Source organism: Leptospiraceae bacterium (assembly GCA_016708435.1).
Lineage (GTDB): Bacteria > Spirochaetota > Leptospiria > Leptospirales > Leptospiraceae > UBA2033.
Genome location: JADJFV010000032.1, coordinates 1 through 52,500 on the forward strand (window position 1 = coordinate 1; position 52,500 = coordinate 52,500).

At 37.0% G+C, this 52,500-nt stretch carries 48 protein-coding genes; 14 read left to right on the forward strand and 34 right to left on the reverse strand.

Features of this window, described 5'->3' with window-relative positions:
• Positions 1–1,990: 1,990 nt before the first annotated feature.
• The 17 genes from IPH52_20020 to IPH52_20100 form a co-directional block, all read right to left on the reverse strand.
• A complete protein-coding gene (locus tag IPH52_20020; GenBank protein MBK7057287.1) occupies positions 1,991–2,554 on the reverse strand; it encodes a hypothetical protein in 564 nt (187 codons plus the stop codon).
• Between the two features lie 87 nt (positions 2,555–2,641).
• Positions 2,642–2,854 carry a hypothetical protein gene (locus IPH52_20025; protein ID MBK7057288.1) on the reverse strand — a complete coding sequence of 71 codons (213 nt, stop codon included), beginning with the start codon at positions 2,852–2,854 and terminating at the stop codon, positions 2,642–2,644.
• A 563-nt stretch (positions 2,855–3,417) separates the two neighbouring features.
• The gene (locus IPH52_20030) at positions 3,418–3,570 is read right to left on the reverse strand and encodes a hypothetical protein (GenBank protein MBK7057289.1); all 153 of its coding nucleotides are present in this window, start codon (positions 3,568–3,570) and stop codon (positions 3,418–3,420) included.
• A gap of 213 nt (positions 3,571–3,783) precedes the next feature.
• Entirely contained in the window at positions 3,784–3,942 is a 159-nt protein-coding gene (locus IPH52_20035; protein MBK7057290.1) for a hypothetical protein, read from the reverse strand.
• 47 nt (positions 3,943–3,989) lie between these two features.
• Positions 3,990–4,316, reverse strand: coding sequence for a hypothetical protein (locus IPH52_20040; GenBank protein ID MBK7057291.1), 327 nt, complete (start codon positions 4,314–4,316; stop codon positions 3,990–3,992).
• 743 nt (positions 4,317–5,059) lie between these two features.
• Positions 5,060–5,884: a hypothetical protein gene (locus IPH52_20045; protein ID MBK7057292.1), complete on the reverse strand. Its 825-nt coding sequence runs from the start codon at positions 5,882–5,884 to the stop codon at positions 5,060–5,062.
• A gap of 621 nt (positions 5,885–6,505) precedes the next feature.
• Complete coding sequence (locus IPH52_20050; protein MBK7057293.1) at positions 6,506–7,156, reverse strand: DUF3137 domain-containing protein; 651 nt, start codon at positions 7,154–7,156, stop codon at positions 6,506–6,508.
• Positions 7,157–7,221: 65 nt separating this feature from the next.
• Positions 7,222–7,653 carry a hypothetical protein gene (locus tag IPH52_20055; GenBank protein ID MBK7057294.1) on the reverse strand — a complete coding sequence of 144 codons (432 nt, stop codon included), beginning with the start codon at positions 7,651–7,653 and terminating at the stop codon, positions 7,222–7,224.
• 47 nt (positions 7,654–7,700) lie between these two features.
• Positions 7,701–8,708, reverse strand: a complete 1,008-nt coding sequence (locus IPH52_20060) for a hypothetical protein (protein MBK7057295.1) — start codon at positions 8,706–8,708, stop codon at positions 7,701–7,703.
• Entirely contained in the window at positions 8,678–9,706 is a 1,029-nt protein-coding gene (locus IPH52_20065) for a M48 family metallopeptidase (GenBank protein MBK7057296.1), read from the reverse strand. Before IPH52_20065 ends, IPH52_20060 begins: the two co-directional genes overlap by 31 nt.
• Complete coding sequence (locus tag IPH52_20070; GenBank protein MBK7057297.1) at positions 9,703–11,127, reverse strand: hypothetical protein; 1,425 nt, start codon at positions 11,125–11,127, stop codon at positions 9,703–9,705. Before IPH52_20070 ends, IPH52_20065 begins: the two co-directional genes overlap by 4 nt.
• Before the next feature lie 12 nt (positions 11,128–11,139).
• Positions 11,140–13,257, reverse strand: coding sequence for a PD40 domain-containing protein (locus tag IPH52_20075; protein MBK7057298.1), 2,118 nt, complete (start codon positions 13,255–13,257; stop codon positions 11,140–11,142).
• A 20-nt stretch (positions 13,258–13,277) separates the two neighbouring features.
• A complete protein-coding gene (locus IPH52_20080; protein MBK7057299.1) occupies positions 13,278–16,220 on the reverse strand; it encodes a caspase family protein in 2,943 nt (980 codons plus the stop codon).
• Between the two features lie 24 nt (positions 16,221–16,244).
• Entirely contained in the window at positions 16,245–17,072 is an 828-nt protein-coding gene (locus tag IPH52_20085) for a hypothetical protein (GenBank protein MBK7057300.1), read from the reverse strand.
• 262 nt (positions 17,073–17,334) lie between these two features.
• The gene (locus IPH52_20090) at positions 17,335–17,487 is read right to left on the reverse strand and encodes a hypothetical protein (GenBank protein MBK7057301.1); all 153 of its coding nucleotides are present in this window, start codon (positions 17,485–17,487) and stop codon (positions 17,335–17,337) included.
• Positions 17,488–17,511: 24 nt separating this feature from the next.
• Positions 17,512–18,648 carry a VWA domain-containing protein gene (locus IPH52_20095; protein ID MBK7057302.1) on the reverse strand — a complete coding sequence of 379 codons (1,137 nt, stop codon included), beginning with the start codon at positions 18,646–18,648 and terminating at the stop codon, positions 17,512–17,514.
• Between the two features lie 261 nt (positions 18,649–18,909).
• The gene (locus tag IPH52_20100) at positions 18,910–19,305 is read right to left on the reverse strand and encodes a hypothetical protein (GenBank protein ID MBK7057303.1); all 396 of its coding nucleotides are present in this window, start codon (positions 19,303–19,305) and stop codon (positions 18,910–18,912) included.
• A 301-nt stretch (positions 19,306–19,606) separates the two neighbouring features.
• Here IPH52_20100 and IPH52_20105 point away from each other — a divergent pair, with 301 nt between their 5' ends.
• The 5 genes from IPH52_20105 (at position 19,607) to IPH52_20125 (ending at position 22,219) form a co-directional block, all read left to right on the forward strand.
• Positions 19,607–19,921, forward strand: a complete 315-nt coding sequence (locus tag IPH52_20105; GenBank protein MBK7057304.1) for a hypothetical protein — start codon at positions 19,607–19,609, stop codon at positions 19,919–19,921.
• 15 nt (positions 19,922–19,936) lie between these two features.
• Positions 19,937–20,248, forward strand: a complete 312-nt coding sequence (locus IPH52_20110; protein MBK7057305.1) for a hypothetical protein — start codon at positions 19,937–19,939, stop codon at positions 20,246–20,248.
• Positions 20,249–20,742: 494 nt separating this feature from the next.
• A complete protein-coding gene (locus tag IPH52_20115) occupies positions 20,743–20,886 on the forward strand; it encodes a hypothetical protein (GenBank protein MBK7057306.1) in 144 nt (47 codons plus the stop codon).
• A 66-nt stretch (positions 20,887–20,952) separates the two neighbouring features.
• Positions 20,953–21,564 carry a hypothetical protein gene (locus IPH52_20120; GenBank protein MBK7057307.1) on the forward strand — a complete coding sequence of 204 codons (612 nt, stop codon included), beginning with the start codon at positions 20,953–20,955 and terminating at the stop codon, positions 21,562–21,564.
• 166 nt (positions 21,565–21,730) lie between these two features.
• Entirely contained in the window at positions 21,731–22,219 is a 489-nt protein-coding gene (locus IPH52_20125; GenBank protein MBK7057308.1) for a hypothetical protein, read from the forward strand.
• 6 nt (positions 22,220–22,225) lie between these two features.
• On the opposite strand, the gene IPH52_20130 is transcribed toward IPH52_20125, so the two are convergent.
• Positions 22,226–22,495 carry a hypothetical protein gene (locus IPH52_20130; GenBank protein ID MBK7057309.1) on the reverse strand — a complete coding sequence of 90 codons (270 nt, stop codon included), beginning with the start codon at positions 22,493–22,495 and terminating at the stop codon, positions 22,226–22,228.
• Between the two features lie 63 nt (positions 22,496–22,558).
• On the reverse strand, positions 22,559–23,029 hold the full coding sequence (locus IPH52_20135) for a hypothetical protein (protein ID MBK7057310.1): 471 nt from the start codon (positions 23,027–23,029) through the stop codon (positions 22,559–22,561).
• A gap of 39 nt (positions 23,030–23,068) precedes the next feature.
• On the opposite strand from IPH52_20135, the gene IPH52_20140 reads away from it, so the two are divergent.
• Positions 23,069–23,224 carry a hypothetical protein gene (locus tag IPH52_20140; GenBank protein ID MBK7057311.1) on the forward strand — a complete coding sequence of 52 codons (156 nt, stop codon included), beginning with the start codon at positions 23,069–23,071 and terminating at the stop codon, positions 23,222–23,224.
• Positions 23,225–23,383: 159 nt separating this feature from the next.
• Here IPH52_20140 and IPH52_20145 read toward each other — a convergent pair whose 3' ends face one another.
• From IPH52_20145 to tgt, 8 genes are all read right to left on the reverse strand, one after another.
• The gene (locus IPH52_20145; protein MBK7057312.1) at positions 23,384–24,190 is read right to left on the reverse strand and encodes a hypothetical protein; all 807 of its coding nucleotides are present in this window, start codon (positions 24,188–24,190) and stop codon (positions 23,384–23,386) included.
• Positions 24,178–24,594, reverse strand: coding sequence for a caspase family protein (locus IPH52_20150; GenBank protein ID MBK7057313.1), 417 nt, complete (start codon positions 24,592–24,594; stop codon positions 24,178–24,180). The genes IPH52_20145 and IPH52_20150 overlap by 13 nt, the downstream gene beginning before the upstream one ends.
• Before the next feature lie 184 nt (positions 24,595–24,778).
• Positions 24,779–24,958, reverse strand: coding sequence for a hypothetical protein (locus tag IPH52_20155; protein MBK7057314.1), 180 nt, complete (start codon positions 24,956–24,958; stop codon positions 24,779–24,781).
• A gap of 195 nt (positions 24,959–25,153) precedes the next feature.
• Positions 25,154–26,389: a M48 family metalloprotease gene (locus IPH52_20160; protein ID MBK7057315.1), complete on the reverse strand. Its 1,236-nt coding sequence runs from the start codon at positions 26,387–26,389 to the stop codon at positions 25,154–25,156.
• 310 nt (positions 26,390–26,699) lie between these two features.
• Entirely contained in the window at positions 26,700–27,041 is a 342-nt protein-coding gene (locus IPH52_20165) for a hypothetical protein (GenBank protein ID MBK7057316.1), read from the reverse strand.
• A 10-nt stretch (positions 27,042–27,051) separates the two neighbouring features.
• Positions 27,052–27,708, reverse strand: a complete 657-nt coding sequence (locus tag IPH52_20170; protein MBK7057317.1) for a sigma-70 family RNA polymerase sigma factor — start codon at positions 27,706–27,708, stop codon at positions 27,052–27,054.
• A 269-nt stretch (positions 27,709–27,977) separates the two neighbouring features.
• Positions 27,978–28,265: a ribosome-associated translation inhibitor RaiA gene (gene raiA / locus IPH52_20175; GenBank protein ID MBK7057318.1), complete on the reverse strand. Its 288-nt coding sequence runs from the start codon at positions 28,263–28,265 to the stop codon at positions 27,978–27,980.
• Between the two features lie 207 nt (positions 28,266–28,472).
• Positions 28,473–30,518, reverse strand: a complete 2,046-nt coding sequence (gene tgt, locus IPH52_20180) for a tRNA guanosine(34) transglycosylase Tgt (protein ID MBK7057319.1) — start codon at positions 30,516–30,518, stop codon at positions 28,473–28,475.
• A gap of 132 nt (positions 30,519–30,650) precedes the next feature.
• On the opposite strand from tgt, the gene IPH52_20185 reads away from it, so the two are divergent.
• A complete protein-coding gene (locus IPH52_20185; GenBank protein ID MBK7057320.1) occupies positions 30,651–31,955 on the forward strand; it encodes a cyclic nucleotide-binding domain-containing protein in 1,305 nt (434 codons plus the stop codon).
• Between the two features lie 11 nt (positions 31,956–31,966).
• Here the strand turns inward: IPH52_20185 and IPH52_20190 are convergent, their stop codons facing one another.
• The 5 genes from IPH52_20190 to IPH52_20210 form a co-directional block, all read right to left on the reverse strand.
• The gene (locus IPH52_20190) at positions 31,967–32,596 is read right to left on the reverse strand and encodes a metal-dependent hydrolase (GenBank protein ID MBK7057321.1); all 630 of its coding nucleotides are present in this window, start codon (positions 32,594–32,596) and stop codon (positions 31,967–31,969) included.
• Between the two features lie 10 nt (positions 32,597–32,606).
• Complete coding sequence (locus IPH52_20195) at positions 32,607–34,355, reverse strand: alpha/beta fold hydrolase (protein ID MBK7057322.1); 1,749 nt, start codon at positions 34,353–34,355, stop codon at positions 32,607–32,609.
• 140 nt (positions 34,356–34,495) lie between these two features.
• The gene (locus IPH52_20200; GenBank protein MBK7057323.1) at positions 34,496–35,842 is read right to left on the reverse strand and encodes an MORN motif precursor; all 1,347 of its coding nucleotides are present in this window, start codon (positions 35,840–35,842) and stop codon (positions 34,496–34,498) included.
• Positions 35,843–35,866: 24 nt separating this feature from the next.
• A complete protein-coding gene (locus IPH52_20205; protein MBK7057324.1) occupies positions 35,867–36,430 on the reverse strand; it encodes a hypothetical protein in 564 nt (187 codons plus the stop codon).
• Entirely contained in the window at positions 36,427–37,764 is a 1,338-nt protein-coding gene (locus IPH52_20210; GenBank protein ID MBK7057325.1) for an MORN motif precursor, read from the reverse strand. The genes IPH52_20205 and IPH52_20210 overlap by 4 nt, the downstream gene beginning before the upstream one ends.
• Positions 37,765–37,920: 156 nt before the next feature.
• On the opposite strand from IPH52_20210, the gene IPH52_20215 reads away from it, so the two are divergent.
• Positions 37,921–40,470 carry an OmpA family protein gene (locus IPH52_20215; protein ID MBK7057326.1) on the forward strand — a complete coding sequence of 850 codons (2,550 nt, stop codon included), beginning with the start codon at positions 37,921–37,923 and terminating at the stop codon, positions 40,468–40,470.
• Between the two features lie 83 nt (positions 40,471–40,553).
• Here IPH52_20215 and IPH52_20220 read toward each other — a convergent pair whose 3' ends face one another.
• Positions 40,554–40,721, reverse strand: coding sequence for a hypothetical protein (locus IPH52_20220; GenBank protein ID MBK7057327.1), 168 nt, complete (start codon positions 40,719–40,721; stop codon positions 40,554–40,556).
• A 103-nt stretch (positions 40,722–40,824) separates the two neighbouring features.
• Positions 40,825–41,892: a peptide chain release factor 1 gene (gene prfA, locus IPH52_20225; GenBank protein ID MBK7057328.1), complete on the reverse strand. Its 1,068-nt coding sequence runs from the start codon at positions 41,890–41,892 to the stop codon at positions 40,825–40,827.
• Positions 41,893–42,283: 391 nt separating this feature from the next.
• Here prfA and IPH52_20230 point away from each other — a divergent pair, with 391 nt between their 5' ends.
• From IPH52_20230 to IPH52_20255, 6 genes are all read left to right on the forward strand, one after another.
• Positions 42,284–43,291, forward strand: a complete 1,008-nt coding sequence (locus tag IPH52_20230; GenBank protein MBK7057329.1) for a hypothetical protein — start codon at positions 42,284–42,286, stop codon at positions 43,289–43,291.
• A 433-nt stretch (positions 43,292–43,724) separates the two neighbouring features.
• Positions 43,725–44,756 (forward strand): HD domain-containing protein, encoded by a 1,032-nt coding sequence (locus tag IPH52_20235; protein ID MBK7057330.1) that lies wholly within the window; start codon positions 43,725–43,727, stop codon positions 44,754–44,756.
• 33 nt (positions 44,757–44,789) lie between these two features.
• Positions 44,790–46,235 (forward strand): adenylate/guanylate cyclase domain-containing protein, encoded by a 1,446-nt coding sequence (locus IPH52_20240; protein MBK7057331.1) that lies wholly within the window; start codon positions 44,790–44,792, stop codon positions 46,233–46,235.
• A 774-nt stretch (positions 46,236–47,009) separates the two neighbouring features.
• Positions 47,010–50,642 carry a vitamin B12-dependent ribonucleotide reductase gene (locus IPH52_20245; GenBank protein ID MBK7057332.1) on the forward strand — a complete coding sequence of 1,211 codons (3,633 nt, stop codon included), beginning with the start codon at positions 47,010–47,012 and terminating at the stop codon, positions 50,640–50,642.
• Between the two features lie 50 nt (positions 50,643–50,692).
• Complete coding sequence (locus IPH52_20250; GenBank protein MBK7057333.1) at positions 50,693–51,061, forward strand: type II secretion system-associated lipoprotein; 369 nt, start codon at positions 50,693–50,695, stop codon at positions 51,059–51,061.
• 47 nt (positions 51,062–51,108) lie between these two features.
• On the forward strand, positions 51,109–52,047 hold the full coding sequence (locus tag IPH52_20255) for a peptidoglycan DD-metalloendopeptidase family protein (protein MBK7057334.1): 939 nt from the start codon (positions 51,109–51,111) through the stop codon (positions 52,045–52,047).
• Positions 52,048–52,500 lie beyond the last annotated feature (453 nt).

The following is a 52,500-nucleotide window of genomic DNA, read 5'->3' on the forward strand; positions in this document are numbered from 1 at the left end:
AGTGCTCAATCATTGTCCGAATTCAAAGCAGTGAGAGATAGTATCGTTGATAAATGAGAAATGCGTTGCCAGTCGTCGCGCAGAAATTGATGTTATAGAGAAACAGTTCCATCCCCTGCAATAAGGAAATCGTTTATTCCTGGCTATAGTTACAATCTGCCAACCCTGCCCTTTCCAATTCGCGTTCGTAAACTTGAAGCTTGTTGGAGATACTGTGCCTTCAGCAATCTTCCGGAAGCTTGATACAGTAATCGATACCGTTGTCGTCGATCTTGCTCTGAGGTTAACAGCAAAATTTCACATACCTCCGGATTCTGTTGTTATAAGTTCCTGCGACTGTTCACCCGTAGCATTAGCGGGAGAGCGTGACTACCAGGGTCGGTCGTGCAAGGCACTGGATCCTTAAAGCAAAAGCGATTCGTCGCATTTTGCGTGTCCGTTAGAATGTTGTAAGTTCCTCCATTGGCAAAACCGATTTTGTTGTTTCCGTCGAAGTTGCGATGGCCGTGATTTTATAAGTTTCTGATCAGCCGCAGGACTTGATCATGCGTGACGGTAAGAGTTTGCGGGGTAAGATAATTTTGCAGAATAGGCGTTAGCGTAGCCGGGGCAAATGTGGCATATCCGCTAGTTGCTGCAAAAGATAGAACAGCAACATTTGTCATTGGTCGGCTAGTAAGACTATAATGAAGAAGTAGCTGAGCTCCGTCCTAGACGTAATCAGCCTTCCAGACGGCAAAGTTCTGGCTCGCCCTCAGCCTCCCTCATTATAATTGTTCCGTAACGATAACAGAAGGTTGTGTAAAATCAATCGAGTAACAAGTCCGTTAAAGCATCACTGGTGGTAAGTGATTCTTACGGGACCAGGATACATCTCCATCATCAACAAAATCTTCGACTTTAGAAGTTGCAAAATTTGAGTTGCCGTTGTAATCGTTTCCAATTTCCCGGTGTTAATATTAAAGAAAGCAGGAGCTTATGGTAAATTGAGTAGTATTTCCAACCAAACGCTGGTAATGTGCATAGATAAGCCGCCTTATTCCAAAATTATAGTAACATTGCAGTTGGAGCTTGTTTAAGTAATACAAAACAAAGCCTGAGTTGTTCCTGCTTCCGAAATAGTCGTTGTATTTAAGCGAGAACAAGTTTTCCGGCGCCAATATAGCGAATTTGTAATGGATTTGGGTCGCTTGGTTCCTGTATAATTGTTGTAGGTTAATGCGGTGTAACCGGTTGGTGGAAGGTTCCAGTCTCCACGGCAGAGGCAGTTAATATAAAATTGGCGCTAGGATCCCTGCTAATAATTCCTCTAACCCGAAACATCTGTGTCGTTGACCAATTCCCATGGTAAAGGTAGAAACTTCTTGTGTCTAATTGGGTCACATTGTCGCAACAAGAATCTTCCTTCCTGAGAGAGTGATCAGTACACCACAGTCACGGTAACTGTATTTCCTGAAGTGGCATTGAACCTAAATTCATATTGTGATGGAGTCCGGTACTCCCACACTTGGGGTTTACGGTCGAATAGTTAGTCGTCAGAGTGAGGTTAAGGTGCTCTTATGTCGAGGCTATCCTATCCGCCGCACAAGTAACATCGGCCGATTCTGACCACCATAGTCCCAACCATGCTAACGATAGCATCTAGAACCAATGTAAAATCCATCGTATTCTCATCATAGCTATCATTTTTACAGGGTAACTGTTGTAGCTGTTATCGTCTGAGGCAAATTCCAAGTCCCGACACCAAATGTAAGCGATGAAGAAGCTCGTTGTGTATTAGGCTGTGTTATTGTTTATCAAATTAAGAGTCACAGCTTGTGATGCGCAATTTACTAACATAGCAGGCGTATACATGGGTCAGAATTTAATACCCAGCTGTAAACGTTCCGGCAGCGGCTCCTTCCGTGATAGGAAAGGATTGGCGGGCGAGATGGTGAACCAATGATATCATTGTCAATATTCGTCAGAATCCAGCTCACCCAGCCCGCTATTACCCGCGTAGCGTTTGCGGATACCGGTCGTAAGCCAACATATTCAGTTGCTCCGGTTGCATTGGAAATGTAATTTTAAAAGGAATATCTCCATCATCAAATCCATCCGCGACACTCCGAATCGTTATTGTCTGTGGCATATTCCATCCGCCGGTGGTGGTATTTGTTACCATAACCGCCCGCTGTTGGCAAATTATAAAGACTAACGTTCTATTTGTGATAGAACCGCCCCCTCCGTTTGGTAAAAACAATTTCGCTTCCGTTAAATCAGAGGATACTATATTGGATATAGTTACGTTCCCCGTCGGAAGGTAGATAGAGCTACTTGAGCCGTAATGTTGGAACATCTTCATTGAGCTAAGGCAGAAATGATTGTAAAAGTAAAATAGGAACTCCACTATGAGAGCAATGTTTGTTACGGGAACATTTGGAGTCGGAGTAACTCCTACGTTGGCGTATTTTGCATCAGAGCTGCTTCTAGATCCAAATTGAATTTGTCGGACTCTGTGTTCCGTATGCGTTCCATCGACGACTGCTCTGACTCGAATGGTCTTGTGGAACATTCCATCCCACCCGTGATAGTATCATTCAAACCATCTGAATTTGCATCCGAGATTTACGATCGCCTGACCGCCGGTAGTTGCGGAACACTAACGTTCGATTTGCATAGAAGTACCACCACCAATGGTCGGACCTACGATTGCCTCAAGCATGTCGCTACTTATAACGGATCCAAGGGTAACATTTCCGGTTGGCTCTGAGTTTAAAACTACAGTAATCGTTGACTCCGGTCCTGCTCCACCCGGATCATTCTCATTTACCTGATACCACCGGCGGGTTAATCGTAAAACCGGATACGTCATTATTTATTACCCGCACTGCAACATCTGGCATTTCAAGACATTGGAATAATCAGTCGTGCAATGATTGGCTCTAATACAAGGTAAAACCAAATTTGGATTGTCGATAAAGTCATCCACGGCAATAACCAATAACCGTCTGTCCAATATTCCAGTCACCACCTGCTAAAGTCAAAGAGGTGGGGCTAATCGTAAATTCAGATGATTATTATTTGTTGGAGATCGAGTGTAACAGAAGCCGGACTACATGTATCAGGGCTGGAAGGTGTATCACAGGGAATAGAGGTAAGACTGATTGAAAAGGTTTGTGGGAAATCCCTCCCCCGGTCACAAGCAGATTGATCGATGGCGTAGGTGCGAGTGCGACCATATTAAAACCCCTTGTATCATCATCCTGGTTTGTAAAAGAGCCAGCAGAAGTTGGCGCCCAAATCACCGTAAAACCGCATCAGGAGGTCAATGGCACAGCATTCGGAAATACACGGCGTTAATTTATATTGCCATCATTCACAGAATCATCCTGACCCGTTAAGTCATGACTTGCGGAATATTCCAATTAGTCGGTCCTAAAGAAAAACTGGTAGGGAAATAGTTGCTTCCGTTGAATCACTTGCGGTAATTCCTGAAACACTAATATTACCGCTTGGAATCGTATTTAATATAACGGAAAATTGAGCCTGACCTCCACCTTCGGTAGTGATTGCCGATGTGATAGGCACATAGGTAAGCCGGGAGTATCATTGTCCACGTTGACTACAGTAACAACGGCATGGTTTATTTACATACACCCGATCAACGCTAGTCGAAGGTGAACTTGGAAATTAAACAATTTTTGCCCCATCCAACAGAAAATCATCTACTCCCGTTACTTTTACAATCTGAGAGTGTCCCACTTTTAGAGGGTGAAATATCAAGTTGCGCGCTCGGCGCATTTACAGTAACAGTATCAGAAAAAACAAGTATATAAACATCTGCCCCTGGCTGAGTGGATATTCCGACGTAAACGTTAGCCGCTTGAACTCTCCATTTGTAGAAAGACCTAAAGCAGGTGTGGCTGCAATGCTAGGAGTTTCTTTGTCTGTGTTAATCACAATGCATCTGGAATGACAAGAAGAGAAGAACCTGCAATCCTCCGTTTTCAAAGAGCCAATTTAACTCGATACTGTTGGTTTCCATCCGCAACTCCGTCCAGAACTCCTGCACTGTAATGGTTTGCGGCCCAGTCAAAGTTAATATCCTTGTAATGTAAAAGAAGAAGCCCAGTAACTATTACTCCTTCCGCAGGATTAGAAGATGTTATGGAACCAATCGTAACATCATTTTCTGGCTTTTTACTAAGCTTAATAGTAAAAGAAGCTTGTCTACCAAATTCATTCGTAAACAAAGCATCCGTGTTCTCGACGATAAAATTCTTAGCAGAATCCTTTGTAGGAGAAAATTGAGAGAAAAATTTTCGTAAAACCATAAGCTGTGGAAGTAGGAGATCAGCCTTGATTGCATTGCAGCCGGTGAAGATAGAAAAAAGGATAACAACGAGTGGACTCTTTGGGAAGTGGTAAAGAGTTTTTAAAGTCCATTGTCCTCTCCTTTTTAGTATTTGCGTTATCTAAATACGCCTGACTGACTTTGACCTATTCTGAGAGTCAAAGAGCTTGTAAGATATGCAAGAAGTCTTCCCTTTTTTTCCACCCCGCACTTGGTTGCGTCCAACTCCTACACAGGAATTAGTATTTTTCTTCAGAAAGGGCACTTCATCGTTTTTCGAACAAGTAAAATCAGAACGAAGGATATGAACTAAAACAAAATTAACATATTCCTATAATATTATAGTCATTGGACATATAACAAAAAAGCAAGAATAATCTCTAGTTTGAGCTAGAAATCCCCCCTCCCAAAAGAAATCATTTTTTATTTCCAGATTAGAAGTGGCTTAAATAGCAGGCTTTGGGTTAATTCTGAAACTAACTCTCAAGCAATGTCTTTGAACTTATTTACGATTTCTTTTGCTTGTTTCATTCTGGCTTTGATTCTCAATCATTACACACTTGTGCAATGACATAAGATCGTCCTACTTCCATTCCTTCCAATCCCAAGTCACTTCTTTTTCTTCTCCTTTTAGCTTATAGAATACTGTAAACTGACAGAGCGGATAATAGACATCAGCCGTATTCGGATCAACTAATTCTAATCGAATAGAAATGCGCTCGTCTAATTTCGTGAGTGTAACGGAAATCCTTCTGATTCAATTTTATCTTTCGCGAATACCACATCTGGCTTATCCGTGTAAACCGCTCTCACAGAAAACTCTTTCTGCGATTCTATTTTATCCAGTTTAAAAACAAAGCTGTCATTGCCTTTCGGTATTCCAGTGAGAGTGCAAGAACCATTTACCCCACCTTTTAAATAGCTAGCAAATACTTGGGTGGAATAAATTTGTTCTCTTCCTAAATCCTGCGCATACGCACCCATAGCGCTATAATTGGAATTAAGTATATTGCTTCGATGCCCAGGACTATTCATCCACATAAGAACATGACTGGCAGCAACTTCGGATTCATTCAGGTAATGAATATTATCCTCATCCCATCGTCGATAAGTCCCTGTATTATCTATCTCAATAAAATAACGCTTTCGGGCAATATTCTTATCAAAATTGTAAAGCACATTCTCTCCATACGTATAAGACCCATTAACCGCATTAAATGCCATCATGCAATTTGGATTCTCGGATTTACAAGCCTCTATTACACGATCTACAGGTTGTGATAATACCTTCTCCGAATGCGCCATATTCTGATTTTCCGCCATATACTGAGAATGTATCGTTGCCGCTTTCGTTAAAACAGGATTATACCAAAGCATCGGCAAACCCCTCATTTGCCGCTCTAGGTTTGTTAGATATACAATTTTCTTAGATACAAGAGTCCAATCTAGTTTTGGCTTTGGTCCTAAGTCTCTCTCTGATGTCGCAAATATTGCAAGAGATGCGAGGATTATGGGGATTAGTCGTAAGGGTTTAAATTTTAAATTCATTGGATTATTCTTTCCTTTGTATCAAATGCAATTTCAAGTAATTTTTATGATTTCGTTGTTGGTTGAAATTATTTGTATTGCTTGTAATCTCCTCGATTGATTTCCTCTATGGATTTCATAATATATTCTTTCACCACTTTATTTTTGATCTCTTTGTAATCTTTCAACTTAACCATATAATTTGAACCAATTGTTATCCAGAAATATTCCTCACCAGATTTAATAAAACAATGATGAGGTTTTGCATCATCAGTGGAAATATTAGCTTTTTTTAATTTTTGTATTTCGCTTATAACTGCTTGTTTTATAAGAGGGTTAGCAAGATTACCCTCTGTAATTGAAATTATAATTTTTTTATACCATTCTGGTCGATTGGCATCTTCTATTCTTGTGCCACAGTATTTATTTTCCTATCCTCCCTTTTCTAAGATCATCCGATGCTTCCCTATCATCTGATCGACAAAGACTTGGACTCAATTTGACAATAATTAATAAAAGTAAAATGATTAAGTATTTTTTCATAGAATTTCTCCTCTCATTAAATTTGTAGGCTAATATTCATTTACCAATGATTCATCAGTTTCGTTCTCGATTTTTCATTTTGTATTGGCAAATTCTTCCTCATTTCAACAATATCGAATGATATTTCTGATTACCAGAATTTAATGCTACGATTACATCGTGTAAGCCTTGCCATAACTCGTATATTTCTTGAATCACTTCGAGGCTATTATTCCCGCTAAATAATTTAGGCTCAAAGAGATTGACACCACTTGGAATAAAGATATACACCTTCTCCTTTCGGATATGAACACTTGTGGCGGTTACCGTTTTTTCTTGGAGAAAGATGAGTGCCTTTTGTAATTCAGGAGTGAATATTTTTTTGGCTTCAACAGTATCCGTGCTATAGATGGAAAATTTCTTTTCTAAAAAAGGATTGCCTACTTCTACTTTTTTAAAATCTTTAGGAACATAGATATAGTATGTGAAAATATTATACAGTATATACATTGCATAGACAGATAATAGAATATAATTTATTGTATACCAGTGGAATAAATAAAATAGAACCATAAAAATCGCAAAGAACAAATGAAAGAAGATAACAAAGAATCCACCAGTAAGATGACCATATACTTTGTGAAACAAAAAAGATCCTATCTTTTCAAATGGGAATTTCCCTTTAATGTCCAATTTTTCAATAACGTTAGCCGGTAGACTCGCCAGAAAAAAACCTCCCGCTAGAGTAGTTAATTTCTTCGGTCTCTTCAAATTCAATACTTCATAAGCATCAATCTCAGAAAAAAAGAACTCAACATTTTCTATTTTGCCAGTTACTAAATCTTCGCCTCCATTCCTTTAGGAGTAGTCTTAGCAAAACCACTCTTCATCAACTCCTCTATCGATGCAATGTATTGATTCGGATTGTATTCCGATTCACGCACAAAGCATTTCACAATCTCAGGAATTATTTTCGTTTTAAAACTTTCTGCATATGTTCCAATTATGGCTTTATTCACAAAATAAAGAATTACGATTCCCATGAGCGTTATGTATAGAATAAAACCCTCCCAACTACCAAAACTAAAACCAGATTCAAAACCAATGAATCTTAAATATTTTTGGTTGATAGAAGGAAACTGAAGTAAAAAAAGAAATGCATATACTAGATTAATAGCTATTATCCGTATAACCGTTTTTTCCCTTTCCGCATCAAGCCTTATTAGGCTCATTTGTAATTCGCTGTATAACTCTTTTGCTGTTTTCATTTTGTTGGGTCCTATACTTGATTCGTTTCATTTCATCTTTCCTCAATTTACATTCCTACCTTCTTTACAACTCCCCCACTGATTTTAACATAAATCCTCTTTCCATTTGCGGTATATATACGGTAGCCTCCACGAACTTGGAAATTTTTGCCAAGTAAAGATTCCAAATCTTTTTCTTTCATACCATTCTCAAGTTTAATGTCCTGTTTTTCTGGATTATCTTGATTAGCCTCTTTGATTTTTTCACCGGTCAGAGTAGATAGGTATTTCGCCCATTTCGATTCATTGTCATACATTGCAAAATAAATCTTTGCGTATTCCTTTGCATTATCCTTATTACCCTCAAAGTATTCAAGAATGGACAAATTCAGGATTGGAGTAAATTCGTCACGAACATACTTGTCATTGTAATAAAGTCCTAGTTTATCTTGTTTTACCTCAGCTAAATATTGCGCTCGAACAGTTGGCGATAGAATCGCTAGAAAGCGTTTGGCGTTTTCTTCTTTTTGTAACTGGGAGGCAAGTTGACGAATTAAACCCAGTGCTTTTTTTTCCTCACTTGAATTGAAATACACCAGAGCCAAATTGTTATAAACCTGAATTGTTTTTAATGCGGTCGCTACCTCAGCTAAGAAGACAGCCTTTTCCTTCTGAATTCGTGTGTCAGTAACATCTTTATTGTTTACAAAATAAGACAGAAGCGTCGCATAATTCGAGATAAACGCTAGATCCCCTGAAATATAAACGACTTCTTCATATTTATCCTTTGCATCAAAGTATTTCGCAATATCACCAGGAATTTCCTTGTCTCCTTTGGTAGATTCTTCTTTTTTGAAAACCATATCGTCTCTAAAGGAAGGCATATCTAGGATACTGCGTAAATTTTGATCTTTCAACTGCACTGTTTCGAGCCAGATTTTATGGAGGCAAACAGCTAACGCTTTCGTCAACTCTAGATTATCCTCAAATCCTTTTTTCTTAAGAGAATCTTCTAAAAACTTTCTCGACATCTCTAATTCTTTACCTAGTTGGATATTCGCAAATGTTTTTTCCATTTCAGCAGCCCATGTATGCAAATCCTTTTACTACCTTCAAATACTTTGAGCCTATCATGAGGAGTTGGGTGCGACGCAAAAAAGGGAATTTGTGTTTTCTGCAATTTTGCAGCTTCTTGATGAACTTTATTGAGTATCTCTAACATATCAATCCTCGCAGACGCTTCGTAACCCGCTTTCTGTAATAAGATAAGACCTGAACTATCAGCATCTAATTCTAAGTCCTGACTAAACTTTACTTCTTCTAAAAGAACTACTTCGTAGGATTCTTTTTTTTCTTCATTGAATGAAATAATTTTCTTCACTTTCTGCAGAGTATGGTTATTGTAATAATGAGCTAGCTCGTGAGCTATAACGCCTGCCGCATAATTTTCTCGATTCGATTTATACGCCTTATCATCATTACCTGCGTTCTTTTTAGATTCTAAGTCGATTCTATCTAATGTAGCTGTATGAATTACAAATTGCCCACCGGGAAAAGCTGCTGCATTAAATTCTTTATCCTGCAAAATGGAATATTTTAATTTGAAAGCCTCTCGACTGGATGCGTCCATAAGTCGAGTAAAGACTTTTTCTAAAATAGGCTTCCATTCATTATGATCTTTTAATGCACCGTTATGCGAACGAACGTATTCTCCGTAAGCTTCTTCACTTTTCTCTTCTATTTGATTCAGAATATCATTTTGTAATCCACGCACACTGGCTGTAAAGGTAATCGTTTTAGTCATATTTCGCATAGAGTGAATTTTGGCTAGATTTAGTTCGATAGGACCTTTGATTATAAAGATTTCTTCATTGATAGAAATTTCTAATTTGCCACTTGCCTTAATTTTGATTTCAGAATTAGAAGGCAAATACGAATTAACCGCAGGAGGTATGTTTTTTCCACCTCCATTAATTTCTACCTGCCCACTTACTTCTTGTATCCGAATGATATTTTCCTTTGCATAAATGCCTATGCTTAAAAATAGAAAAAGAAATCCAATCAATCTCTTCATTTCCCGGCTCCTTGCACAGTAGGAGTTGACGAATCTGCCATTCTTCCTTCCTGTTTTGTACTTTGATCTTTTTTTCTCTGAGAACTAGAAGGTGGATTTTGTTTTTCATTTAGATCAGAAATTTTTCTAGTCACCTTTGCTTCCACAATAACTTCCTTTTTTTCTTCTTTGCAATCCCCTACAATCTTACTGTTCTCAACCATGCACTCATACCGATCTCCCGCTGAAAGGGCAAATAGCACTAAGCCGGTAACACGACCATCTACAAAATCTCCTTTCATATACTCATCAGCGGCAAAGTAATATATACCATCTCCTTGGAATTTTCCATTGTAAAAATTTCCTTTGTAAGTATGCCCACTCTTGAAGGTATATTCTCCATATCCGTTCATCTCATCATCCGCAAATAATCCTTTAAAGAAATCTCCATCTTTAAAATAATATGCGCCCTGTCCCTGAAACTTTCCATTTACGAAATTGCCTTCAAATCTATCTTTGGTTTTAAAAGTAATCGTTCCAAATCCATTTTTCTTACCTTCTCTAAATTCACCTTGAAAAATTGCTCCATCTTCATAGGTAATTGTTCCCTCTCCATAGAATTCTTCCTTTTCATTAAAACCGCCGTTGTATTTTGAACCGCTGGCAAATGTGTATATACCTCTATTATTATTTCTCCCGTTCTCATAATTCATTTCAAATACATCACCATTTGAAAACTTTGTAACTCCAAAGCCATGTTTTTTTCCGTCCTTGAATCCTCCGCGATATACTGCACCAGATTCATATTTATAAACTCCTTCTCCCTCATAGCGGTCACCCACAAACATACCTTCATAACTCGAACCATCTTCAAATTCTATTTTTCCCTTACCATGTTTTTTCCCATTTTTAAACTCGCCTTTGTAAACAGAATCTTTTGGAGAACGATATACCGCATATCCGTTCACTTCATCATTGACAAATTTCCCTTCTACAGAACTTCCATCGCCAAATACTAATTTACCCCTACCTTCATATTTTCCTTCAAAGAAATCTCCATCATATCTCTCATTGTCTGTATGAAATACAATACTACCTCGACCGTGCTTTTTGTTTTTTTGAAATTCACCTTCGTAAGTGTATTGTTTACCTTTATAAGTTCCCTGTCCGTGGTATGCACTTTCAAAAAATTCTCCTTCATAGGAGAATTCTTCTCTTTGATTGACCGCTCGTCCACACCCATGAGGAATAATGTAATCACCCTTTTGAGTCACTTCACCAAAATATACTCCCCCACTATTACCAATTCCTTCAGTAGGAATTCTAGTTTTACTTTCAAAATCAAATCCCATACAGGCAGATCTTTTATACTCTCTCACTCCAAACATAGAACAGTAAGCGAGGAAAAACAGGATTATGCTATAACTTATTAATTTCTTCATATACTTTTCCTTCTATTTAGAGCACTTATCCATTTCTGTTGTAAGTTCATTGATTAAGCCTAATTCTTTTGGATCAAGACCATCTTTCGGTTTTGCGGTTACATATCCGTAAACGCTCTCATTCTTGGGACAGGCTTTGTTTTTAAAATAATTATAGCCATACTCTCTACACTTTGAATTGGTTTCATCTTTTAATAAATGAAAATAGATTAGATTCAAATTTTCAGGCGAGGAAGAATCAACTGTCATATGACCGTCTTGCACATATCCATTGAGAGGTAGTCTAGCTTTTGGAAATGCATTGTCTGTTACATCAATAACAAGACGTTCACTGCAATAGATATTGAGTTCTGTTAGAACTTTGACTGGAGTCTTTGGCGTTTTATTTTCCTTTTGTGGTTTAACTTCATTAGCCACATCTTCTTGACCGGCAGTTTGCCTTTTTACAACAATTTTCTCGTTCTTAATTTCTTTGGTAAAATCTGTAACAACTTCTTGTTTAGCCCCGGACAGCGAATCAGTATTATTCGCTTCTGCTTTTTTTCTAAGAACTAATTTAACAGACTTCTCTTCAAATTTCGTTTGAGAAGAAAGATCAATGGTTCCCTGAGTGCTAGAGTATCCAGACTTAGTAACGGTAATTTGATATTTGCCGCCAGCAGGAAGTGTTACATAAAATTCCCCGTTCGTAGGTTTACTCGACAGATCACCTGTCTTGTTGTCCTTTTCATTCTTCCACTTTACAGAGGACTCTAGTGGCTTATCATCTTGATCGGTGACGATGCCATGAATGGCTACGACGGCAAATACAGGTTTTGCGGATGGAGGCAAAGGTAAAATCTCATAAATATCCTCATCCCCAATGGAATCACCTGTTATATTAGTGGAAAAATATCCTTTTTCTCCCAAAGGATTCACCTTGAACCCCCAATCGTTCGATGCATTATTTAGAGATTTACCAATATTAACCGGTGTAGACCATTTTTCCCAGCTATCATCAAGACGTTCTGATTTAAAAACATCAACCGAACCAAATCCATTGTGACCCTCAGATGAAAAATAAAGAGTTCTGCCATCGGGATGTAGATATGGAGTTCTTTCTGCTCCAGGCGTATTTATAATTGGACCAAGATTAATTGGTTTGGTATAATTTCCATTATCCTCTTTAAAAGAAATATATATGTCAATATTTCCTTCCGTAGACCCTGCATAAAATTTTCCGCGCTCTTTAGAATTATAAGGTCCCCCATTGCGATTGCTTACGAATAATAAGCCTTTGCCGTCAGCAGTGTACGATGCATCGGATTGGAAATCAGGAGAGTTTATCGTCGTCGGTAAAGCCTTTGGTTTTTGCCAGCCATTGGAACTCAATTTAGAAGAATAGAGTTGACCATTTACAAAAATTATCATCTCGGTTCCATCTGGAGATATTGCAAGGGCTGCATCGTTACCTGCACTATTTAATTCTTTTACAGGCTTTGCATCTACCCATTCACCTTTTTGATCATCAAAATAAGAATGCCAAATATCTTCCCCTCCACTTCCACCTTCTCGTCTAGAGCAGAAATAAATTTCTTTTCCATTTAATTCCATAAGCGGAATGTAATCTCCATCTTTGCTATTAATCTTCTTACCAATATTTCGAATCACAATATTGTCTTTAGGGGCTAACAGCATTAAGACAATAGAATCAATGTCTTTTTTCTTTTGAGGAAATCTAGATTTGTATTTTTCCCATAAATCTGATGCTTCTTTAAACTGTTTTTTGTCCATTAAAATTCCAGCAGAGTATTCAATGATTTTATAATCAAAATAGGCGTTACAGTTTTTCCTTGAGGAAAGAACTTGATCTACTTTGTTTGAAAGTTTGTAAGCCAGAATAGCAGCCACACTGTCTTCATTTTCTGTGATCTTTCCTCTCCATTCAAACTCTCGTTTTAACTTTTCTGGATACTCTACTTTTTCTAAATCCGTATCCCCCTGCCAAGCTCCATTGCAATACGCTAACTTTTTTAGAACGTCATCCGACACATCTGAGTTAGTATCCACTTTCGGAGCATCCTTTATACTTTCCGATGAACAAGAAAGAAACATCGAAAGAATTATCGTAATTACTATATTTTTTTTCATGGTTTGTTTTATCCTTTTATTTATTTGCAAGTTGAGTCTTTGGGAAGTTCATTTCCTATCGACATATGATTGTCTATGCCTGCGCCGGCTCCTTGAGGTAATTGCCTATTATCCGTTATTTTTCTTACAGCTTTAGATAATGAATGCTTTAATTCAGTTAAAGTTATTTCCCCATTATCGACTGCATTTCCGCAGAGAATACTCTCTTTTAATGCTTTCGAAAATGCTCCATTCTCCCAATCGGGTCTTTCTAAAGATGTTTCAATATCACGCGATGACGCAAATACAGTTAGATTTTTCTTATCTGGATCATGAGAGGCATTTAAGAAAGTTGTTAAATTGCTAGCTGTTAATAACCCAGAATGGCAAGAATCAAGAAATAAAATTACCTTACTCTCTACAGAACTCAGATCGGATAATATTATTTCACCCCTTGCAAGTCCCGACTTAGATCCACCTTTATGGTCGTATGGGATAAATGAGTATTTACCTTTAAAGTCAGAAACACCATGACCAGAGAAAAAAACCATTGTAACATCCGATGGATATTTGGCTAAATTCTCAATTTCCTTTTCAATATTCTCTAGTGTTGCTTGGTCATTAAGTAATTCTTTAATTTCAACCTTTTCGTAAAAACTACTTTCTTGCCTTCTCATAAGGATAGAGAAATCCTTTGCATCTTTTACCGCAAAAGATAATGCCTTCACTCCTGAAATTTCAGGATAATTATTTATGCCTATAGAAAGAATTTTAAGAATAGGCTTTTTCTTTTTAGCCTCTATACTCTTTTTAGTTTTAATAAGTCTAAATTCAGCTGAATTACTAATGACAGCATCATTGTCAGTCATAGCACTAATCTCATATAAAATATTTCCATCCTCTATAGGAAATTCATAATTAAACATTGTTGTCCCCTTCACTTTCACATTAACTTTTTTAATTTTTACAACTGATTTGCCTGTATATTTAAACGCTTTAATATCTATGTTTGAATTTGAAGTAACCTCAAATTCAAATGCGGCGGATTCTCCATTATTATCCGTATTTAGAGTTGCGGATTTAATAACAATCTTCACAGCAGGCGACTTCTCTATCTCTAAACCTTTTGTTGTTTCCCCACTCTCTTTATCTGCTTCCTTAACTGCAAGGGCTACACTCTCTTTGCCTAAGACTTTAGATAGAATGTCAGGACGAAAGTAGGTATCTCTAAATCGAGCAATAGGAAAGAAGTCGGCTTCTTTGTCTTTGGCATTGTTGACATGCCAGCCAACAAACTCTTCTCCGTCAATGGAACAATCATAAAAGCCCTGTGGTGTCCATACCGCCCAACGTTTTTTATCAGGGTGAGGGAAATAGGCAAGTAGCTCATCTCCGTTCTCGACTCTATACCAGCGAATGGTTCCATCTCCTAAAGCGGCTACTACTAATTTTCCGTCGCCTGAAATATTGATAGCCCATACGATGCTAGGAGTAGAAATTTTCCATTTCGTAATTCCAGTTAGTTTTTCGTTATAATAAATATTCCATTCAGTTCCTAGCGCATAATGACTAGTATCTGGATGAAAGGAAAGACTTCTAGAAATTTCCCCTTCTTGTAATTTGAGTTTTCTAAATATATAAGGCTCTGTAAGCCCAAGCCATTTTTCCTTTGGAATTCCACCGAAAGAAGGATTTTTTAAACCAGAATTATTTCCTGCTATTTCTAAATTTTTTCTCGCAAGACTAAAATAGTATTTTGTATTGTCTTTTGGGTTATAAGAGAAGCTGATTTCTTTTCCATCCTCCGATACAGCAAAGCTTTCTTGCTCTTCCGAAAAATTAGCTTTTTGTGGTGTGATGCGTAAGGTCACTCTATCATTTTGAATCTTTCCAATAAAAGGATCGGCAGCGGCTAACCAAAGATTTCCCTGTGAACTAGGGAGAAGATGCATAATTGTTTGATTCGAAACAGAAATATCATTGTATGCCCCCTTTCCCTTATCCTGCCAAATACGAAGTAGAATTTCTCCTTGCGCATTTTCGTATTCGCCACCGGCAAATAGCTTGTTACCTGAATAAGCTACTTTGTTGATATGACTTCCACTTGGTATACCAGATGAAGAAGGTGAAAATAGATACTGATAACTTTGTAAGGAATAAACGTCAACGTTTGGAGTATCATAGTAACCAACTGCGAGGTTCTCTCCATCAGATGAAACGGAAATCGAAAATGGTTTTGAACCATTCTTTGTGGATAATATCTTTTCTTCCCTCAGTTCATTTCCAGAAGTAGAATAGATTGTAATTTTCCCATCAAAGGAGCTAGCGGCTAAATACTGTATTCCGTCACGCTTATAAAAGGCAGCCCAATAGCTGTCTCCTTCGAAGTCAGAGCCTTTACCAATTCGAGAAAACTGTTTATTCTCAACTCGATACAAAACAAATCCGATACCTGCTTTAGACTCTTCCACTGTAGCAACTAGATACTGTCCGTTCTCAGAAAATGCCAAGTGATTAACCTGCTCTTCTATTTCAAGCCTTTGTATCATCTTACCAGTTTGTGTTTCGAAAATATAAATCTTTGGTTTCTCTGTTTGCCATTTGCCCGTCCATCCACTCGCTACAATTATACTTGCGTCAGGCGAAATAGCCACTGCATTTAACTTACCTTCTTTTCCGCCAGCTATTGGAGGTCGAATCACTCGATACTGACTAAGTCCCGCACTTCTTCCCATACCACCACTTTCAATATCCCATACGCGTATCGTTTTATCTTCACCTGCGCTTACTAAATACTTCTCGTTTGCATCAACTCCAATGCGCGTAATCTTAGAGCCATGGTTTCCATTCTCTGTTCTTAAGAAAGCTTCCGTAGAAAAATTTTCTGGAATAATACTTCTATTTCTAAAAACAGAGTTGCTGCTCGCACAAGATACGAGAAGCGTTAGTATCCATAATAGTAAAATGTTAAATTGGTTCTTCATAATTCTCCTGAGTGTTTTTTACTCTCATTTTTTCTTACCTTTGCTTTTTGTTTTTTCAACTTTCGTTTTCTTAGAAGAATCTTCCTCCGTTGTCGATTTCTCCTCAGTGGAATTCTTTTTTGTTTCTGATTTACGCTCTATCTCTTTTGCATTCGTAGATTTTGGTATATCATTAGTATCCGCTGGCATAATTTTCGTATCCTTAGAGGGAGATGTTTTTGATTCCGATTTTTCTTCTACTTTTGTATCCTTCGTAGAATCAGGATTAGCCTCAGAAGGCTTTAATTCTTTATCAATAGGTAGCGTAGTGGTTATATTTGGATTGTATTTATTCACTTTAAACTTTTGGATATTTGGTTTGAAATGAATTTTTAATTTTACTGATTGCATTGGTCTAAGTCCATCATTGATGGGTCTTATCTTAAAAGGTATCACTTGAGAGTTTTCATTCTTATGCAAGTCATAGGCAACTTCTTTGATATCTCCATCAGACAAATATTCTACAGATTGAAATTCCAGAAAATCGGGAAGGACATCTACAACAGTAAACTCTTCTTTGATGGGGATATCGCCGTTATTCACAATCGTTATGAGAATCGAATAGTCAAATTTATCCAAGCTTTCAAAGAACTCATGGTAAATATATCCAGGCAAAATTTTGAAATCCTTATTGTAAGCATAAATATTTTCATAATGAAATTCATGCGGAAGAATTGCCCAAACATAACCAAGAGTTAAAGGAGTAAAAAAAAGTTTAATAATAAAGTTCAGCTGACTATAAAAATGGAATTCTCGATTAACGCTTAAATGTTTAAAGTTTTTCTTAACATCCCATTCTTCAATATGATACATTGTTACCTTATTGGCATTGCTATAATTCGTAACTAATTTGTTCGTTTCATCTTTGAAGATAACCGCCGTTGTAGTCCCATCTTTTGTATTCCAATAATAGTGTTGTTTTCTATTGAAACTGGAAAATTCTGAATAGAAACAATAGAATTTTTTCCCCCCATACTACTTTCGAAATCATCAATTCGCACTTGCACTTTTGGTTGACAATTGATGATAATAATTATCAGTAAAATCAACCCTATTTGATATATTTTGTGATTTTTCATCGATTCCCTCCGCTTACTTTTACAGGAATGCTTTCTTTCTTTGCTGGCTGAAACGAGTTGCAGCCTATAGCGCATAACGCAAGTATTGCAATACCCATCTTAATCGTTAAAATAGCCTTGCGACTATTTACTTTTTTTGTTTCTTTCATTTTTGTTTTCTCCTCAACTTATTTTTATTTTTTCCAAGCATCTATTACTTCCTGAATCAAATTTCTTTCTTCTGAATCTAATTGTTCATCTTTCAATTTTTCGTTCATTGCTTCGTAAGCGGCTCTTAATTTGGGTTTCTTATTTTCTTTAAAGTATTGATACCCAATTTTTCTTTGGTCAAGAGAATCAGTATTTAGTAAATAATAATGGAAAAAATCTCTATCTTTTCTAGTTGACTGGTTAATTAATATATACCCCTTTTCACAACTAAGAATAACTTCGGAAGGAATCTCTGTATCTATACAACGCGGGTTCATACTTCTTGTGCTGTAAATGTAACCGTTAAATTGCGCTGCTGTAAGTTCGTAATAAAAAGGCGTGGTTGATACATAGGCTCTTTTAAAAGCTGACTCTGTTTTAACCGGTATGTATTTGCCATTACCCGCTACTGCAATTTTCGTCAATGCAGCATCTTCACTTTCACTCATTTCTATTCCGGCAATGACTAGATCAATTGTAATCTGGCTAGCTTTAATATTTGCTATGGACTGTAATTTTTTGGCAGATTCTTCTGGCTTTCCTCCGCATGATTCCATTCCATCTGTGACGAGGGTAACAAAGTATTTCCCCTTCTTGCCGTCTAGAAGTCCTGCCATGACATCCAATGAATTAGAAATTGGAGTCAATCCTATTGGCTTTATTTCATTAATCTTTTCTATTAACTCATTCTTGTTAAACTCAACAAAGGGAGATTGAATTTCTTGTATACAATTACAACCATATCCACCAAAGGCATACAGACCAAAATTCTTTCCTGTCTCTAATTCTGGATCAATTTTTTTTACAAAGTCAATGGTCAATTGCTTTGCAACTGCCATTCTATTAGAGCTACCAAGTGAAGCACTCATACTTCCACTCTGATCAATTAAATAAATGGAATACGTTTCGTCTGGTTTTTCTGCGTTAAACTTTTTTGAAATATTTTTTATGTTTTCAATGCATAAGCTATTAGCACAGTTTACCTTATTACAAATATCTCGATCCAACTCTTCTCTAACTGGGAATATACAATGTTGAAAAAAAAGAACTGAAATTGTAATTAATAGACTAATTGATATAATATGCTTTTTTAGAATTTTTTCCTTTCTTGTTTCTTTCATTTCCTTTTCTCCTTTCAATGATTTCTATTTTTCATTGTTTACAATGTCCTAACTGTGATTTTCATGATTCATATGATTGGGATGATTTAGTTCTTGGTAATTTTTTTTTATACCAACAAATCATTCTTACTCATAAATCATCTTAATCATACTAATCACAAAAATCATAGTTCAGACACCTACATCCCACATTTCCCGTTGTAAATACCTAGCAACAATATTCCTTATTTTCCCCTACAAATCCTCCTATAGGAGGAAAAGTCATTTTTTTATTTCCAAAGGATGTCTTAGATCAAAGACTTCTCGCAAGTAAATGATTATAATTATCATTCTCTGACGATTCCATTTAGCATTATCGTTTTGAAATATTTCCGGATAAATGTTATTATCCTCGCAAAAATTTGTAAGGGAAATTCTGTTTGCATCACCCTTGAATTTCGATAGAGTGTTTAATAGATTCACCCGAAATGTTTCCTTAATCATTGTCTTACTCACAATTTCTCCAATGATTTTAGATACAGATGCAGCAGTGTCTTCGAGTGAACAACCCTTCACGAATTCGACTAACGCATACAAGTATTTGCGCTTCTTGATGCCGAAGTCATTTACTCGTAAATACATCTTTCCATTTCGTTTGTTTCTCACAGGGTATTGCAATTCAGGTCTCCTGTAGAGTAGTGACGGGGATTTCAAAAAAAGAGAAAAAAAAGCAGTGTTAGTGTGTTTTTTTCTTTCTTAACTCTTTTTTGCGCCTCAGTTAGTTTTTATTAACCTTTCCTCTTTAAGCGAGGTAAAAGGGACATAGAAGCGACGTAAGAGCCACATAGAAGCCGAAATCGGCTTGAAGATTCGTTCTAGATTCGAACTACCTTGCCTATAAGTAAATCGCTTAATAATTTGACATTCCTACAGAAGAAAAAAGAATTTACCAATTATATGTTTAGCTCATTCTTGCCTGATGTCTATTTTTAAAAAGATACCAAACCCTTTTGGGAAAAAGGTGGTGAAGCGCATCAGGAAAAAAGTAGAAGAGGTAGCTGATGAAGTAGAAACAAGAGATTTGAAAGTTGTGAAAGAAAAAAATATAGATCTCTCTACTGGCAAAAGACGGTATATTGATGTTGCTGGTATAGATTTAGATGACAACATCGTCGAGCTTCACCAAGTTGGTAAGCAAACCAAAAAAGGCTTGCCCGTAAAGAGGGAAAGAGTTGTTATAAGTAGTCAGTCCGTGAAGAAACAGGTATTGAAATTGAATTTCATCCTACAATGATATAGAATAAACAAAATGAACAGCCAACGAATCACCTTTTATTTCACTCCGGAAGACGTACTTCAAATTGATTCGTATTTAAAAAAGAATGAACTACTCTTACTAGGTCAACCGATGCCAGACAGTAAGCCTATTATCCTACCATCGCTCTTATTAGATGAATCTAATTCAAAAATATATAGGGGGCATAAATATATTATCCGTTCTCAGGATATTGATTCTGTTATTATAAAATATATTTCCGAACAAAATTATTATCTAGTCGATTGTATGGATTCACCCGTAATTGAAACAGGCTATTCTAATTATAAAATAACGGTCTTATAAAAAGTCCGATCGTATATACACATCAAAGACGCACTTTTAAAAGAGCCTCTTCGCAGAGTTCCAAAGTCTCCTGAGTTTACAGATGGCAGATGATTTCTTCAAATGGTTTCGTAAACAATTCAAAACGCAAAGCTTCCTGGTTTTGAGCACGACATTTTTTCTCTCGCTTTGCGCCAATTGGAGTTAGTTCCGGCGGACAGCTAGTAAAGAACTAAAGCCGTTTACACACCGCAGCAAAGCGTTGTTAGTCTTTATATATTCGAGCGTATAGAGAAATCAAAAAAAGGAAGGAATCTCTCAATGGCATTAGCAAATGGCTCTCTATTGAGACTTTGGAGTTTTTACTAAGGATTATGAAAATGCATATAATCGTTGACATTTTAGATAGAATAGTCTATTTCTAACGAAACGAGGTATATACAATATGAGAAAAGAGAGATAAAAGAATTAGTAGCATTTGGGTCATGGGGATTATTATTTACAGGTTTCGCATTTTGTTAGTTAAGGCAATAGATGCAGATGACCAAAACGTTGTTTATGATTCCAACGGACGAGTTTTAGAAAATCTTAAATATAAAAATGCAGGTGGAAATCCAAGAGCTAGTAACGTGAAGGGCAGTGGAACGTTCAATTACTAAAGGTTTATCCAGGCTCAATATGAAGGCGACAAGATAGGCATTAAAGTCAAAGGCATTGAATGTAAAATGTCAACTAACGTATTCCTATATAAATCTCTCGGATTACTTCCTCCGACTTTATCGAGAAAAGAATTCGAACGAATATACACATATCTATTTAATTCCCAAAATGCCAGACTAAAAATTCCGTCCACTTATAATATGGCTTTGCGAGGTTTTGAGGCAGCGGATATTACTGATAAGTCTATGATAAAAAAAGCAGGAGAAGCATTTCCTCAAATAAATTTTAGTTCTGATAAAAAGACTTTTCTTTCTTTTGCGAAACTTTTTCAAAATACTGAATATGCGAAGCAAACAGGGATGAACAATGTTAACCTCGAAATTAAACAGTATGAAAATAAAAAACAAGCTATTAACGATATACTCAAAGGTCATACAGTTTATTTTAGTGTTACGAATCAAGCCGGCTACGCAAAACATTATTTGCTCGCTTGTGATATTGAAATAATAAAAATACAACAAAAAAACAATACTTCTATCGACTATGTTGCATTCAAAAATATAGATGATCCGTATGATGATAACAGAAGAACAGAAATAGAGGCTTTGCTCGATTATAAAGACAAAAAAGACACCATTGGAAAAATGAAAGATTTTTGGACAATTAAAGTAGCTTAAATGAAAGTTTTCTTGGTATTTTATTTATTCATTTTATCTGCTCATCAAGTTAGAAGTGATGGTGCAAAGGACAAAGAAATTAGAGATTTATTAAATAAGGGAGAATACTGCTTCTGATGAAGATATACAAAATTATTATTTAAGTCAATTTAAGAATAGTGGAGAGATGGTTGAGTATAACATCAAGTATGTAAATAATAATAAACATAATATTCTCTATGTTAATGAGCATACGCCTCGCTCACATTGGAAGTGGAATCGTAAATTAGAGAACCGTTTTACAAATTTAATATATGTAAATTCAAAAATAAATGATTTAAAAGGAATAGAGCAACTGTATTTGTTAGAGTCTATTGACTTATCTTACAATCCGGTTTCTAATATTGAACCAATTTCTAAATTAAAGCATTTAAAGAAGCTAAATCTATCTTATACAAAAGTATCTAAATTGCAGCCATTAAGCAAGGTTAAAACTCTTGAAGTTTTGCATTTATATAGATCAAAAGTAAAAAACCTAAACGGTCTAAATATTGAATTAAAAGAAATTTACATTGGTAGTAAAGTAGACGTTAAACGATATCGTATAAAACATCCGAGAACAAAAATTATTAATGAAATAAATGTAACAGAAAATAATAAAAACTATTTTAAATAATAGACATCATAACCCATTAGCCACACAGCGCAGCAAACACACATTAGTCTTTAGTCCATCCGAACCGCCGAAAAATGCATAGTTAATCCCTGTTTGGAAATGCACAATCCAAGCTCTTTCTTCTGGATGTTGATAAAAAATATTTGGAGTGCTAGAATCTGCTGTTGCTGTCCAATAAAAAGCCATACCGGTATTCGGAAACAAAGGTTGATAGGCAACTTGACTATAAACACTACCGTAAAAAGTATTAATTCCGGGTGAGTAGGAACACGCCAATTATTCTACCGCCTAATACTAAGTTTTCGCAATACGTCCAAACTCCACTAGTCCCGTTTCCATTTAAGACCCAATCGGCGATCCTGTGTTGTTACAGGTATAGTTGAGAGTTGCGCAATATTGATAGTATCCGATGGAATAATTATTTCCAGAATCACCCGTTCCGGTGCAATCATTTGGACCCGGATTCCATGTTTGACCGGCAGAGCATTTCATCCATGTTATATTGCGGCTACTGTCTGTTATAGTTCCGTCTAGATTATCGTAAATAATTGGCGGCACTGCATTGACTACAGAATAGACTGCTTTATTGCTAGCGGCATCTCGAATGATTACATTTAGAAAATAAGAGGTATTCACCGTTAGCCCCGTTACTGTTTGAAAGCTAATATTTTTTGTCCAGTCTTGAGACAAAACTCTTCCACTTCCTGACATTTCCATTTCCTCTACAGTTCCGATATTGTTTGCAGTCGAGTATACGACTTTGTATTCTAAATCTCCAGTAGAAGTAATATTATCCGTTCCTGTGTCCAACTTAGCTTAACAGAGATAGACTTTTATCGGAAATAGTAAGTGTTCCTAAATTCCCTGGACTGGGCAGGAAATAATATCAGGGTAGGAATAGAAACTGAAACTGGATTTGATGTAGAAGGAGGAGTTGAAGTTGGTGTCGTAGTAGTATTCCCATTACCCGCAGATGGAGTTGAATTAGTAGTAACTACAGGTTGACTGTTCGATTGAGAATTTCTATTCGTATTCATTGAGTCGTAAGCTAGTTTTAAATAGCCAATTTGGTCGCTTGGAACTTTTACAAGAGCAAACCTATAAGTATCAATGCGATTACAGTTCTACCGATTGGAAAATGATTGTTCTGGTCTTTCTTAGTCTTCATCTAAAAAAACCCCATTCTACCGTTAGGCGAAATCTTTGTTCTTGTTGTCCAATCCCTTCTTTATAATAACCTGAGTCAAGCTTGGTCTTGGGTTTATTCGTGTCAATCCATTCATTTTTTGTAAAGCCTGCATCCCATAAATTCCATAAATAAAATAGAAATAAAACATCCACGCCTGTCTCAATACTCCTAGAATCTGAAATCAAATCTCTTCGAACACTCTGCATCGACTGAAATAGAATTAAATCCGTAGAATCCAATACCATCGGGCTAGAAAGTAGAAATAAACTCTGCCGCACATAATACTCTTTTTCCTCTCTCTCATAAACCGAATTTTTAGAATAAAGATGAAGTCCACCAAATAGAGCACAAGAAAAAAAGAAAATAGAATTTGACTTATGCCCCTTCTCCCATTGCCCCGATCCAGGAAGAACCGCTGATTTCCAGATATACCTAAAAGGACTAGGCTTTGTAACTCGCGTTAGAAATTTAGATGCAGAGGATATCTGATGCAATTGTGGCTTCTGTGTATTATCCGTAAATGCTATTACCTTCTCAGATACGTAATTTCGGATCTCATCCGAACTAACAATTAAATCTCCATCCAAATCTGCCCTTCCCTTTAGACCTTCTAGCAGATAATAAGAATAAACCCCTTGCCCAAGTTTATTACTCTCCTGACTTACGCTGTCCTTACCGGTTGCGTAAAAAATTGATTTAAACCCACCCTCCCCTGGCTCTATCTTAGACGAAAATGGAGCAACTGGGTTAGTTGTATTTCTACAAGCATCTAAGAATAGCATGTATTCTTTGTCTTAGAGTCTAGCTTAGCTAGAATTTCCTTTACTTCAATCGTTTCTACTTTTCCATCCTGCGTAACGGTTACTAATGATTCACCGGTTCCATGACCGGAGAAATAAATCATTACAAAATCATCTTCCTTCGCATTTTTTAAAATAGATTCTAGCTCCCGCAAAATATTCACTTTCGTGGGAATCAATTGAGCATTACCGCTCTTGTCGGAAAGTAAAATTACCTCTGTCTTATTCGCGTAAACCCATTCGTCTTTTCCTTTTTTATAATCAGCAATTCCCTGCTCCCGCATAACATTTGCAATCTTCTCGGCATCCTCTGCGGCATAATTCAATTTGCCGTAAGGCAATGGATAATGGTCGATACCCACTACTAAAACATAAGTCCTCCGCATGACAACATCCTCTGCCGATAAACTTGTCAAAGATAAAAAGAAGAGATTAACCACGAAGAGTACCGAGAGCACGAAGGTAGAGAAAAAGACACCTATTCTTTCCTTCGTGCTCTTCGTGTCCTTCGTGGTGAAAAATCTTATAATCATAGTGTTTAGCAAAATCAATAATAACAAAGAGAAGATACTATTTAATCTGCGCGATTTCATTGTTTATATATTGAACCCAGGGAGATGGATTGTCTCCACGATAGAAATATTTTCCTCGTAGTTTAAAAGCATCTCTTTTGTTTTCTTCATTGCCCGAATGAAATTTTCTAGCGTATAATTTGCGATAGAAATGAAATGATAGCTTTTTGTTTTTCATTCCCCATTAGCAAATTCTCTTCTAACTGAAATGAATTATTCTCTATTGTATTCACCCGCTCTGAGTTTATCGGATTTGATTGATTGCCACCAAAGGAAAGGGTGTTGTCTATATTCTTTTTTTCTGATTCAGGAATTCCTTCCCAAAAGGTTTTAACTCCATCTACTACTTGGTTATTTAACGCATAGACTATGCCTAGATTGTTGAAGGTCTTAAGGTTTTCGTGTTTTTAAATGCGTCAAGTGCTAGGGTAAGTGATTTCTTTCGATTATCCTCGTCGTCAGAGTAAGCGAGTAAGAGTGCGTAATTAGAAACAAACCCGAAATCTAAAAGCTTTAATTTATCATACAACTCCTGATAGAGAGAAAGCGCTTTTCTATACACGTTTTCATCTCCCGGAATTTTCTTTGTGCCTTTCGATGTATTAAATTCCTCTGCGTCACTGAAGAGTGGTTGATCTATTACTGCGATGTATTTTAAATCACGTAGCGTAGCGGTATACATCCAGTATCTGTGTAAAGCAGTTACTCTGGCTCTTTCTAATTCTAAATTTTCCGGGAAATTTAGTAACTGACGCTCTATAATAGAAAGCGCATACTTAAGAGTATCCCTATCTGTGCCGTTTGCGATTAAATGAAATGCTTTCTCTAACTCTTGCAAATTTTTATAGGATTCCTTTGTATCTAAATGAGCCAGTCTTTCATTTGGAGATGGATGAGATTTTAGATAGTAATCGATACGTTCTTTCGGATTTTTATTTCTTTCCTGGTTTATTTGCTTTAAGATTTTAATTGGAAGTAGAATCAATTCAGGCTGATACTTATGCCTTGCAAGTAGACTTGCAGCAAATGTATCTGCTGCAAATTCTCGTTCCCTTTTAAAGGCAAGCATTCGCCCGGAAAAATCATCTTGCGACAAATTCTTATAATCCTCATATTTTTCTTTTAGTCTCTTTGAGTCTTCTTGAAAATAGTGTGACAATTCATGTGCGATGATTGGAACAATTAATAGCTCTCTACAAGAGTTTTGGTCAGAGCAATTCTTTAATAAAGAATTCTCCGATTGCAGTTTAGGAATTTCTCTATCCAGACTGCTAAGAGTCCCTGTATAAATTACAAAATCATTCTCTGGAAAGAATGCCATATTAAACGAGTCTTTCTTTACTATGAATAGAGATACTTTCGACTCAGGAGCCAATTTACGAAATACTTTTTGTAGTGTAATCTTCCATCCATTAAAATCAGACACAATTCCATCTGCTTCTTTTTTATAACTTTCAAGCGTTAAATTATTATCATCCGCTATTCCGGTATAATGAAAAGTATCCACTTGCGGAGTCGCACAGAAGGAGATCATGAAAAGAAAAAAGAATTTCACTGCTGATAGACATTGATTGAGCCAATTCAAAAAGGCAATCTTTCGAATCATCATTTTCCTTTTCTTGTCAGGAAGAATGCCATCCCCAATAAAGACAAGAGAGAAGAAGCGAAAAGCGGCAATACGGACTCAGAGCGGGTTAATCCATAGTACCCATAGGTGAGAATAATAGAAACACTGAACAATAAAAAGTAAATGGGGAAAATCTGCTTTTTCCGCTTTAGCACAAATGCGACTAGAAAGAGAATCACTGGCAGTGTTATAAGAAGAATACTTCCTTCTATCGAAATGCCTTTCCACTCCCGAATACTTTCCACTGAAAATATAAAAGGCTGACTTGTATTCTCGATAGGCTTTGAAATATTCAGGATTTCTCAAATGTCTTATAGAGCATCATTGGATTTACAATGAATAGAAACGCAGCGGCTATCTTATTGAAAATTGGATAAAGATTTGAAACTGGCGTTTCATCTGAAATAGTTAATTCATTTTTAAAATTTTTCCAGTGTTTCTCGGCTAATGCTTCTATGTCGCTATTCTTTACTTGCAAGGGAGTTAGTTTTTCATTCTCACTTATTCTATACAGGAATTTATTTCGAATAGCCTCATCAGATATTAACTCCTTGGTATTTGCAAAATCAATCGAGTCCTCTTCTTCGAATGTCTTAGGCGAAAAGGTAATTCGTAGTAGATTTAAAATATTCATAATTAGCTCCTCAGTCAAACCCTTTAGACTTCAAGCAGTCAGCTATTTTTTTCTCTGCTTGCTCTTTGATGTATACAACTTTATGCGGCTCCAATTGCATTTGCAGAGCAATGGTTTTTAGTTTTTTATCCTCAAAGAAGAATCCATTTATAATGTATTTGCCTTTATCCGACAAATGCTTTATGCATTCAAAAATTTCTGCCAGTATTTCTGTGCGGAGAGTATAATTTTCTACATCTGATGATTCACAGGAAATATTTTCTACATCCTGCCCGTGCTCTATATTCTTATCTGAATAGAATCGGGTAATGAAATTTAAAAACCATCGATTCATAGTTGTATTCACAAAGGCACTGAGAGAGATTCTAACTCGCCTGTCTTCTCTATTCGAATTTTGACAAATTTTTTTTACGGCTAATACAGTTTCGCCGGTGACAGACAAAGCAATCTCTTCACAGGTGAGTGCATCAAATCGCATCGCTGCACATTTACGAAAGATAGAATAGAAAATGTATTTGTAAACTGACTCAGTAAAAATATAATTCCAATCTTCATTCTCTAAAATTCCATTCCAGCCCTTCCACCTGTCAACAGGCTTATTCGGAAAATTCGTTTTTGGAAAATTTCTATTGAAATCTATCTTCTTGCTAGAATTTGTGAATAACATTTAATACTAATCCCGAATTGATTCATTGCCTATTTCTAGTGTAAACATTCTAAAACCAAAAGAAATATTTCAATAAAATATTAAACTCTAGAAACAGCATTCTCTAGTAAAATGATAATTTTTATTTTTTATCAGAGGAAGGGAATCTATAAAAAGAAGAAGAAAGGTTTCTGAAGATTTTGATTGGAATTAGTCCCTGTAGTATTTTTCAAAAAATACAATAATAAGAACCTTGAGGTTGCCCTTTGACAACCCAAGGTAAAAAAAATTTAATGCTTTGCGCGTTTGTCGTGGTGATGACTTAGTTGGTGCTCCAGTTTTTCTTCAATGCCATCGATGCAAGCATGAATCTCTTTGTCTGTATTGTGAGCATTAAAGTCTACTTTGTCAGCATGCATATTAAAAACAGCTGTAATACTTCCATGCACTTTCTCAAAGCTCAATTCCGACTTGGTGACCTCATGGACATACTTCTTAAGTCTTCCTAGTTTGTCATTCGCGTATTCCTCAGTCGCTTCCGATCGGTCTAAATGTTTCCAAGTAAATTTTATTTTCATTCTATCTATCCTCGCTTTAATATGATTTTTCGAAAGCTTACAAGGTCAACAAAAAACACCGATAAAAAAACGATTAAAAATGATAGGGTCTACAATCCTATTGTGAATACTCTAAAACTATCGTATCTTTTATAGGTGCCGTCGCTATTTATCAGAGGGAATCTTTGCATATTTTACTTATTATGAAAACAGGTCGGTAAGGTTATATCAGTAAAACTGAGGGTGAGAGAGAATTTTTTCATCCCAGGATGCTTGACTATTAACGTCCAATTCTTGCGGATAACGCGCATAACTCTTTTCTCGACGGGAAAGCCACTCAGAAGAGAGTAAATTCTTTTTTTCCAATTCAGATTCTGGCGCTTTCGAAAAAGCAATGGTTGTATCTGATTTAGGTCCTATTCCAATCCCTTTGCCTACCCAGAATCCAGCATGTAATAGAGCAGACCGAACAGCGGTAGATGCCGAGTATGTGTAAAGCGTTGTAGTCTTTCCTGCTAAATTGCAATGATTAAATATACTTTGAAAAAATTCAGCCTTCCAAAGCGGCGAATCTGTTTTAAAAGAAAATGGATCGTAGAATATTAGATCGGGAATTTTTTGTGAGGAAAAAAGAACTGCAAAGTCACCAAAGATTAAATTCCAAGTAATGAGTCCGGAGTCTGATTGCCAGATACTTCTTTCTAAAAGTTTACGTGGTGCTTTGTGATAGAGATGAGGAAAGCGACCTGCATTTTTAATTGCAAGTTTCAAAGGGTCTAAGTCAGATTCAAAGCTAATTAAATGCATCGCACGGGGATTAGAAATGGACTCATGACAGACAATCGCCGCCATAGCATTAGTAGCCGCTCCAAGTCCTACATCCCAAATAACGAATGGCTCAAGAGGTTCATCCACTCCGTCTTCAGGGTTACTCGTTGCTAACCGCTCAGAAAGACTCGACTGATCTATATAAAGCTCTTTTGCTTCTACTATTGGATTACTTACAGAGTGCATTGTCTCTCCCGAACTACGCTGTCTTACACTCCAAAATCCTTTTTCATTTTCGATGATTTCATAATCTCCCAAACGTTTGCGTTTTTCTGCACGCGAAATCCCCCCTTGCCCCCCTTTACGAAAGGCGGATAAAGGGGGATTCCCATCTGTTTGTATCAATTCCTCTTTCTTAATTTTATAAAAAGAAGAAAATGTATTATCTAGAATTGCAGTGCGCATATCTGCCATTAGCCCATGATAGAACTTTAAGTTATGAATCGCCATCAGTTGCCAACCAAGAATTTCATTTGATTTAGTTAAATGATGCAAATACGAGCGTGAATAACTAGCACAGCAAGGACAGCTACAATTTGGATCTAGAGAAGTGTCGTCTAATTTGTATATCCCCCTACGCATTTGTAATTTCCCAATACTTGTAAAAGCTACTCCACGTTGTGCCTGCTCTACTGGAAGAATACAATCAAACATATCGACTCCACGATGCACTGCTTCTAGTAAATCAATTGGCGTCCCTACGCCCATCAAATAGCGGGGTAAATTTTTAGGTAATAAAGAAGCGGATAATTCACAGAAATCATTTCTTTCTTCTTTGGTCTCTCCCACTGCAAGTCCACCGATGGCAAATCCGTCAAATGACAATTGGGTTAATGCATCCGCACTTTGTTTCCGTAAATCTTTAAAACAAGCCCCCTGCACTATTCCAAATAAAGCCTGTTTGGAATCTCCTCTAGCGGCTAAGCTTCGTTTTGCCCAACGGTATGTTAACTCCATAGCTGATTTTGCGAGCGCATATTCAACAGTAGACGGAACACATTGGTCTAATACCATCATTATATCCGAGTTGGTTGCTTTTTGTGTTTCAATACTTAGCTCTGGCGATAAGAGAATACTTCTTCCATCTATATAACTTCTAAAGACTGCGCCTTCTTCTTTTAGGCTTCTAGAATTAGGAAGACTGAATATTTGAAATCCGCCGGAGTCAGTTAATACAGGCATATCCCAATTCATAAACTTGTGTATACCACCGAATTTACGAAATACTTCTATGCCAGGTCTAAGTAGCAGATGATAGGTATTAGCCAGTAAGACACGCGAACCCATTGCTTTTAAGCTCTCTACATTTTGGGATTTCACAGTCGCCTGCGTTCCTACCGGCATAAAAATGGGAGTCTTTACTTCTCCATGCAGAGTAGTAAGTCTACCCGCACGAGCACGACTTCCGTCTGCTTCTTTCTCCAAAATGAAATTTAATCGGGACATGAAGAAGATGTTTTAAACAGGGAGGCTATTTTCAATTCATTTAATCTTTTGCATTCGTTTTTAATAAACCAACAATAAAATCAGTTTGACTTAACTATAACCTTCCTTAATTATACAGAAAGATTTAGCACCATGATGAATCCTGAAGAATTCCTACCCATATTAAAGGACTTAGAGCTTTTCTCTGAGACACCAGAAATTTCTCTATTAGAAATTGCGAATGCACTCCAGATAGAGAAATATACGAAAAACGAAAAAATCATTGAGCAAGGAGATCCTGGAACTTGTCTTTATATTGTTTATTCAGGTCGAGTCTTTGTTCACTTCGGTGAGCATAAAGTAGCAGAGATCGGAGAAAGGCAAACCTTCGGCGAATTCTCTCTTTTGAACTCTGAGCCTAGAAATGCATCTATCAGTGCTCTTGTAGATTGCATATTGTTAAAATTAGAGCAAGTGGACTTCTATCGAATTTTAGGAAGTAATAATCAATTCATGCGGGGAATCATCCGTATCCTCATTCGCAGGCTCGGAGAACAAAACAATGAACTCATTCAAACACTAAAGCGAAGAGAGGCAGAGCTTACTCGTTTAGTTGCCGAAAGAACAGCAGAATTAGAAAAGTCTTATGATGAAATCGTAAAGCAGAAATTGGAAATAGAAGAAAAGAATCAGAACATAACAGAGAGTATCCTCTATGCTCATAATATTCAACTCTCTATTCTTCCGAGTGAAGATTTAATCAAGTCAGCACTTCCCAATTCCTTTATTTATTTTAAACCAAGAGATGTTGTGAGTGGAGATTTTTATTGGTTCTATGAATTTAAAGATGCAAATGAAGAAAAAATAGTAATCGCTGCAATTGATTGCACCGGTCACGGTGTCCCGGGTGCACTCATGTCTATGATTGGAAATGGTCTTCTAAATGATATAGTAAAGGTTCGTAAAATTTTAGACCCCGGATTAATCTTAAACGAACTACACAAAGGAGTCCGCATTGCTCTCAATCAAGATCATACTGATATCAGAGATGGTATGGATATGGCGTTATGCGTCATAGATCAAACCAATGCAAAGCTACAATTTGCCGGCGCAATGAATTCCATTTTTTATATCCAAGACAATACATTAAATGAGATCAAAGGAAACAGAAAATCAATCGGCGGAACACAAAGCGAGGAAGTGAGAGTATTCTCGACCAACACAATTGCTATTGATAAAACTACTTCGTTTTATATTTGCTCGGATGGATACTTTCATCAATTCGGTGGAGAATTTAACAAAAAGTTTTCCACTAAAAAATTCAAAGAATTACTTTTAGAAATTCATTCACTCGAAATGTCCGAACAAAAAACAAAACTCCAGGATACAATGGATACCTGGATTGGTCAGTCCAATCAAATAGACGACATGCTCGTGATTGGTGTAAAGATAGGATAGTCCCTTAGAGACTATCTTTTCTTTTGTGTCGGATACTTTGGCTTAGCCGTTTCTTTGGGTTTAATTTGAATCGGTTTGTAGGTAGTGACATTTTTAGCTGTAGTTCCTTTATTGCTTAAATAGTAAGAGAATACAAAGGTAGCGATAGTAGGAATCCATACCCATAGCATTTCTGGAATAATTGCTCCCCATGCACTATTGAGTCCTTTGCGAAATCCTTTGTGTGAAGAAACTCCTGTAGTGTAAGAAGTAAAAAGAGTAATCGGGGACATATATCTTTCCTCATCAAAAGGACAGAACACACAGACACCGTAAGTCGCATCTGTTAATAAATCTAATCCTATATGAGAAATCGATGCAAGAAAAAAGATAAGCATTAGAAGTAGAGTTTGTCCGAATGATTTTACAACCGACAAGAATAAAGCAGAAAAGAAGGCTCCTGTTATCGCTGCAAAGAAAATAGAATGCGTTATTCCCCGATGATTAAACATACCAGATCCGCGATCATCAAATATAAAATCCATATCTGGCAGAATCGAAGCCACAAAAATCAAAATGAAAACTGTGAACTTTGTTTTCTTATCTCTCCATAAAAAAGACAAGAGAGATGCAAAAAAACCATGTGTAATAAATAACGCCATTCTTTTTACCCTATAAATCCCTGATCCATTCGTCAGCTTGTTTTGTTATACTTTGAACAGTTTCATGGTGGAAGATAATACCAAGATGCCCCTGATCAAATCTTGCTACTTTTTTGTTCTTCGGCTTTGGTAAGTTTAAAACATCTTCTATTGTCTCTGCCGGAACTATCTTATCTAAATTTCCAATTACAGAGAATATCGGCAATTCGAAATTATCCTGTTGCTCTTGTGTGTAATTTATATTTCCATCATAAGACCAGAAGCTCTTATCATGTCCTAGCTGTGAGCGCAAGAACTGTAACAATACCTTGATTGATTCTTCGCAGAAAACATCTTCCACAAAGAAATACCACTCAGGAGGGGTAATTTGCTTGTAGCCGATAAAGTCATTTAGGTTTACAATCTGAGAACTCACTGAAAAAGAAAACTGTCTGAGGGAGGAGTGAAAATTCAAAATGAATCGAAAGAATTTATTTAAGTCAATCGAATTGACCGCACTGTGAACCGGAAAGGATACAAGATTAAACAGTGTATCATAAATTGCTTTGTTCGAAATCAGTTTTACACCACTCTTAATCATGTCGAGTCCAAGAATTTGTGATTCCAGGTTCATGTAATTGGGAGAAGTAATCGAAACAATTCCTGCAATGTGCTCGTAGGGGTCAGGAAGATTAGATTTACCAGGAAGTTGTTTTAACTTTTCATAAGCACCTGTATAAAAACGAGGAATCATCCCGCCCATGCTATGCCCCATGACTACAATTTTCTTTCCGGGATAACGATTTGATAACCAATTCAAAACAGCAGGAAAATCATCCTGAATATAATCATCGAGAGTCCAAGTCTTATTAACCACATCTTTCGGAATTGTATGCTTGGATCTGCCTCGCATATCCATGGCAAATACCCTGTAGCCGAATTCTAATGCCATCTCGCGAGCCAGTTTGTCCATCACGGATCTTCTACAGAAGAATCCGGGTATCATCAAAATGATTTTGTCTGTATCATTTAAGTTTTCACGAGCAAAATGCTTAAGGCTAACAGAGTATCCCCCCGCAGTCGGAACAATATAACTTGCATCCAAACGATACATCACATTGTATTTATGTGAGTGCGCAATAATGGAAGTAACCGGATCTTTTTGAATCTTTTGAACTGTATACAGCAGATGGTGAATCGAAGAAGTCGTATCTGATTTTTCAATATTTTTTCTTGCAAAATAATGATCGCCATTATTGTCAACGTCACGCGCAACAACATATTCGATCACATCGAAAAGTGTATGAAGCTGCATTGTAATTTCTTGCTTTTGCGCTTCCGTTAGTTTTTCTTTTCGAATTCCCCAAAGAATTCCAATTGGATTTTCTTTTACGATTAATGGTATCCCCACCGAATAACGCATAGTAGACGTTAAGAGAGACCGCAAGCTCGGATGGATTTTAGAATCTCTTAGATTTATGATTTCTACATCGGGTCTCTTCGCATGACTAAAAGAAAGAATCGCTTTTTGAATAATGCGAGCCGAGTCGTTTCCTTCATCAAAGATAGAAATCGGTTTTGTCTTAGTCATAAATTCATCAATATCTTTCGAAGATCTCTTACCGATCATTTCCTTCATTTTAAAATGTGTTGCCGTTGCTACGATCTTTAACTCGGTTCCATCAATTACTTCAAAAATCGCATGATCAAACATATGTTTATCATCAGAAAAAACAAGACCTACCATTTTGTTTACAAAGGAGGACCAGACTTTTTCCATAAATTTGTAAATTGGTTCGCTTACAGGATAAATATAAATATCCTCAGGCTTCACCATTAACCCATTTCCAATATCTGTATTATTAAACTTAGTCATTCAAACATCCATAAGGTTATTATTTTCAAAAAATCCAGTTTCGCTTACCTGCTTGGTTCTCCATTGATCCATAAACCAGAGAAAATTATTTTTCCTGATCTATCATATAGAATCCCATTACCATCTTTTTTATTGTTTTTATATTCGCCTTCATATTTTATTCCGTTGGCGAGAACATATATCCCCTTTCCGTTCCTTAAGTCTTCGACGAATTCGCCGGTGTATTTATCTCCAGAAGTATAAAGGTAAACTCCGTACCCATTGTACTTATCGTCTCTAAAGTCACCTTTGTATTGGCTACCATCTGCAAAACGATACAAACCCTTACCCTGATATTTATCATCTTTAAAATCGCCTACGTATTTGTCACCGTTAGAATAAAAATAAGATCCTTTTCCGTTTCGCTTTCCATTCTCAAAATCACCTACATAGCGATCCCCATTTGCGTAGGTTAATGTCGCTTTGCCGTAATATTCTCCATCTTTGAATTCACCCACATAAGAGTCTCCATTCGCATAAACCAAACTCCCCTTTCCGTGGTATTTATCATCCTTAAATTCGCCTGTGTATTTATTTCCATCGCTATAGTTGACTTTACCCTGTCCACTGTATTGGTCGTTGTCGAATTTTCCAATGTATTGAGTTCCATTTACAAATGTATAAATTCCATCGCCGCTGAATTTATCATCTTTGAAACTACCTTCGTATTTATCACCGTCGCTATAATAATAAGAGCCTTGTCCGTGGTATTTGTCTTTGTGAAATTCGCCTATGTATTTACTAGAATTTGCAAATACATAAGTGCCCGCACCTTCTTTTAATCCAAACCGAAACTCCCCTTCATAACGGTCCCCGTTTTTGAGATTGAGGACTCCTACTCCATGAAAGCGGTCATCTTTGAATTCTCCAACGTATTGGTCACCGTCGGCATATTTGTATTTGCCTCTCCCGTGGAATTTTTCGTCTTTAAATTCACCGGAATACTCAGCTCCGTCAGGATAGGTATACGTTCCAAATCCGTTTCTTTTGCCACTTACATAGTGACCTGCGTATTTAGAGCCATCGGGATAATAAAATGTTCCATAGCCTTGAAAAGAATTTCCTTTGAATTGACCTATGTATTTTCCGCCATCTGCAAAAGTAAAAATACCCTGTCCAAAGAAAACGCCTGTCTTCCATTCTCCGTCGTATTTATCTCCGTTTGTATAGAAATAAACTCCCTTCCCATTTTTTTGCCCGCCTTTCCATTCTCCTACGTATTTCTCTGTCGGAGAATAAGCCATCGTTCCTTGTCCATCATTGCAGTTTCCGCTAACGCATTCGCTCGCTGCGATTGTCGTATTCACCATTAGCAAAATTGGTAGTGTTAGACTAAAAAAAATTGTTCGCAAGTTTAAATTCTCCTTAAATTAGTATTATTTCGTTTCAGACCAGAACGGAGTCGATTTCTTTTCGCCAGTCATTCGAGTTTCGGCTGATTTTTGTGGCTTTTTAATCTCACCATTTGAGGCTATTGTAGACTGGGTATAGTTTCCCTGTCCATGTTTTTTTCCATTTCTCCATTCCCCTACGTATTTACTGCCATTTTCGTAGGTCATACTTCCAAAACCATCTTTCAAACCTTGCTTCCATTCCCCTACGTAAACGTTTCCATTGTGATAGCGCATCGTTCCTTTTCCATTTGGAAAGTTGTTTTTAAATTCCCCTTCGTAATAATTTCCATTGGCTAGATAGGCTTTGCCATGACCATCGGGATAATCATCTTTAAAATCCCCCTCATAGCGATCTCCATTGATGAAATGATAGATTCCATAGCCTGATTTACGCTCTGTTTTAAATTCCCCTATGTACTTGTCTCCATTAGCGAAATTCATAATACCTTGCCCATTGACGCAATTTCCACTGACGCAATCTCCTGCACTAAGAGAAACAGAAAAACTGCCTAATGCAATTATACCCAGAAAAAACCATTCTTTCATTTCATTCCTCCTTCAGGATCTCCATTAATCCATTTACCTGAATAAATTATATTTCCGTCTTTGTCATACATAGTTCCCGTTCCGTTGAAATCTCCATTTTCAAAATCCCCCACATACTTATCTCCCTCGGCAAATAACAGCGTTCCTTTTCCATGCGATTTATCATTTTTAAATCCACCTTCATAAACAGCTCCGTCTTTGAATTTTAAAACACCCTGTCCGTTTTTCTTGCCTGTTTTAAATTCGCCAACATACTTGTCTCCGTTGGCATACTTCATAGTTCCTTGTCCGTTGAAGAGTCCATCTTTAAATTCAACAATGAAGGTCTCTCCATTTTTCTTAGAAATTTTACCCTGTCCTTCAAATTTTCCATCTTTAAAGCCACCGATGTATTCATCTCCATTCGCATAACGGAGAATCCCCTGACCTTCGAACTTTCCGTCTTTGAATCCACCTACATATTTTTTGCCTGTGTTAAAGAGGTATGTGCCTTCTCCTTCTGGCTTTCCTTCTCTGAACTCGCCCGAATATTTAGAGCCGGTTGGATAAGAAATCGTTCCTTTTCCATGGAATTTATAATCTTTAAACTCTCCCGTATAACTGACACCATTTGTATAAATAATGGTTCCACGTCCTTGAAATTTATCTTCTACAAATTCGCCTGTGTATTTAATTCCTCCGCCATAGATGTAAGTCCCCTGTCCATGACGTTTGTCGTCTTTAAACCCACCTGTGTAAATTCTTCCGTCTGCGTGGGTGTAGGTTCCTTTTCCATGCTTGAGTTCATTTTGAAACTCTCCATCATAGGTATCCCCATTGGGGTAAGTGAAATTCCCGCGTCCATCGAACTTATCGAATTTGAATTCCCCTATGTATTTATTTCCATTGGCATAGGTAAGAGTTCCTTTTCCATGCTTGAAATCGTCTTTGAACTCACCTTCATATTTGTTTCCATTCGGGAATGTATAAATTCCAGTTCCATTGAATTTATCGTCTCTAAATTCTCCTTCGTATTGGCTTCCATTGTAAAAATGCATCATTCCTTTTCCGTGGAATCTGCCGTCTTTAAATTCACCGGAGTATTTGGAAGCATAGATGAAGTTTCCACTTGCATCAGGTCTAGCGGCAAAGGTCATCATGCCTCTACCATTCTGCTTTCCGTTTTTGAAATTCCCAGTATACTTGTCCCCGTTTGAAAAAAATAGAGTGCTAAGTCCGTTCTGGCAATTCCCACTAACGCACTCATCTGAATAAATGGATTGTGCAATGGGAATTAGAATTAATAAAAAGATAGCTCGCAGTGTTCTAAGTGAAAAGTTCGATTGTTTGTTCATTCAAAAATATTCAATCCTTTCTATGCAAAGTATTCTATTCAAGCAAGATGTAAAGACGAATTGAAAAAAAATTATCTTTCAATAAAACTTCTTTCTTGACTCTAGGTTACTAAATTTTTACCTTCAAAAGAACTCTCAGGATTTAAAGGTAATATAATGAATCAAAAGTACATTCGCTCCCTGCTATATGGGCTTGTTTTCCTAATAATAAGCCATGATCTAACGATCGCACAAGAAACTACAACAGAAAAAGTTCCAGCAGACCCAAAACAAAAAGAGGCTCTCTTCTTCTACTGGAAGTCAGAACTCAAAGACCTGATGGAACAAAAAAAGGCGCTCGATCTCAAATACGCCGAGCTAGAAACCAAATACACGACAGACACTGAAGCTCTGAAAGCCGAAAACGAAAAGCTAAAAAAATACAATACTGAGTTAGAAGCTGACAAGAAAGACAGAGTTGCGGCAAGAGATGTAGTAAGCAAAACCTCCGATGATAGAATTGCTGCTCTCGAAAAAGAATTGGCAACTACCAAAAAACAAAAAGAGCAAGTCGAGAAAGACTTACAAGCAAAGACTTTCGCAGAAAAGCAAGCTCAGGATAAAATTAAGGAATTGGAAAGCACAATCGCTGCCTTAAGAGCAGAAAAAAATGCTACCGAGAAAAATACAGTTAGTAGCACTGTAGTTCCAACACCAAGTGCATCTCGTTCTACAGATGTTGCAGCTAATGCTAGTAATGCAGAGCTACAAGCACAAGTAAATAGCTTAACAAATCAAAGAGACCAATTACAAAAAGATTTGGCAGCTACTTACAGCCATATCGAAAGTTTAAAAAAGAATCAACCTGTTACAAATTCTACTACTTCAACTTCTACGACCACCACTAGTTCCAGTTTAACATCAGACAATTCAACAGCGGTTACACCTACTTCAACAAGTGCAGAAACAAAGTTACAAGATTCAGAAGCTAAAGTGAAAAGCTTAGAAGCAAAACTTTCCGATGTAATCACAGAAAGAGATAAACTACAAAAAGAATTGGCTGTGGCAAAAGCTGCTCCAGTAGTTGTTCCAAGTGAGCCTGTAAAATCTGCTGCAACGGAAGCAAAAACAGAAGCTGTAAAGTCTTCTTCAACAACTGACCAAGATAAAAAAATTGCCGATTTGCAAGCGCAAGTAAATAGTCTCACCAATCAAAGAGACCAATTACAAAGAGACATCGCAGCAATCTACGGATACCAAAGACCAACAACAATCGGGGAACCGGTTAATCCTTATACTACGATAGAAAATAAAACAGAATCTTCTCCTGCTAAAGTGGCTCCGGCTACAACCAATGGCACTACCACCACTGTGATTGCATCGAATGCAAGTTTAGAAGAAGCACTAGCAAGAGCAAAAAAACTAGAAGCTGACTTAGCTGAAATGACAAAACAGAGAGATAAGTTGCAAAAGGAATTGGATACTAATTACAATAATATGTATACTTCCAAAACAAATCCTCTTAGCCCAACAACAACTCCAGCGGCTAACACTACTCAGCCTGCAAAAGAAACTTCAACAACTACTACTGCTACAACTACAACAGAAACAGCGGCGGCAAAGAATACAGATGCAACACCAGTTGTAGGTCCTGCGAAAACGACAACAGATACTACACCGAATGCAGCGAAAACAACCGATGTAACTCCTGTCAATGGAGCGGCAAAAACTGCAACAGAAACAACTGTTACAACCACTACAGAGACAACGGTAGAATCTGTATTATCCCCTGAAGCATCCAAAGCAAGAATCAAACAATTAGAAACAGAATTGGCGACTCTCACAAAAGAAAGAGATCAACTCAAAAGAGATTTGAATGCATCTAAGGCTGATAAAACTCTCGAAACCAAAATTATCGAGATTACAACCAAGATCGAAAAAATCGAATCTGACAAAACTCTAACTCAAGAAGAAAAAGCGGCTCAAATCAAAGCAGCGAATGAAGAAATAGAAAAAATCAACAAAGAAAGAGCGGCTACAACAGCTAGCATCGATAAAAATGCAAAAGAGATTGATAAAAAGAATGTTGCGATGGATGAGCTTAAAAAAGAATACGAATCCAAAATCGAAGCATTAAACAAAGAAATCACTGAGTTAAAAGAAGACAAAGAAACTCTTGAAACAGACTTAGCTTCTTCCAAAGAACAATTAGAAGAAGAAACCTCTAAGCACAAAGAAGACGTTGAGCGTTTAACTCTACAAGCTCAAAAACTAGAAGAGGCACTCGAAAAGGAAATCAAAAAGGGCGGCAAGTCCAATGCAATTTCCAATGGAAGTGCAAAGATTACTAGCAAGGGTGGGAAAACTATCGTTAGCCTCGCAAGCACAGTAAACTTCAAATCCGGTTCAAGAGAATTAACACCAGAAGGAAAAAGAACATTAGATAATATTATCAAAGTTCTAAAGAAACATTCTTCTGAAAGAATCCAAGTAGAAGGAAATACTGACAGTAAGCCACTTCCATCTTCCAGTAAACTAAAAGACAACTGGCATCTTTCTTTTGAAAGAGCATTGACAGTTCTAAAATACTTGAACAAAGGAAGTCTTGGTAAAACTCAATTTGTCGCAGCAGGACTTAGCGATAAAAACCCAGTTAAACCAAATACCTCCGAAGCCAACAGAGCAGCAAACCGCCGAGTTGATATAGTAGTAATGCCTAAGAGATAATTTCCAACCAGTAGAGGCATATAACGATATGTCTCTACTTTTTTTCATTTCCCGTTCCTCTTTTAAACACTCTCTTTCCCCACTCACCAACCAATAGCCTCATAAAATCCGAACAGGAATAGCACACTGATTTTACTAGACTTACTAGCTTCGTGATCTTCATGCCCTTCGCGGTGAATAAAATTCTTAGATTGTTGTAATTGGGGATACAGTAAGTATACTGCCAACAATAGTCCTAGATTTAGTGCCAAGTATAGTCAGAAAGGGTTTTTCAGTATATTTGGCACTAAACTTAATACTATAGTTGATAGTATATTTGATACGAAGGAAGGTAAAAGGAATCTATACGGAAGCTTACGCGGTTTTACTTTCTTGTAGTCTTTGAATTCTATCTGCTTGCACAAGTTCATTGAGCAAATCATCCATGTCTCCGTTTAGGATAGCGGATAGATTATGGCTTGTGAAATTGATTCGATGATCAGTAAGTCTTTCTTGCGGATAATTATAGGTGCGGATTCTCTCAGAACGATCCCCCGATCCTATCATTTGTTTTTTAAGTGCATCCGAGCTTGCTTTAGCTTCTTCATCTCGCTTTTCCAAAATCCGAGCGCGTAAAATACGCATTGCTTTGTCTTTATTTTTTAATTGTGATTTTTCATCCTGACAACTTACCACAAGCCCAGTAGGAATATGCGTTATGCGCACTGCCGAGTCAGTTGTATTGACAGACTGTCCACCGGGACCGGAAGAACGAAATACATCTACACGAATTTCATTTTCTTGGATTCTAATTTCTGTTTCTTCTGCTTCTGGTAATACTGCTACAGTCACAGCACTCGTATGAATGCGACCACCCGCTTCCGTTGTTGGAATTCTCTGAACCCGATGTGCACCTGGCTCAAACTTAAATAAATCATAGGCTCTTTCATCTTCAATAGAGAATACAATTTCTTTGTAACCACCAAGACCTGTTTGCGCCATGTCAATGATGTCATACTTCATACGTTTTTTTTCTGCATACTTGGTATACATTCTAAATAAATCAGCAACGAATAATGCCGCTTCTTCCCCACCTGTCCCTGCTCGAATTTCTACTAGAACATTTTTTCCAGAATTAGGATCTGGAGGAAGTAGCATTACTTCTAATTCTTCTGTCAGTGAGGTTAATAACGCGTTAGACTCTTCTAGCTCTGACTTGAGCATAGCAATCATTTCGCTATCACTCTCACTTGCTATGAGAGCCTTTGCATCCTCTAGATTTTTTTCTGTCTTGAAGTATTCTTCTATTTTGGTATATATGGGCGTGAGTCTAGAGCGCTCTTTTGATAGCTCTTTTAATTTTTGTGAATTCAAATTAGGACCTGAAAGCTCTTCATCTATTTTCAGGAATTTCTGTTGTATTTTTAATAATCTATCTTTCATGGTCGCCTGTCTTACATGATTTTATAGAGGCTCTATAGGAAAAGTCAAAAAAATATGCTCGGAATATTCCAGCCTTCGCAACGGCAAAGCTTTTAAATTTAGGGATTTAGATTGGGAGAGAATTATGGGGGAAGTTGGATGAATATTACTAGAAAGAAAAATATTATCTTATATTGAAGCTGAAAATGGAATTCCTGAAGAAAAATTACAAATGATAGAAAAAGATGTTATTCTCTTGGATGATTATTCTGTGATAGCTATTAGGTATTCCCCTGATTTAAATCAGCGGTAAAAAGGAGATATCATGCAACGCAGACTTCTATTTTTTACAATTCTATTACTGGGTTCCTGTTATCATTATATCATTGATAAGAAAAAGCTTAATTACAAGTTGCATTTAGAACATACAACCGGGGTGATTGTTTATTTAAACGAATACTATGATATAAATGAAAATTTAATTCAAAGTTTTATCGGCGAATCAATACAAAAAATGGATTTGGACGGGAAAGGGAAATTTGAAATAATAGGGATTTATAAAACCGGGGATAAAATATTTGACGAAGCGTATGATTTAAGACAGCAAAAGAAAAGAAATATTATAGAAATCGAACTACGGAGAAGGATTAGTCCTAATCGTTTTTCTTCTGCCATTTTTTTGCTTAGTGCGGGAGTTATACCTTACGTAAGCGAAAAGGTAGTGCTGGCTACTATTAATTATTATAATAGTGAAGGAAAAAAGACGTTATTCGCAAGAGAACTGTTACTAGACGGATATCCAGTTTCGAAATATTTTATGGGTTGGATTTTTATACCGTTTGCAATATTTTCAGAGGATAGTGAGATAACTCTTTATCAGCATTCATTTGAGTATAATTTAACAGAGTTTACAAAGAAGATTTTTGCCATTAATAAATCTCAAGCTGATTATGAACTTTCTCCCCTGGATAGTAAAATAAAAGTTCAACTTGAAATAACACGACTTCAATTTGGAGGAATGGCGGGTATCAAATTAATAAAACAAAGCTGGGATAAGAAAAATAAACACATGCATACACGAAAAATAGAGTATGGCTGTTCTACCGAAGATCTGGAACTTATGTGTGTGGGCGGGTATTTTCACTTAAGAAATAAAACAGGCAAGAAGATTGATTATTCTCCGGATAATTACGCAATTACTGTTAATGGTAGAGAATATCGATTGCAAGAAGCATATTTAAAAGGCAATCATGTGCCAATCGCAAAAGATTATGTTATTGAATTGTTACCCGATAATTATGGCAGTTTTTTCATTACTTTTTTAATTCCGCGCACAGAAACTTCGATAAAACTGAATTATAGAGATAAAAAAGCAGTTCCATCTATTCTATATGAAACAGAACTAAGAAAGGATTATTGAAAGTAGGATGTCCTTCTGAAACAAGATCGAGGTTGGAGCAGGCTTTCCCTTGGCTGTATCGTCTTTTGCAATAAAAACTTTACATTGTTGAATATTTCTTGAGAGGAGAAATTTCCCCCGTTTAGTTCATAACACCTCATTATGAAAGAGACGAAAGTCCACTTTTGCTTTACGCTTTAACTTTGTGGGATAGAAGGAGATAGAATTATCGAGAAGTTGAATGCAATTTACTAGAAAGACACTGAATCAAATAAAGAAACACCGGATGATATTTTAATAATTCACGATCTATTAAGCTAATGTCTAATATGCAAATTGAGAATTTATTCAATATAAAAGTTTTACCCGCTTTCCGATAGACTCTTATTGTTTATATCAGATTAGTAGTAAGAAGGAATAGATTGAGTAGAATTTTGGGATGTGAGGAAGAAAAGTGAAATTAAAATTAGCCGCTTCGATGCTAGAAAAACAAACTGGCTTAACTCATGAAAATCAATACTTTAACGAGTATGGAGAGAAGATTGAAATCGGCTCATCACTTTGCCTGATTAACACAACTGGTATAATACTAAAAGTCACCAAAAAACTATCAGAACCACTCCAATATAAATCAAAAGAATTGGTTGGAAAGTCTATTGGTCAGCTTATGAAAAATAACTGTGATTTTAATGACATCCTGAAAAAAGTTACTGACCAAGACTATTGCTCGATGGTAATTTACATAGCTGGAAAAAATAGTAACCTCTATACATTTAGTGTCATTTTTGTAGGCATCTATAATGCACTAGGTAATCTTCATTCGCTTATATGCTTAGGTCAAGACGTAAGCGAATCTATCCGTTTGAATGCTGAGATTATTGAAACCCAAAAAGAATTAATCTACATCTTAGGAGAAATTATTGAAAATCACAGCCAAGAAACAAGTTTACATATTAAACGAGTGGCACTTATTTCTGAGTTGCTAGCACGTAAATATGGTTTGGGAAATCAACACTCGGAAATGATAAAAGTAGCTTCCTCTGTGCACGACATTGGAAAAATTAGCATACCGGCTGAAATTCTAAACAAACCTGGAAAATTAACAGAGGCAGAATTCCAAATTATTAAAAAACATCCCGAAATCGGTTTTAATTTACTCAGCAGCTCAGATAAACCATTGATTAAGATGGCGGCTAATATTGCTTATGAGCACCATGAACACTTCGATGGTAAAGGCTATCCAAGAGGTTTATCCGGATATCATATTGCAATTGAAGCAAGGATAGTTGGCTTGTCTGATGTGTTTGATGCATTGAGTAACCAACGCATTTATAAAGCTCCATGGATACGCCAAGACATCGAAAAATATTTGCAAACCAATAGCGGTCTACAATTTGATCCGGATTTGGTTACTATATTCCTAGCAAATATAGATGAAATCTTTACCATCCGCAGTAAATTACGAGATAAATTTTCCCCCGTTTAGTTCATAACACCTATTTATGAATAAGGATATTAAATGGCATCAAACCTAATTGACAGTATATTGCGTGAGCAAGCTTTTAAAAATGAAAAAACGGTCGCGTTTTTTCGTTTTGGATTTTTTTCACTTTCTTTAATACTCGATACGCTTGCCTATTTCGGATTTATCCAGTATACAGAAATTAATCCCCCTTTAAGGACTATTCTTTTAGATTGCTTGGTTGCCTTTATCTCAGGTGGAATACTTTTTCTATTCTTAAATAATATTTACCATGAGGCTATAAAATTTTTCGCGATTACTTTTGATTATTCATTGATTGCTCTTATGCTTATTTTTGATCCAACGATTCCCAAAGGTGGTCAACTTATTTATTGGGTGACACTTGTTGCCTCAATTTTTCTTTTATTATTGAACCTACTCAGATATTCTAAATCGGGAGCAATTTATTCTTCAATTCTCACCGTTGCCCTTTTCACAAGTGTTACTTCCTACTATAATAATGGCGATGCTGAAAATCTTGCTCCTATGCTTTTTAATTTAATACTGATGCTATTTATAGGATATTTCATCACCTCATCTAGTAGAAAAATGATGGAAGAAGCTAATACAAAAAAGATGATGGAACGATACCTGCCTCCGCAACTTATTGGCGAATTGTATAAAAAAAATGCAAATATTGAACCAGGTGGAGAATCTCGGAAAGTAACAATTCTATTTTCTGATATAAGATCATTTACATCGATTTCAGAATCCATGCCAGCTAACGAAGTAGTAACACTATTAAATGGTTATCTTTCTGCTATGACGGATATAATATTTCAGAATAAAGGAACTATAGATAAATTCATAGGTGATGCGATAATGACTATTTTTGGAGCTCCGATAGAAAGTAAGGATGATGCAGTTCGCGCAGTAAAGACTGCTATCTCAATGAATAATAAACTTAAAGAATTCAATTCGCTTCATACTGAATTGTCCTTTCCTCTCGAAATAGGTATAGGAATTCATACTGGAGATGTTATCGTGGGTAATATAGGATCCGCAAAAAGGTTAGATTATACAGTCATAGGCGATAATGTGAACCTTTCTTCTCGAATTGAAAATTTAACCAAATTTTATAGCTGTCCCATTCTAATTTCACAAACGACATTTAACGAATTGCAGAATGAAATTGAAGATTCTACCTTTCTTATAAGAGAAGTAGATACTGTAATTGTAAAAGGTAAAACCACTAGCATCAAAATCTATGAAGTGCTTTGCTTTAATAATGAAATCGAAAAGAAAAAAATGGTAGAACTAAAAACTGAATTTGAAAATGGACTAAGATTTTACAAACAATTATCTTTTGAAAAAGCAATTCTCCATTTCAAGAACTTGGAAAAAGATCTATTAAGCGAAATGTATATAAAAAGATGTAAGAATTTTATGAACCATCCACCATCAGAAAATTGGGATGGAAGTTTTATTCTCGAAAGTAAATAGGTTTTAAAAAAAACAACGTTGAAAAAATTTTGCCTCATTTAGCTCATAACATCTATTTAGGAAGAGGAGCAATCCGATCCACCCTTTCTTCTGACGGAAGAAACCACTAATCACTCTTGATGGCTTCGATTTTCTTTCCATTCCATTATTATCTAGGGCGGGGCTATTCACAAAAGTCATCGACCCTTTGATTAACATATTCGAGTGACAACGACGCTTACGCTAATGGGTTATTGAGCCATGCTATCTTTACAGCATGAGCGAAATGGGAGGACTAGTTGTAAAAAGTTGGAAATAGTAAAAAGGATTGCTTTGTTGTGGTAATTAGATGTTGCGAAGTTTTGTAGTATATGCCGCCCCCCGCTCTGATGGAGCGGTCTAGCAAGCCTCGGTTTCTCCGCTGATGCTCCCGAAACCCAACCTGTTTTGATTATTCTTTAGGAGTAAATCCCCCTTTTGGCGGGGGGGGGGGGGGGGCCCTTTTTGCCTATGGGCTACAAAAAGTTGCCCTCCTGGGCTCGAACCAGCGACCCATTGATTAACAGTCAATTGCTCTACCGGCTGAGCTAAAGGGGATTATCACGGTTTTGATGTCAGTTTTTTGGATATATAAAAAAGAGCAAGTAATAATTGGAAGAAGAAATGGAATTTTGTGAATATTTTTCTTGCAAAAATGGAAAAAAAACAGCTAGAAGGAAAAAAAATGACAGAAATTATTCTAGAACTATGCAGTGTGACATAACACGACAAAACTATTCGGAGACAATTTTATCTATGAAAATACATCGCTACTTTACACAGGGCTCTGAGTCCCAATATCCGGGAATCGAATGGGCAAAAAAGAATTCCAAAATCACAAACTCTGACGGTTCTTCCGTCTTTGAAGCAAATGACATCCAAGTTCCCTCTGGTTGGTCCCAAGTTGCTACTGATATTCTTGCCCAAAAATACTTTCGCCGCAAAGGCATTCCTAAGTATTTACGTAAAGTAGAAGAGCCTGGAATTCCTGAATGGCTCCAAAGATCTGTCCCTGATAACGATAAATTAAATTCTCTCAATCCCGAAGATAGATATTACGGCGAAAACGATGCCAGACAAGTGTTTCATAGACTTGCTGGTTGCTGGACGTATTGGGGTTTCAAATACGGCTATTTCTCCGATGAACAAAGCGCTCGTGTTTTTTATGAAGAAACAACCTTCATGCTTGCTTCTCAAATGGCTGCCCCTAACTCCCCTCAGTGGTTTAATACCGGTCTTCATTGGGCATACGGAATCGACGGAACTTCCCAAGGTCATTATTACGTAGATCCAAAGTCAGGTGTCCTCACAAAATCCTCTTCTTCTTATGAACACCCTCAACCACATGCTTGCTTTATCCAAAGTGTAAATGATGACCTTGTCAATGAAGGTGGAATCATGGATCTTTGGGTTCGCGAAGCTCGTTTATTCAAATATGGTTCTGGAACCGGAACTAACTTTTCTAATATTCGTGGAGAAAACGAATCCTTGTCCGGTGGCGGAAAAAGCTCTGGCTTAATGAGCTTCTTAAAGATTGGCGATAGAGCAGCAGGTGCTATTAAATCCGGTGGAACTACTCGTCGTGCGGCTAAGATGGTTTGTCTTGATATGGATCATCCCGACATCGAAGAGTTTATTGATTGGAAAGTCAACGAAGAACAAAAAGTAGCCGCTCTTGTCACTGGCTCCATCCACAACAATCGCGCTCTCAATAAAGTAATGAAAGCCTGTCATGAATTTCAAACTACAACTGAATCCGACAAGTTCGATCCTACTAAAAATCCGAATTTAAAAAAAGCAATCATCGAAGCCAAAAAAGTTTTCTGTCCAGACAATTACATCAAGCGTGTCATTGACTTAGCAAAACAAGGCACAAAAGAAATTCTTTTTGAAGAACTAACAACTGATTGGCAATCAGAGGCATACAACACAGTATCCGGTCAAAACAGCAATAACTCTGTTCGTATTTCAAACCAATTCATGAATGCAGTAGAGAAAGACTATGACTGGAATTTATTCAATAGAACCGAAAATGAAAAAGCAGCCAAGCTTGGTCGTGCGGCAAAGCCTGCGAAGACTCTACGTGCTCGCGATCTTTGGGAAAAAATTGCCAATGCTGCCTGGTCTTCTGCTGACCCTGGAACCCAATACCACACAACGATTAACGAATGGCATACCTGTCCAGAAGATGGACCGATTAATGCTTCTAATCCTTGCTCTGAATACATGTTCTTAGATAACACGGCGTGTAATTTAGCTTCTGCTAACCTACAAAAGTTTCTCAAAGCAGATGGAACCTTTGATGTAGATGCATTCCGTCATCTCTGTCATATATGGACGATTATCCTCGAAATCTCTGTAACGATGGCTCAATTTCCTTCTCGTGAAATCGCTGAGCTTTCTTATAAATTTAGAACTCTCGGTTTGGGTTATGCTAACTTAGGCTCTATTCTTATGATTATGGGAATTCCTTATGACTCAAAAGAAGCGTTAGGCGTAACGGGTGCTATTTCTTCTATCATGCATATGACTGCATACAAAACATCAGCCCTCATGGCTAGTGAATTGGGTGCATTTGCAGGATACGAAAAAAATAGAGAGCATATGCTCCGCGTGATCCGCAACCACCGTCGTGCTGCTTATAATTCTCCTTCTGAGGATTACGAAGGCTTAACCATAAAACCAATTGGAATTGATTCTTCTAATTGTCCGGCTTATCTTTTAAATGCTGCTAAAGAAGATTCAGATGCAGCTTTAGATCTCGGGGAAAAATACGGTTACCGCAACGCGCAGGTAACAGTCATTGCACCGACTGGAACGATTGGTCTTGTTATGGATTGCGACACAACAGGAATCGAGCCTGACTTCGCTCTTGTGAAATACAAGAAATTAGCCGGTGGTGGTTACTTTAAAATCATCAACCAATCTGTCCCGCCTGCTCTAAAAAAACTCGGTTACTCTCCTACCGAAATGGAAGCAATTGTAAATTACTGTAAAGGTTACGCGACATTTAACGGGGCACCTTATATCAATACACATGCCTTAAAAGAAAAAGGTTTTACCGATGAAATTCTTCAAAAGGTAGAAAGAGATTTGGCTGCTGCATTTGATATTAACTTTGTCTTTAACAAATATGTTTTAGGAGAAGAATTTTTCTCGAAGACATTGAAGCTTTCTAAAGAAGTGTATGATGCCCCTAATTTCAATTTGCTCGAGCACTTGGGATTTACAAAAGACGAAATCAGAAAAGCTAACGATTATGTTTGCGGAACCATGACAGTCGAAAATGCTCCATTCTTAAAAGAGAAAGACCTTCCTGTTTTTGATTGTGCAAATAAATGTGGTCGTTACGGCAAACGTTTCTTATCCTACCAATCTCATATTCGTGCAATGGCTGCTGCTCAACCATTTATCAGTGGTGCCATTTCTAAAACAATCAATCTTCCCGAAGAAGCAACTTTAGAAGATGTAAAAGATGCTTATCTTATTTCCTGGAAGATGATGGTTAAGGCAAATGCATTGTACCGCGATGGATCAAAACTTTCTCAACCACTCAATTCTGTTTCCGAAATGCTTCATTTCGCAGAAGAAGATACTGCTGAGGATACGCAAGATAAGCCGGCAGTGATTAAGACAGCAGAGAAAATTGTTCTCAAATATATCTCCCAAAGAAGAAAGCTTCCTTCTCGTCGAGCTGGATACACACAAAAAGCAACAGTTGGAAGTCATAAAGTTTATCTTCGCACGGGTGAATACGAAGATGGTCAACTCGGAGAAATCTTTATCGACATGCACAAAGAAGGCGCGGCATTCCGTAGCTTAATGAATGCATTCGCTATCGCTGTTTCTTTAGGATTACAACATGGAGTTCCTTTAGAAGAATTTGTAGAAGCATTTACTTTCTTCAAGTTTGAACCAAATGGAATGGTAAATGGAAACCAACATATCAAGATGAGCACTTCTGTGATTGATTATATTTTCCGTGAGTTAGCTATTACCTACTTGGGTCGTTATGATCTAGGTCAAGTTGTTTCGGATGAAGAACTTCGTGGAGATGAAGTAGGCAAGTCCGGGAGGTTGGATTCGGATAGCTCCGATGCTTTGAATGAAGTTGCCGAGCCAAAGATTTCTAAAAACGGAATTAAACCAAGTTCTGTTGGAATTAAACCACTTCCGATTTCTTTGTCTGAAGTGATTTCTAAGAATGATGCGAATGCAAACAAAAAGAGTAGCGGCATAGCAGTATTAGACACAGCAGGGCAAAGAGAGAGAGCTAAAATTCAAGGTTATACAGGAGATTCCTGTGTAGAATGTGGTTCGTTTCAAATGGTCAGAAATGGCTCTTGCCTGAAATGTAATTCGTGCGGAACTACTACTGGTTGTAGCTGAGGCTAATTTATAAAATGTCGATGCGTGTCAGATTATATTTACTTTTTTCCATGCTTGTACTAGTTTTAGCTTGTAATAAGCGGCTAATCAGAAAAGATGATTTGACACTCATAAATGAGCATTATTCGCAAAATACGTATTATGTGAAAGAGAACCTTGTTTTAGATAACAAGGAAGTGATAAAAAAGGATACCTCTGTAAAAATATGGATTGAGTCAACTGCATCCATTTTGAAAGTTAAGTGTTATAACAGTAACGAAGAAAGAGAAAGTGCTGTTGGAAAGATGGTAGCATATATCATCAACGAAGACTTCAAGGCAAAACAGTTTACAGTGGAATATTTGGACCAGTTGATAGCTGAAAAGCTAGTGTACTACGATGCAAAGGACGTAAGTAAAAATAAAAAGGCAAAAAAATAGGGATTTTGCTTGACTATTTTTGAATACTTATACGATACAATAAATAGATGCTGATACAATTCTGGATTTTAATAGTTTTTGCGATTACGGTAATATTTACCTCTGTCGCTTTCGCGAGCCCATTCGATTCGTTTGAGAACGAGTTAAAGGAATATATTGACTCTGAGTCTGGTCAATACTATGAAGGAGAAGACTCTCAAATCAAAGAGCTTTTTTCACCTGATGAAGAAAGTGCCGATGAGACAACGAAGAGTGTTGGAACCTATTCCAGAGTATCATCTAACTATAAGCTTCCCTCACATATTCAGATTGCTCGCGTCATTTCCACTACAGTCATCAAGCCAACCACTACAGTTGTAGGTGGTTACAAAGTTAAATCCAAAGACACACTGAGCACGATTGCTAGACGTTACAAGATGAAAGTCGAGCAAATCAAAAAACTCAACGGTCTAAAAGGTGATTTAATCCGTATAGGACAAGTTTTAAGAATTAATAGCACAAAAACCACTACCTCCACTATGGCGGGTGGCACAATATACAAGATGAAAGTGTTTGCTTTACCAGTTCTGACTGGCAAAACAACTTCTCGTTTTGGTTATAGACGCGACCCATTCAATCCAAGCGTTCGAAACTATCACTCTGGTCTAGATTTATCTGCTCCAGTAGGCACTCCAGTTATAGCATCAGCAGAAGGAGTAGTAGAATTCAAAGGAAGAAATGGCGGTTACGGAAACACAGTTATCATTCGTCACAAGGGTGGCTACAAAACCATTTACGCTCACTGCTCAACCACTGTTGTGGAAGTAGGAGATTTTGTTAAAATGGGTAAAGTAATCGGATCTGTAGGTAGAACTGGAACAGCAACCGGAGCACATTTACACTTTGAAGTCATCTACAAAGGAAAGCTAATCGATCCTGAAAAAGCACTTCGCAAGATTGAAATCGTTACCACAAAACCAGGAACCACCTTAGCAAACAAATCCTAATCATTCTAAACTAGATTGTATCCCTAAGAGCCCGTGTAGAAATGCATGGGCTTTTTTGTTTGTAAACCGAGGAGAACGATTTATCGCATCTCTGCTTTAGTCAGAGTGGTTTTCGAAGGGTTCTTCTTGTAAATCTTGTTAATCCTGTCTAAGAAAACTCTTTTTCTAGAACCACTTACAATCGAAATCAATTAAGTTGTCTACATACGAGAGGAAATGGTAATTAATCCAATGTAGAAGACCAAAATAAAGCTAAGACGTAATGCCCAGAAAACACTAATTCCACTGTGTAGGTTCACGAAAAAGAATAAACTCCCGAAAATGCTGAGACAAATAAAAATAGCAGTAAGAATGCCACCTGTATTACCTCTGCGAAAGAACTCAATAAAGCCAGCTGGCACGGAAGGATAGAAATGAAAAATACAACTAGAAAAAGGAAAGAGTTCATAGTAG

Coding starts and splice junctions, on each gene's coding strand:
- IPH52_20045 (MBK7057292.1), bottom strand. CDS start 5,884: ATGAATTTAAAATTTAAACCCTTACGACTAATCCCCATAATCCTCGCA.
- IPH52_20205 (MBK7057324.1), bottom strand. CDS start 36,430: ATGAAAGAATGGTTTTTTCTGGGTATAATTGCATTAGGCAGTTTTTCT.
- IPH52_20055 (MBK7057294.1), bottom strand. CDS start 7,653: ATGAAAACAGCAAAAGAGTTATACAGCGAATTACAAATGAGCCTAATA.
- IPH52_20075 (MBK7057298.1), bottom strand. CDS start 13,257: ATGAAAAAAAATATAGTAATTACGATAATTCTTTCGATGTTTCTTTCT.
- IPH52_20190 (MBK7057321.1), bottom strand. CDS start 32,596: ATGGCGTTATTTATTACACATGGTTTTTTTGCATCTCTCTTGTCTTTT.
- IPH52_20020 (MBK7057287.1), bottom strand. CDS start 2,554: ATGTTCCACAAGACCATTCGAGTCAGAGCAGTCGTCGATGGAACGCAT.
- IPH52_20255 (MBK7057334.1), top strand. CDS start 51,109: ATGCTGATACAATTCTGGATTTTAATAGTTTTTGCGATTACGGTAATA.
- IPH52_20160 (MBK7057315.1), bottom strand. CDS start 26,389: ATGATGATTCGAAAGATTGCCTTTTTGAATTGGCTCAATCAATGTCTA.
- IPH52_20060 (MBK7057295.1), bottom strand. CDS start 8,708: ATGGAAAAAACATTTGCGAATATCCAACTAGGTAAAGAATTAGAGATG.
- IPH52_20210 (MBK7057325.1), bottom strand. CDS start 37,764: ATGAACAAACAATCGAACTTTTCACTTAGAACACTGCGAGCTATCTTT.
- IPH52_20095 (MBK7057302.1), bottom strand. CDS start 18,648: ATGAAAGAAACAAGAAAGGAAAAAATTCTAAAAAAGCATATTATATCA.
- IPH52_20025 (MBK7057288.1), bottom strand. CDS start 2,854: ATGACGTATCCGGTTTTACGATTAACCCGCCGGTGGTATCAGGTAAAT.
- IPH52_20040 (MBK7057291.1), bottom strand. CDS start 4,316: ATGGTTTTACGAAAATTTTTCTCTCAATTTTCTCCTACAAAGGATTCT.
- IPH52_20250 (MBK7057333.1), top strand. CDS start 50,693: ATGCTTGTACTAGTTTTAGCTTGTAATAAGCGGCTAATCAGAAAAGAT.
- IPH52_20245 (MBK7057332.1), top strand. CDS start 47,010: ATGAAAATACATCGCTACTTTACACAGGGCTCTGAGTCCCAATATCCG.
- IPH52_20145 (MBK7057312.1), bottom strand. CDS start 24,190: ATGCTATTCTTAGATGCTTGTAGAAATACAACTAACCCAGTTGCTCCA.
- raiA (MBK7057318.1), bottom strand. CDS start 28,265: ATGAAAATAAAATTTACTTGGAAACATTTAGACCGATCGGAAGCGACT.
- IPH52_20170 (MBK7057317.1), bottom strand. CDS start 27,708: ATGTTATTCACAAATTCTAGCAAGAAGATAGATTTCAATAGAAATTTT.
- IPH52_20090 (MBK7057301.1), bottom strand. CDS start 17,487: ATGAAAGAAACAAAAAAAGTAAATAGTCGCAAGGCTATTTTAACGATT.
- IPH52_20120 (MBK7057307.1), top strand. CDS start 20,953: ATGTCAACTAACGTATTCCTATATAAATCTCTCGGATTACTTCCTCCG.
- IPH52_20065 (MBK7057296.1), bottom strand. CDS start 9,706: ATGAAGAGATTGATTGGATTTCTTTTTCTATTTTTAAGCATAGGCATT.
- IPH52_20165 (MBK7057316.1), bottom strand. CDS start 27,041: ATGAATATTTTAAATCTACTACGAATTACCTTTTCGCCTAAGACATTC.
- IPH52_20110 (MBK7057305.1), top strand. CDS start 19,937: ATGAACAGCCAACGAATCACCTTTTATTTCACTCCGGAAGACGTACTT.
- IPH52_20150 (MBK7057313.1), bottom strand. CDS start 24,594: ATGCGGAGGACTTATGTTTTAGTAGTGGGTATCGACCATTATCCATTG.
- IPH52_20085 (MBK7057300.1), bottom strand. CDS start 17,072: ATGTATCATATTGAAGAATGGGATGTTAAGAAAAACTTTAAACATTTA.
- IPH52_20125 (MBK7057308.1), top strand. CDS start 21,731: ATGGTTGAGTATAACATCAAGTATGTAAATAATAATAAACATAATATT.
- IPH52_20155 (MBK7057314.1), bottom strand. CDS start 24,958: ATGAAAAACAAAAAGCTATCATTTCATTTCTATCGCAAATTATACGCT.
- IPH52_20185 (MBK7057320.1), top strand. CDS start 30,651: ATGATGAATCCTGAAGAATTCCTACCCATATTAAAGGACTTAGAGCTT.
- prfA (MBK7057328.1), bottom strand. CDS start 41,892: ATGAAAGATAGATTATTAAAAATACAACAGAAATTCCTGAAAATAGAT.
- IPH52_20240 (MBK7057331.1), top strand. CDS start 44,790: ATGGCATCAAACCTAATTGACAGTATATTGCGTGAGCAAGCTTTTAAA.
- IPH52_20215 (MBK7057326.1), top strand. CDS start 37,921: ATGAATCAAAAGTACATTCGCTCCCTGCTATATGGGCTTGTTTTCCTA.
- IPH52_20080 (MBK7057299.1), bottom strand. CDS start 16,220: ATGAAGAACCAATTTAACATTTTACTATTATGGATACTAACGCTTCTC.
- IPH52_20070 (MBK7057297.1), bottom strand. CDS start 11,127: ATGAAGAAATTAATAAGTTATAGCATAATCCTGTTTTTCCTCGCTTAC.
- tgt (MBK7057319.1), bottom strand. CDS start 30,518: ATGTCCCGATTAAATTTCATTTTGGAGAAAGAAGCAGACGGAAGTCGT.
- IPH52_20105 (MBK7057304.1), top strand. CDS start 19,607: ATGTCTATTTTTAAAAAGATACCAAACCCTTTTGGGAAAAAGGTGGTG.
- IPH52_20195 (MBK7057322.1), bottom strand. CDS start 34,355: ATGGAAAAAGTCTGGTCCTCCTTTGTAAACAAAATGGTAGGTCTTGTT.